At 69.0% G+C, this 44,700-nt stretch carries 41 protein-coding genes and 4 pseudogenes; 14 read left to right on the top strand and 31 right to left on the bottom strand.

The features are described 5' to 3' along the window. On the top strand, positions 1-314 hold a 314-nt coding region (locus tag ACIHCX_RS37180; RefSeq protein ID WP_400037669.1), incomplete at its 5' end, for a hypothetical protein. Between the two features lie 331 nt (positions 315-645). Here the strand turns inward: ACIHCX_RS37180 and ACIHCX_RS37185 are convergent. From ACIHCX_RS37185 to ACIHCX_RS37195, 3 genes and pseudogenes are all read right to left on the bottom strand, one after another. Next, positions 646-924: a hypothetical protein gene (locus tag ACIHCX_RS37185; protein ID WP_400037671.1), complete on the bottom strand. Its 279-nt coding sequence runs from the start codon at positions 922-924 to the stop codon at positions 646-648. Between the two features lie 619 nt (positions 925-1,543). Beyond that, positions 1,544-2,092 (bottom strand): annotated as a pseudogene (locus ACIHCX_RS37190) (reverse transcriptase domain-containing protein); the annotation flags it as partial. A gap of 132 nt (positions 2,093-2,224) precedes the next feature. Continuing rightward, complete coding sequence (locus ACIHCX_RS37195; protein WP_400037673.1) at positions 2,225-2,461, bottom strand: hypothetical protein; 237 nt, start codon at positions 2,459-2,461, stop codon at positions 2,225-2,227. 823 nt (positions 2,462-3,284) lie between these two features. Between ACIHCX_RS37195 and ACIHCX_RS37200 the strand changes: the two genes are divergently transcribed. Further along, positions 3,285-3,824: a hypothetical protein gene (locus ACIHCX_RS37200; protein ID WP_400037675.1), complete on the top strand. Its 540-nt coding sequence runs from the start codon at positions 3,285-3,287 to the stop codon at positions 3,822-3,824. Between the two features lie 197 nt (positions 3,825-4,021). After that, a complete protein-coding gene (locus ACIHCX_RS37205) occupies positions 4,022-4,336 on the top strand; it encodes a hypothetical protein (protein WP_400037677.1) in 315 nt (104 codons plus the stop codon). A 777-nt stretch (positions 4,337-5,113) separates the two neighbouring features. On the opposite strand, the gene ACIHCX_RS37210 is transcribed toward ACIHCX_RS37205, so the two are convergent. After that, the gene (locus ACIHCX_RS37210; protein ID WP_400037679.1) at positions 5,114-5,983 is read right to left on the bottom strand and encodes a hypothetical protein; all 870 of its coding nucleotides are present in this window, start codon (positions 5,981-5,983) and stop codon (positions 5,114-5,116) included. Between the two features lie 1,368 nt (positions 5,984-7,351). Between ACIHCX_RS37210 and ACIHCX_RS37215 the strand changes: the two genes are divergently transcribed. The 3 genes and pseudogenes from ACIHCX_RS37215 to ACIHCX_RS37225 form a co-directional block, all read left to right on the top strand. Further along, entirely contained in the window at positions 7,352-8,872 is a 1,521-nt protein-coding gene (locus ACIHCX_RS37215; RefSeq protein ID WP_400037681.1) for an IPT/TIG domain-containing protein, read from the top strand. Positions 8,873-9,351: 479 nt separating this feature from the next. Further along, on the top strand, positions 9,352-9,672 hold the full coding sequence (locus ACIHCX_RS37220) for an ATP-binding protein (RefSeq protein ID WP_400037683.1): 321 nt from the start codon (positions 9,352-9,354) through the stop codon (positions 9,670-9,672). Further along, positions 9,650-10,021, top strand: a pseudogene (locus tag ACIHCX_RS37225) (hypothetical protein); the annotation flags it as partial. The gene ACIHCX_RS37220 and the pseudogene ACIHCX_RS37225, both read left to right, overlap by 23 nt. A gap of 472 nt (positions 10,022-10,493) precedes the next feature. Here the strand turns inward: ACIHCX_RS37225 and ACIHCX_RS37230 are convergent. The 6 genes from ACIHCX_RS37230 to ACIHCX_RS37255 form a co-directional block, all read right to left on the bottom strand. Further along, complete coding sequence (locus ACIHCX_RS37230; protein ID WP_400037685.1) at positions 10,494-11,528, bottom strand: SMI1/KNR4 family protein; 1,035 nt, start codon at positions 11,526-11,528, stop codon at positions 10,494-10,496. A gap of 468 nt (positions 11,529-11,996) precedes the next feature. Further along, entirely contained in the window at positions 11,997-12,353 is a 357-nt protein-coding gene (locus ACIHCX_RS37235) for an HIRAN domain-containing protein (protein ID WP_400037687.1), read from the bottom strand. A gap of 29 nt (positions 12,354-12,382) precedes the next feature. Beyond that, positions 12,383-12,733, bottom strand: a complete 351-nt coding sequence (locus ACIHCX_RS37240; protein WP_400037747.1) for a tyrosine-type recombinase/integrase — start codon at positions 12,731-12,733, stop codon at positions 12,383-12,385. Further along, positions 12,734-13,261 carry an SMI1/KNR4 family protein gene (locus tag ACIHCX_RS37245; RefSeq protein ID WP_400037689.1) on the bottom strand — a complete coding sequence of 176 codons (528 nt, stop codon included), beginning with the start codon at positions 13,259-13,261 and terminating at the stop codon, positions 12,734-12,736. Between the two features lie 520 nt (positions 13,262-13,781). Then, positions 13,782-14,321, bottom strand: coding sequence for a hypothetical protein (locus ACIHCX_RS37250; RefSeq protein ID WP_400037691.1), 540 nt, complete (start codon positions 14,319-14,321; stop codon positions 13,782-13,784). 460 nt (positions 14,322-14,781) lie between these two features. Then, entirely contained in the window at positions 14,782-15,312 is a 531-nt protein-coding gene (locus tag ACIHCX_RS37255) for a DinB family protein (protein WP_400037693.1), read from the bottom strand. A gap of 412 nt (positions 15,313-15,724) precedes the next feature. Here ACIHCX_RS37255 and ACIHCX_RS37260 point away from each other — a divergent pair, with 412 nt between their 5' ends. Further along, the gene (locus ACIHCX_RS37260) at positions 15,725-16,327 is read left to right on the top strand and encodes a hypothetical protein (protein WP_400037695.1); all 603 of its coding nucleotides are present in this window, start codon (positions 15,725-15,727) and stop codon (positions 16,325-16,327) included. 75 nt (positions 16,328-16,402) lie between these two features. Here ACIHCX_RS37260 and ACIHCX_RS37265 read toward each other — a convergent pair whose 3' ends face one another. Continuing rightward, positions 16,403-17,131 carry an ArsR/SmtB family transcription factor gene (locus tag ACIHCX_RS37265; RefSeq protein WP_400037749.1) on the bottom strand — a complete coding sequence of 243 codons (729 nt, stop codon included), beginning with the start codon at positions 17,129-17,131 and terminating at the stop codon, positions 16,403-16,405. 68 nt (positions 17,132-17,199) lie between these two features. Between ACIHCX_RS37265 and ACIHCX_RS37270 the strand changes: the two genes are divergently transcribed. Next, a complete protein-coding gene (locus ACIHCX_RS37270) occupies positions 17,200-17,844 on the top strand; it encodes a flavin reductase family protein (RefSeq protein ID WP_400037697.1) in 645 nt (214 codons plus the stop codon). Between the two features lie 822 nt (positions 17,845-18,666). Here ACIHCX_RS37270 and ACIHCX_RS37275 read toward each other — a convergent pair. Further along, positions 18,667-19,059 carry a hypothetical protein gene (locus ACIHCX_RS37275; protein WP_400037699.1) on the bottom strand — a complete coding sequence of 131 codons (393 nt, stop codon included), beginning with the start codon at positions 19,057-19,059 and terminating at the stop codon, positions 18,667-18,669. A gap of 83 nt (positions 19,060-19,142) precedes the next feature. On the opposite strand from ACIHCX_RS37275, the pseudogene ACIHCX_RS37280 reads away from it, so the two are divergent. Beyond that, positions 19,143-19,250: pseudogene (locus tag ACIHCX_RS37280) on the top strand (DDE endonuclease); the annotation flags it as partial. 14 nt (positions 19,251-19,264) lie between these two features. On the opposite strand, the gene ACIHCX_RS37285 reads toward ACIHCX_RS37280, so the two are convergent. The 4 genes from ACIHCX_RS37285 to ACIHCX_RS37300 form a co-directional block, all read right to left on the bottom strand. Next, on the bottom strand, positions 19,265-19,945 hold the full coding sequence (locus ACIHCX_RS37285) for an HAD family hydrolase (protein WP_400037701.1): 681 nt from the start codon (positions 19,943-19,945) through the stop codon (positions 19,265-19,267). Positions 19,946-20,128: 183 nt separating this feature from the next. Next, on the bottom strand, positions 20,129-21,454 hold the full coding sequence (locus ACIHCX_RS37290) for a M20/M25/M40 family metallo-hydrolase (RefSeq protein ID WP_400037703.1): 1,326 nt from the start codon (positions 21,452-21,454) through the stop codon (positions 20,129-20,131). Beyond that, positions 21,451-22,857, bottom strand: coding sequence for a cytosine permease (locus tag ACIHCX_RS37295; RefSeq protein ID WP_400037705.1), 1,407 nt, complete (start codon positions 22,855-22,857; stop codon positions 21,451-21,453). The genes ACIHCX_RS37290 and ACIHCX_RS37295 overlap by 4 nt, the downstream gene beginning before the upstream one ends. A gap of 2 nt (positions 22,858-22,859) precedes the next feature. Then, entirely contained in the window at positions 22,860-23,813 is a 954-nt protein-coding gene (locus tag ACIHCX_RS37300) for a DUF1177 domain-containing protein (protein WP_400037707.1), read from the bottom strand. Between the two features lie 111 nt (positions 23,814-23,924). On the opposite strand from ACIHCX_RS37300, the gene ACIHCX_RS37305 reads away from it, so the two are divergent. Both ACIHCX_RS37305 and pepE read left to right on the top strand, forming a co-directional pair. Continuing rightward, on the top strand, positions 23,925-24,785 hold the full coding sequence (locus tag ACIHCX_RS37305) for an IclR family transcriptional regulator (RefSeq protein ID WP_400037709.1): 861 nt from the start codon (positions 23,925-23,927) through the stop codon (positions 24,783-24,785). Positions 24,786-24,814: 29 nt separating this feature from the next. Further along, positions 24,815-25,543 (top strand): dipeptidase PepE, encoded by a 729-nt coding sequence (gene pepE, locus ACIHCX_RS37310; RefSeq protein WP_400037711.1) that lies wholly within the window; start codon positions 24,815-24,817, stop codon positions 25,541-25,543. Between the two features lie 37 nt (positions 25,544-25,580). On the opposite strand, the gene ACIHCX_RS37315 is transcribed toward pepE, so the two are convergent. From ACIHCX_RS37315 to ACIHCX_RS37345, 7 genes are all read right to left on the bottom strand, one after another. Next, on the bottom strand, positions 25,581-26,345 hold the full coding sequence (locus tag ACIHCX_RS37315; RefSeq protein ID WP_400037713.1) for an ABC transporter ATP-binding protein: 765 nt from the start codon (positions 26,343-26,345) through the stop codon (positions 25,581-25,583). Continuing rightward, the gene (locus ACIHCX_RS37320; RefSeq protein WP_400037715.1) at positions 26,342-27,142 is read right to left on the bottom strand and encodes an ATP-binding cassette domain-containing protein; all 801 of its coding nucleotides are present in this window, start codon (positions 27,140-27,142) and stop codon (positions 26,342-26,344) included. Before ACIHCX_RS37320 ends, ACIHCX_RS37315 begins: the two co-directional genes overlap by 4 nt. Beyond that, the gene (locus ACIHCX_RS37325) at positions 27,139-28,017 is read right to left on the bottom strand and encodes an ABC transporter permease (RefSeq protein WP_400037717.1); all 879 of its coding nucleotides are present in this window, start codon (positions 28,015-28,017) and stop codon (positions 27,139-27,141) included. Before ACIHCX_RS37325 ends, ACIHCX_RS37320 begins: the two co-directional genes overlap by 4 nt. Next, positions 28,014-28,979 (bottom strand): ABC transporter permease, encoded by a 966-nt coding sequence (locus ACIHCX_RS37330; RefSeq protein WP_400037719.1) that lies wholly within the window; start codon positions 28,977-28,979, stop codon positions 28,014-28,016. The genes ACIHCX_RS37325 and ACIHCX_RS37330 overlap by 4 nt, the downstream gene beginning before the upstream one ends. Beyond that, positions 28,979-30,499: an ABC transporter substrate-binding protein gene (locus tag ACIHCX_RS37335; RefSeq protein WP_400037721.1), complete on the bottom strand. Its 1,521-nt coding sequence runs from the start codon at positions 30,497-30,499 to the stop codon at positions 28,979-28,981. The genes ACIHCX_RS37330 and ACIHCX_RS37335 overlap by 1 nt, the downstream gene beginning before the upstream one ends. Positions 30,500-30,544: 45 nt before the next feature. Then, positions 30,545-31,273, bottom strand: coding sequence for a DUF1684 domain-containing protein (locus ACIHCX_RS37340; protein ID WP_400037723.1), 729 nt, complete (start codon positions 31,271-31,273; stop codon positions 30,545-30,547). Positions 31,274-31,452: 179 nt separating this feature from the next. Beyond that, complete coding sequence (locus ACIHCX_RS37345; protein ID WP_400037725.1) at positions 31,453-32,004, bottom strand: DoxX family protein; 552 nt, start codon at positions 32,002-32,004, stop codon at positions 31,453-31,455. A 207-nt stretch (positions 32,005-32,211) separates the two neighbouring features. Here ACIHCX_RS37345 and ACIHCX_RS37350 point away from each other — a divergent pair, with 207 nt between their 5' ends. The 3 genes from ACIHCX_RS37350 (at position 32,212) to ACIHCX_RS37360 (ending at position 36,785) form a co-directional block, all read left to right on the top strand. Beyond that, a complete protein-coding gene (locus ACIHCX_RS37350; RefSeq protein WP_400037727.1) occupies positions 32,212-33,468 on the top strand; it encodes an amidohydrolase in 1,257 nt (418 codons plus the stop codon). A 206-nt stretch (positions 33,469-33,674) separates the two neighbouring features. Beyond that, positions 33,675-34,049, top strand: a complete 375-nt coding sequence (locus ACIHCX_RS37355) for a VOC family protein (RefSeq protein WP_400037729.1) — start codon at positions 33,675-33,677, stop codon at positions 34,047-34,049. Between the two features lie 345 nt (positions 34,050-34,394). After that, positions 34,395-36,785, top strand: a complete 2,391-nt coding sequence (locus ACIHCX_RS37360; RefSeq protein WP_400037731.1) for an ATP-binding cassette domain-containing protein — start codon at positions 34,395-34,397, stop codon at positions 36,783-36,785. A gap of 82 nt (positions 36,786-36,867) precedes the next feature. Here the strand turns inward: ACIHCX_RS37360 and ACIHCX_RS37365 are convergent, their stop codons facing one another. The 8 genes and pseudogenes from ACIHCX_RS37365 to ACIHCX_RS37400 form a co-directional block, all read right to left on the bottom strand. Continuing rightward, a complete protein-coding gene (locus tag ACIHCX_RS37365; RefSeq protein WP_400037733.1) occupies positions 36,868-37,047 on the bottom strand; it encodes a hypothetical protein in 180 nt (59 codons plus the stop codon). Between the two features lie 52 nt (positions 37,048-37,099). Next, positions 37,100-38,797 (bottom strand): L-lactate permease, encoded by a 1,698-nt coding sequence (locus tag ACIHCX_RS37370; protein WP_400037735.1) that lies wholly within the window; start codon positions 38,795-38,797, stop codon positions 37,100-37,102. Between the two features lie 49 nt (positions 38,798-38,846). Continuing rightward, positions 38,847-40,442, bottom strand: coding sequence for a gamma-glutamyltransferase (ggt, locus tag ACIHCX_RS37375; RefSeq protein ID WP_400037737.1), 1,596 nt, complete (start codon positions 40,440-40,442; stop codon positions 38,847-38,849). Between the two features lie 160 nt (positions 40,443-40,602). Beyond that, positions 40,603-41,592 carry a GTP 3',8-cyclase MoaA gene (gene moaA / locus ACIHCX_RS37380; RefSeq protein WP_400037739.1) on the bottom strand — a complete coding sequence of 330 codons (990 nt, stop codon included), beginning with the start codon at positions 41,590-41,592 and terminating at the stop codon, positions 40,603-40,605. Positions 41,593-41,657: 65 nt separating this feature from the next. Continuing rightward, the gene (locus ACIHCX_RS37385) at positions 41,658-43,046 is read right to left on the bottom strand and encodes an NAD(P)(+) transhydrogenase (Re/Si-specific) subunit beta (RefSeq protein WP_400037741.1); all 1,389 of its coding nucleotides are present in this window, start codon (positions 43,044-43,046) and stop codon (positions 41,658-41,660) included. Continuing rightward, positions 43,039-43,359: an NAD(P) transhydrogenase subunit alpha gene (locus ACIHCX_RS37390; protein WP_400037743.1), complete on the bottom strand. Its 321-nt coding sequence runs from the start codon at positions 43,357-43,359 to the stop codon at positions 43,039-43,041. Before ACIHCX_RS37390 ends, ACIHCX_RS37385 begins: the two co-directional genes overlap by 8 nt. After that, positions 43,356-44,450, bottom strand: coding sequence for a Re/Si-specific NAD(P)(+) transhydrogenase subunit alpha (locus tag ACIHCX_RS37395; protein ID WP_400037745.1), 1,095 nt, complete (start codon positions 44,448-44,450; stop codon positions 43,356-43,358). Before ACIHCX_RS37395 ends, ACIHCX_RS37390 begins: the two co-directional genes overlap by 4 nt. Positions 44,451-44,575: 125 nt before the next feature. After that, positions 44,576-44,700 (bottom strand): annotated as a pseudogene (locus ACIHCX_RS37400) (succinate--CoA ligase subunit alpha); the annotation flags it as partial.

Genomic DNA, 44,700 nt, shown 5'->3' on the forward strand with positions numbered 1-44,700 from the left:
CCCTGGACGCCGTGATCGGCGCCTATCTGGCCGAACGCGACCACACCGATACCGGCGGCACCGGCTCGGCGCCCAGCACGGCGATCGCGGTGGACAGCAAGGCGCTGTCCGGCTCTGTGCCTGTGTTCATGGTTGACCGGGTGCCGGGACGAGCCTCGCTCACGGCCCGCTCTGAACGGCCCTGTACGGGGCTGAATGAGACGGGAACTGAGACGGCCCGGTCTGTGGCTGGGCCGTCTCGTGAGCTGCGTGACCTTCTGATCCGTAGGATCGGGCACCCCGCCGCGAGGAGGGCCGACGGCCGCCCGCTCTGATCGTTCAGGTCAGCGGTCATGTGCGTCTGTGTGCCGGCGTTGCCGTCAGCGCTGCCGTCAACGCCGAACGGTGGCACCTCCGCCACGACGGCTTTCGGGCCCGCCGGCCTGCGGCGTCCGCAACATCGCCCCCGGTCTCCGCCGGTCAGGTCTGGCATCAAGCCCGACCGACAGGCCCTCCTCGGCCTGACGTGATCAAAAGGGGCGAGGTCGAACCATGCCGAAGCCCTGGGCGCCTACCCGACACGACAGCCGGGCCGCTGACCTGCCTGCCAGCGCCCCGACAAGCCATAGCGGTCCGGCGGGAGAATCGCCGGACCGCTATGAAGGATCAGGATCCGAAGGTGACGATGTAGACCGGGCTGTCAGAGGTGTTCTCCTGGTGCACCGCCGGGCATGACGTCTTCTGCTTGCTGTCCTCAGTGTTGATCTGAATTCCGCAGAAGGGCGAGTGATCCCAGTCGAGGTGGTGGATGTCGCTGAGCACGGGGATGTTGTCCCCCTCGTTGTCGTCCCCGTTACGGGTATCAGCGCTGGCCCCGCCGATGCCGGCGAAGAGGATTCCGCAGGTGGCCACGGCCACCGTTGCAAGCTTCTGGACGTTCCGCATGTGTTCTCCTCCGTTGCTCTGCCCCAGATCGGGCAGACACCGAAGAGGATTGCTCAAATAGGGGCAAAGTGTAAACGTCATTCACCCTTTGATCACTCGTGCGGCCGTACAAGTCACGAAGCCCCCGGAGCGCAGGGCGGGTTCAAGTTCCCGGTAGGAGCGGGCTGTCGGTGATGCCCCAGATCCAGACGGCGTGTTCGGGTGCGTCCCGGATCGCTCGGGTGGTCTTGGCGATGTTGTCCGCTCCCAGCAGCCGCAGCCTGCCGATGGCCAGGTTCCGCAAAGCAGCCATCGCCCGCGGCGCGCTGCCGGCGTGGACGGTGGAGGCGTCCTCGGCAAACACCACATCTCTGACATGGTGGCTGGAGTTTTCGATTGCCCAGTGCCCGCGCACGTATCCGCCTAGGTCAACAGGGCTGGCCTGGTGGGTGTCGAGGCTGGTGACGGCGTAGACCGTCTCCCGGGCCTGTCGCTTGCCGCTCTCCTGGCGGCGCCGGTGGATGCGCAAGGCCAGCCGCGCTTCCGGGAAGGCGATCCCGCCCAGGTTCGCCGCGATGGCCATGGTCTTGAGCGAGCGGGACTCCCGCCGCCCGTGCCCGGTCCCGGAGACGGTGTGCGCGAAGCACGCCGTGATGTCGCCCTCCACCACCCACTCGTATCCGTGGCTGGCGAGGTAGCGAGTCTCCGCGATCGCATCGTGAGCTCGGCGGTTCGGGCGGAACCCATAGGAACACGGGAGGAAATCCGCTTCGAATACCGGCTCCAGCACCAGTTTCAAGGACGCCTGGACCACTCGGTCCGCCACGGTCGGAATCCCGAGACGACGCAGCTTGCCATTCGCCTTGGGAATCATCCGCTCGCGGACAGGAACCGGATGGAAGCTGCGGTCTCTGACCTGGGTCCGCAGCTTGTCGAGAAACGCCTCGACTCCCTGCCCGGCTTCGATGGAGCGGGCGGTCTTCCCATCCACTCCGGCCGTGCGGGCACCCTTGTTTCCCCGGACACGGTCCCACGCCACCAACAGGAAGGCGGGATCGGCCACGAGGTTGAACAGGTCGTCGAACCTGCGATGAGAATCATCTACAGCCCAACGGTGCAGCTTGGTCTGGATCTCCAGTACCCGGCGTTCGGCCTTCATCAAGGCCCATTCCAGCTCGTCGGTATTCACCGGCGACAGCCTCCTGGCATTCCAGTCTCCTTACTGCTGACTTGCTGGCCCCACAGGGTAGGCCGCCGGCGAGGTGTCCGCTGATGCGGACCCTTTTCCGACGGCCCCCCACCGAACCGGGCATGCGACTTATCACCGCACCCGGCTCTCCAGCGTCGATTCCATCGAGTCCTGCCGAACGGAAAGTCCTCTGTGGATTCCGCTGTGACAGTCACGGCAGACGATCAGGGTCTTGCGGCGGCGTGATGCCATCTGCGTTGCCCAGTCAGGCTGTTGAACCTGACTCCCGGGGCGGAGGTCACTCAGACGTCGAATGTGGTGCGCTTCGACTTCTGTTTGCGCCTTGCAGAGTTCACAACGGCCGGACATGAGCCGGTCGATGAGTTCTGCGGGACGCTTCCTCCATACCACCGGAAGCTCGTCTTTGAGAGTTACCCTCGTGGTCCTTCGTGCCAGCGAGACTCCGCCCCAACGGGCGACCAGCGGCTTCTTTCCTTTGCCGCGTTCGACTTTGACCTGGAGGCCCCTTCGGGGGCCAGCAGGTGTCTGCCAGGTGGCACGGTAGCGATTCCAGACCTTGTTGACGCTGATCTTGTTCTTATGTCCCAGCGTCTTGGTCAGGGAGCGTTCCGTGATCCACCTCAGCAGGCCTAGCTAGCGAGGCAGTAGCGGCTGCTGGCCCACACGCTCTCCAACTGTGTTGGCGCCTGCCAGGGCTGCGTGCACGGGCGTTCACCTTCGTTCATGGCCGCCTGGCCCTCGGCGCTGGGACGGCTTCGGGTCCCGCCTGAACGACTGTGAACGGGGCTGAATGAGACGGGAACTGAGACCGCCGGGTGTATGGCCGAGCCGTCTCGTGAGCGGTGTGACCTTCTGACCCGTAGCTCTGTGTGGATCGGTCAGCGACGGTCATAGCGGTCGTGTCGACACTTGCAAGGGACACTGTTGGGCGGGGTTGGCTGCTGTGGTTGCTGTACTCCGCTGCTGTACCGGAAGCCTTCACCTCACCGCTGCAGTGAGGGCCGTGCCAACCGTGAAGACCTGCGCCCACGCCTGCGGCTGCTCTGTGCGCGCCGAGGAGCTGAGCCCGACAGTCTTGGCGATGTTCTGACACGCGGCCTGTTGACGCTGCGTTCCACACGGTGTTGGGTCGTCTCTGCCCGTGCGGGTGTACGGGCAGAGAGCTGGGGCGATGACCGAGGACGCCAGACCCGGGCTGATAAGGGTGGTGTACTTCCAGCAGACGTCCGCACTGATGATGGGCGCGGGCGCGGTGCTGTGCGAAGGGTTGCTGCTGGTCTTGATCGGTACGGCTCACCAGCTGGAGACCCTCCTGGTGGGAGCAGTTGCGGCGGCTCTTGCGTCCCTGGTGCTACTGCTGCTGCGTTTCCGTCTCCCCGCCCGGCTTCGCCGCGCGTACGAGCATGCCGCGTGGATCGACAGCACCGAAGAACAACCGCATACCGGCCAGGACGCGGCGCAGCGGCTGTCGCTACGGCGCACGGCCGGATTCGTGGGTGGAGCGGTCTGCTGGATGATGCTCATCGGCCTGGCATCGCATCAGTTGATGCCGCCCCTGATGCTGGTTCCGGTGGCCGTGACCCAGTGGGCGCAGTCCCGGGCGACCGCGGAATGGGAGCGGGCGAACGGGGCAGACCTGTGGCGGACCGTGCCCGGGCTGCTGAGTGCCCGAGGCCCGGTGTTTCGTGTGCCGGCAGAGGGCGGAATCTGAAGCCACGGCCTCAGGGGCAAGACTGCCACGCCCGCCACCGCTTTAGGAGTTCGATCGATCCTCGGCACTGCCGGGGAACCACCCGGTCACACTAGCCGTGTCGGACCGCCCAGGAGTGCTGGCCTCCGGCGTCGTTGATGTCACGCGTAGATGGCAGAGCGGAGCAACCCGCGCGCGCTCGCTGGCACGATGACCCCGTGGTTGACCTGGAACGCATCCAAGCAGAGACCGTGGCGTACTTCCGAGCACTGGATGAGAACACCACCCTGCGGCACCACTTCCGCGGCACTGACGAGGAGGGCGGCTTGTGGTACTTCGAGGCCGTACCCGATCGCGGCGAGTTGATCGCCGTCAAGCAAGCCGAGCTGACTTCGGCCGGCCAACTCCACCGGTACAGCTGGGAGCACCTGGAGGACGAGCACGGATTCCTGACGGACCAGGCGATTGACCCTGAAGAGGACCTGCTGGAGACCATCCCGGTCGAGGAGTTCCAGCGGGTGTGGACTCGGTAAGCGGGCTGGACAAGCACTTTAGGAGCGAGGTGGGGCGGGTTGGCGACTGACCTGCGGAAGGAGCATTCCGGCCAGCGTGAGGTCCATGCCCTGCTGGCGCCTGCCATTCCCCGTGGCTCCCCGCTCGTTCTGGCACGGTTGTGGCACGGGGAACATCTCCTTGAGCAGCGCACGGTGTCTCACATCCGCTTCAGTGGGATCCGCGCTCGCACGTGGTCACCCGATGGAGGCTACTCAGAGGCAAAGTCGTACAACGCCGACGTCTACGTTTTCGCCGTCCAGACTGCCCGGGAACACGCGGTCTACGAACCACTCGACACGGCTCAGTGGGAGTTCTACGTACTCCCCCGCTCAGTAGTCGCCACCCTGGACTCGGACAGCGTCAGCCTGAGCGCGGTTCGCGCGGCGGCTGGTCCACCAGTGTCCTTTGCCGCCCTCAATGACTGCATCCGGTCGGCCGATCCCCGCCCCGGCACGACTAGCGGCTGACGAGCGCAGTCCGTGCCACAACCGTGCCAGATACCGGGGTCAGCCACGATCAACACCGGTGCCCCGCGGTCAAGTACTCGCTCGCTGCCTCGGCCGGCGACCCTCAGCTCACCCGGAAGATCTCCCGGCCTCTCTCCTCAAGTGGGTGTCGCAGGTTCTACTCCCACCCGGAGCGCCATTGAGGGCCAGTTCAGGGACTTGATCACCTCAAACTGAACCCTCGCTCGTGAATACCACCGTTGGGTGCATGCCGATGCTCAGCGCGGTGCGAGGAGCGCTGCGGCTGAGTCATCCCTCAACGGATCGGAGACCGTACCTTTGGAAGAAGTGAGCGTGCAGGTGGCTTGTGGGGAACCCGTACTGCACGTCTGTGAGCATGCGGAAGAGGAACTCACCCAGACCGCAATCGAATCGCTCCCAGTCGCCGAACTCGCCCACGAGAACGCGCCAGTCGTCCGGATCGGCCGTCCCGCTCTGCCAGACGAAATCGAACTCTTGCTCCGACGACCCCCATCTCAAGAGACCCCCCGGTGCCGGGTAGCCGGCATAGGGCTCCCACAGGTCGCTGGCATCGCCATGTCTCTTGGCCCACACCACGAGGTCCATGCCCAGGGCTCCGGGGACAAGGAGGTCGACGTACTCGTCGAAGCCGCCCGGACCGAAGAGGTCGACGATCTCCTTGTAATCCCTCGGCAGCGGGGTGCCGAGATCGGCCTCGACGGCAGGCCAGTCGACGGCCGGTTGCGGCACCGGTACCCAACCCGTGAGGATGCACAGCTTCTCGGCCCAGGAGGCACCCTCGGGGAACCCGGTGACCGCAGGGTCCTCACGATGGGCAATCACCACGACCACGCGCTCTCGGTGTGAGGCGCCGATGCTGCCGCAACCGATCCAGTGAGACTTGTAGGCCCAGCCCCGCATCTCTTGCAGCTCGTCCCCGAACGGCTCGACGAGCGGCAGTCCAGTGCGCTCAGTGAGTGACGGGTCGGTGAAGCCGTCCATGGCAAGGTTGCGGGGCCTGCCTACGAACCGGCCCACTTCGGCAACCAGTTCCTTCAGGCTTGTGCCCCCCGGCGCCTCAAGAATGACCGGTGGTCCACCCACACTGGATGAGTCAATGGTCTTCCAGATGGCGGCAACGACTTCCGAATCCTCCATGGGGCTCAGTGAACATCACGCCACTGACATCCTGACTTACGCTGCAGCCATCGAACTTGACAACGCCGACGTACAGCGGCCGACAAGCGCGGACGTCTGTGCACCAGCACCGCAGGTGGAGGTCCGGCCGGCCATCCGGCGACGCGGCCTGCCGTACTCTCGCAAGCTGCATCTGCTCAACTGCCCTCATTGCTCTGGCGGCCGGCACGAGCGAGGCCCCTCAGGTACCTGAGCAGGCCCAGGGTTGCGCTGGCGAGGAGACCGCCCACGGCTGCTCGGGCGGTGGTTCCCAGAGTGGAGTCCGCGGTCAACCTCCCCACCACGTAAAGGCTGAGCAGCGCCAGGACGGTGAAGGAGAGGACGGCCACAAGTGCTTTGGCCAGTCGAGAGCCGGTCATCGCGGTTTCTCCGGTACTACTCGCGGGCCTCCGGGCCCTGTCGGGCCTCACGCGCCTGGGCGGGTGGGACCGTGGCCTCGGAGAGTCCGGCATTCGTTTCGCCGGGCGTGGGCGCCCTTCATCATACGGGCACACCAAACGCCCCACAGCCCTTGACCAACACCGTGGCGCGGGGTGACATCACAGGAGGCAAGATCAGCTACCTGCGGTTCAGGCCACCTCCGCGCAGACCAGCATCATCCGCGAGGGGCCAACCGGGACTTCTACCTCAAGGAGTGGGGCGAAGGCTGCAAGCACGTCCAGCCCCATCATCGCCCTGGCCCGTCGGCGGGCCAGCGTGCTGGGGGCGCTCCTGCGCGACAATCGAGTCTTCACAGCCAGCCGTGTGTGAAGGTCGACGGTCACCGTGAACCCCTGCCGCGGCCTGGGACCGATACGGCCCTCCACGCGGGACCGTCTGCAGCCACCACTGCACCGTCCGCAGCGACCGGCCCGCCGAGGCTGCCGCCCACCGCACATGATCCGGCGTCAACGCGCCCCGCGCCTCCAAAGCGCCCACACCGCCACCACCTGCTGCCGCGGAGGAAGCGCAGCCAAGCAGCGTCGTATGCGGTCGATGACCTGCTCGAAGGCAGTGATCTGGGCGGTGACGGCATGCTGGGGTCGCGAGGGCGGCACTCGAGAAGCAGACTGGGATTAGTGGGCAGACAGCGCCCCGGCAGCTCGTGGCCACGGTGAGGCCGAGTCCCACGAAGGAGCGCGATATGCCGCTCCCGCGGCACGGCGGGGAGCCGGGTGCCTCATGGAGCCGCGGAATGCTCGGGCGGCTTGCACCGCGAAAGCGGGATGAACACGATCAACGCGACAGTCGGAGTGGCACACCGACACGGGTCCGCAACCCAGTGATCCCGGCGCGTACGGTGCGGCCGCCGCGGCCCACTTCGACCCCGGTGACACGCAAGGAGCACGTATGACGAACGCGACCCAGTCGGACCCGACCCCCGCCCAGGTCACTATGACCCTCGCCGCAATCGCCGCCACTGCGGCAACCCCGCGCCCGTCGGGTGAAACCCTGCAAGACCAGAGCCAGCGCGCCAGCCTCGGCATCACCGCGCAACTGAAGGACTCGACGCTCGCCACGGGCGGCAAGTGGGCGCTGATGTGGCTGGCGCTCAGCCCGGACAACGCGAACCTCGCCTACATCGCCTCGAATTCCGACTTGAGCCAGATCGCCGTGGTCGTGCGCGGCACGATCGCCAATCCCATCGACATGATGGAGGACCTCGACGTCGGCACGGTGGTGCCGTTCACCGCGGGCGGATCGAAGGACATCGCCGTCTCGGCCGGCGCCATGGCCGCGTTCACTCAGATCGCCACTGCGCGCCCCGTTGGTGGCCCGACCCTCACGCAAGCACTCAAGAGCCTCTTGACGTCCGCAAAGCCCCAGCCGACGGTCTACGTGACCGGCCACAGCCTCGGCGGCTGCATCGCCACCATGCTGGCCACGTACCTCCAAGCCCAGCCCTCGTTTCCGAACAATCCGAAGTTCGCGCTCATCACCTTCGCCGCCCCCACCGCCGGCCTGCAGAGCTTCGCCGAGTACGTCAACTCCCGGCCGTGGAGTCTGAACGAGCGCTACTTCAACGAGTACGACATGGTCCCGCAGGCCTGGGTCGAGTCCGATCTGCTGTACGCCAGGGACCACTGGTACTGGGACCCGAAACTACCGGGACCGAAGGCCAACGCAGAGGTGAAGAGCCTGCTGGATGTGATCATCGGGCTCCGGAAGGGCAACGAATACGTCCAGCCCGGCACCGAAAAGCCGTTGAACCCGAACTACTCGAAGCACGACAAGACGCTCGTCAACCAGACCACCGCAGACTTCCTGGGCCAGGTCGCGTTCCAGCACGCGAACTCCACATACCTGGACCTGCTGGGCGCGCCCAACGTCCCTGCCGGGCCGATGGTGACCGCGGTGAACCCCACCTCCGGAGAGGGAGAGACAGAGGTCACCATCACCGGCAGCGGATTCGACAAGGACAGTAAAGTCGACTTCGGCCCGATCCCGTGCGCCAAGTTCAGCCTCGACACGTCCGGTAAGCAGATCATCGCGAGCGCTCCCGACGGGACCGGCATCGTCGACGTCCGTGTCACCACCAACCTCGGCACATCGCCCGCCGTTCCGCTGGGGCAGTTCGCCTACGACGGACCCGCGCCCGTCGTAGTGAGCGAGGTCAGCCCGTCCAGCGGGAAGATCGGCAACCAGGTCACCATCACCGGCTCGGGCTTCGACGCCAAGAAGAAGTGGGCCGTTGCCGTGCGGTTCAAGGAGACCCCCGCCGATGGGTTCACCGTCAACAGTCCGACCGAGATCGTCGCGACGGTGCCGAAGCACGAACTGGTCGAGCCGAAGACGGTGGACGTCACCGTGGCGGTCGGCGTGGCCACGTCGCCTACCAGCCCGCACGACGAATTCACGTACGAGGGCTGAACCCGCCGGACCCGCCGACCAAGCCCTCATCGAACGCGTCACCGCCAAGCCGCCAGCGCCGAGCGCCAACAGGGCGGTGCGGGTCTCGTCACAGTGGCCGCCACGGGTTGCGATAGCCCCCTGTTGAGGTGGTGGTGATCGATCCACCAGGGGATTTGCCACCGAGCTGCCCCCGCCACGGCGCTTCCCGAACCCGGGACGGTCCGGCACCGGATGCATCTGTGTGCGGGCGTGGGTGTGGGTGGTGGCGAGCAGATTCTCGCGTTCGGTTCGGTCACGGTCCATGGTGATGCGAGCCTGTTCCTGGGCGTGGACGCGCAAGAGGTCGTACATGAACCAGCGGTCGCGCGCCTGGCTGTTCTGGGCGAGCAGGCGTGCTCGGACGAGCTGTCGCAAGGGCTCGCAGCAGCGCCTCCAGCGCGTCCTCCGGCGGGACGGGGGTCGGGTCGTACCCGCGCAGGTTCACCACCTGCACACGCGTGAACGAGCTGATCGTCAGCGAGCTGAGCGCGAACGCCATCCTCCACACGGCCAGTGGCCAGACATCCGGCAGCTTCCATCTGGCCCCCGCGGTCTCCCCGCAAGTGATCGCCCTGTCCGTGACGGACGATGGAGGCACGGGCACCGCACCGAAGGTCGAGGACCAAGACCAGGAGGGGGAGCACGGCCGAGGGCTCGGCATGGTCAGCGTCCTCGCTCACCGGGTGGTGGTGGTCCACAGCAGCCAGAGCGGCCACGCCGTCACCGCGGAGCCCTTCACCGACACACGGCGCGGAGCCCACCCGCGGCTACTGGTGTGAGTGCTGGACGGAAAGTCTTGGGGAGACGACAGAGAAGCCAGCCTTCCGCGCTTCTTTCGACGTGTACTCGGCGCCCCAGGCAGACCAGATGGGTCGCGGTCGCACCGCGCACAATCTCTCCGGCACTCGACCCCGACGCGTCCCAGGAGGCATGGGAGTGGCTGTACAACGGTCGCATCGAGACCAGGAGAGCCCTTTTGCGCGCCGAGCCCTGCACGGTGTCCGTCACCAAGGCCAGCACCCTCATCACGTGGACGATCCGACCAGTGCTCTTCGTGCCCCTCGCGACCGGCAGGGTGTAGAACTACCGCCCTCTGCCTACGACTTCAAACCTCGCAGGCACGATTGACGCTTGGCGCCTGGCCCGGATAGCCAGGCGCGCTCCACCTTGACGCCCTGAACCACGCCTGCTCCACGGTGTGTGGGTCGACGGCGGACGGGATGGGAGCTGGGGAGAGTGGTGGGTACAGGAAGCGGGCAGGCTCATGCCACACTCAGGAGGCCCAGCTCGCGGGCGTACCTGACTCGGGAGTGCGCGTGGATCCGCGCTTGAGGAGTCTCGGCAACGGCCCGATGACCTGCATCGCTGTGGCCTGGTTCGGCTACCAGGCCCTATATGGCGAGGGGCTGCTGCGGATCGTTTCCGCCGTCATGTTGGTGATGAGCGTGATAGCGGCTGCAGGCTGGACCCTCAACGACATCCGCCCTCGACCGAAGCGGCGCCGATCCCGGGAACGGGACGCTGGTTGAAATGCCCGTGCCGCCAGTTGCCAGTGGCCGGGCCGTCTGTGCATCGCCCAGCCCGACCGGACACCGCGCGCTCACGGTTCGTATCTCTGAAACCAGTGTGTGTCGAAATACCGGGCGGTCGAGTAGGGATGCCCGCGCTCGGTCAGCATGCGGAAGACGAACTCGGCGGCCGAGCAGTCGAACCGGCGCCAGGAGCCGGCATCCTCCTCTTGCACCAGGACGGGCCAGGCCTCAGGGTCGTTGCCCTCGGTGAGCCAGTAAAACTGGTCCGCCTGCTCGGACGCAGCCCACTGAAGGAGCCCGCCGGGAGCCGGGTAGATGTCATTTGGCCGCCACAGGTGTGTGCCCTCTTGAGAGGCATCCCGGGCCAGATACTCGGCATGGTCGACGATGTCCATGCTTGAGACACCGGCATCGGGAACGTACAAGCTGAGGAAACCGTCGAAGTCCCCGTGACCGAAAATCTCGGCGAGTTGCTTGTAGTCGCTGGGCAGAGCAGTGCCGAGGCGCTGCTCGACAGCCGCCCAGTCGATCGTCCGTACCCGTCTGTCTCCGACCCAGCCGGTCACGGCAACGACCCGCTCCACCCACGAGGCATCGGCCGGCGACCCGTACACGACCGACTCGGCCCGTTCAGCGACCAGCACCACGCGCCGTACGCCGTCACCGCTGTCCGCGGTCCCGGCCCCGATCCACCAACTCCCGTAGGCCCAGGCTCGCATGTCCACCACGTGTTTGCCGAAGGGGGTGAGCAGGGGCAGTCCTGTAGTCGCGTCCACCGCCGGATCGGCGTACCCACCCATGGCGAGGTTGCGCGAGGGCCCGTACCGACTGCTGATCTCCTCGACCAGATCGGCCAGCGCGACCTTTCCGGAAACGGCAAGACATAGATGCCCTGCCCCATGCCCCGCTACGCCGCACTCCAGTGGCTGCGAACTGCGGGCAACCAACCGCGTTACGACGTCAAGCAGTTCGTCCCTCCCGATGCGCTTCCGTTCCTCCCTGCGCATACGTGCCGACCGGTTGTCCTCCCGGATCCCCCGGATCTCTCGCCTGACACGGAAGCCGATATAACCCCACGCCGGGAGCGCAGCGACAATACTCATCAGCCGATCCTCGCCGGACTCCCCCGACCCGAAGGTGATCGACCCATAGATAGCCACCCAGACCATTGCGAGACCGAGTAGACGATTCATGGCCCCTCCGGCCCCCTTGGGAGAATCGGTCGGTTCCCGCGGCGCGAGCCATCGGAACATTCGGCCGCATCACCCCGGACGGCACCGTCTGCATAGCCCTGCCAATGGCATGGTCCGGGTGCCGTTCCGCAGCTTAGCCCGGCAGCGTCTCGGCAGGCAGAATCCGTAGAGCGGCAAGACAGGTTGCCCAGGTAGACGGGCGTGCCCATGTGGCAGACGCGTGCCAGATCCTGCGGGAAACCAGGGGGAACGGCGGGGAGTCAAGGAACTCGCCCGACATACTCCCACGGCCCTCCACCGCAGGTCATGACCGCAGAAAGCCCTAGATCACCTTTGCTTCCCAAGCTGATGGCATTGAGCGCGTGAGACAGTCGATCGCTACCGGAGGGACGCCGGCTGAGGGAGCGACGAGGGCCGCGGCGATAGGAGGTGGGCGACCACCCTCGGTTCGGCAGCCAGAACCGCCAGTGCATCGCACTTCGCTCCGGGCCCTGTCCCCCTCAGGCTCACCGCCGAGAGCTTCGATCCCTCGGCGATCAACCTGGACCAGGCACGGGCTTTCTGCTTATTGACGTAGCCTATCGGACTGTTGCCCCTGCGGGGATAGACCGCTACGGAATGGGCATCGTGGGGGTTGTCAGGTTCAGGCACCAGGCGCGAAACGAGCAGCAGCCCGCTGCACCTCGTCCTGCTGCTGCCGTCTCCTTTTGCGCTGCCCTGGCATCGGCCCAGCATCGCCAGCTTCGACCATCACAGCAAGGCCATTACCTATCCCCGTGACCGGAGCCCTCTCCCCCGCCCTCCCGGATCATGGTCCCAAGCAGGTCCGCGATGGCCCGGTCCCGGTCACTGGTCGTGTGCTGGTAGATCAGCGCGGCCCGGAAGCTGCTGTGCCCCATGCGAGTCATCAGCTCCCGCGTGCTGGCTCCGGCCGTGGAGGCCAGTGTGTTTCCCGTGTGCCGCAGATCGTGGAAGTGCAGCTCGGCCGTGACGCCCGCAGCCTTCCGGGCCTTGACCCAGTCGTCGCGGAAGTTGCTCCGCCGCAACTGCTCGCCCTGGGACCCGACGAAGACGAGGCTGCCAGCGGAACAAGGTACGGCCGTGTGCGCGTCCAGTCAGCGGCAGAGCTCCATCATCGCGTCATCGAAGTCCGGGAACTCCCGGGTCGCCTGCTCAATAACGGCGACCGCCGGCTGCTTGCAGTCGGCCGCGAATCGTTCGGCGACGGCCGCCAGTTCCTGGTTGTGGCGCGGGGTCCAGTCGGGCTCGTACGAGGTGGCTGCCTCCCAAGGGCCGTATCCACCAGCCAGCAGCCACAAGAAGGCACCCAGGCCACGTGCCACGACACCGGTCTCACCGTCGGAACCAAGAAAGACCACAGGCTGATCGACGAGCGGGCGGTGCGGGCGGATGAGCCAGAACGCCGCATATCCGCCCGTGCCGTCCTGGCCGAACACGCGGAAGTTGTCGCCATCCACCTCCGCGTTGCCTGTCCAGGCCCGGAACCAGTCGGTGGTCTCCTCGGCGGACAGGAAGGCCGGGAAAGGCTCGAAGTCGACGCCGTTGCCGTCGTCGTAGTCGGACGAGAGCGCCAGAGCGGCGGCGAGGGCCGCAGGGAACTGCCGATCGTCGGTGGGAATCACGCGGACAGACTAGCGATCGGCACTGTCACTGGGGCTGCTCCGCATGGGGCGCCGCCGTGCCTGCCCGACTGCCCCACCGCTTGCCAAGCACCTGGCGGGACTGACATGCCAACCATCGCGTGAAGCCACAACGTCAAGCATCTACCGGGACCGGACAACATGCCTGCCAGCCAGTGAGTTACAACACGTGCAGGGTATTCGGAGCTGTCTTCGCTGTCGTTGGCGCTTGGACGCTCACTGCTGCGATCTTCTGAGCAGGATCCGGCAGGAGCTGACATCAGCGTCTGACACCAACAAGCGCGAACAGTGGCGGTCGGCGCCGAACCTCAGCAGACGAAGAGACGAGGCACAACGCGGGATGGTCGACGTCTAGGCCCGCCATGATCGACCCGATAAGGATGAGGTCAGATCTTCAAGTTTGTGTCCGAGACAGGCGCTGTTCCAACCTATGGACGGCGCCCAGGGCTTGCCCTAACTATTGAGGATCCGCCCCCCGGAGCGTGCGTGGATCAGCTGCTGACTACGTGGGAGGGGCGTCAGGGCTCCCGTTGGGCACCAGCGGCCCACCCCACTGTGCCCCCGGCGGCGGGACAGGAGCCCAGTCCGGGCCGCGGTGATCCAGCCACCACCTACCGATGGTGTGGAACTTCTCCTCGAAGCTGCGATCCCAGCTGAGGAACGCGGTGGTCGGCGCCCGCAGGCGGGTACGGCGGCGGCCCGCTTCGTAGATCACGACGGTCCGGCTTCCGAAGAGAGACTCGATCTGGATGGCTTGGACGTTCGACCACGGGATGGTCCGGCGGCGGAGGTTATGCACGATGGCCGCCGATGGCGTGAGAGTGACCCCGAAGAGCCGCGAGGTGATCAACACCACGCCCAGCAGGACACCCCACGTCAGTCCTGAGACCAGTACAGGACCAGACGGTCCCCCGTCCAACCAGAACAAGACCTGGGAGGCCATGACGATGATGCCGGGCAGCATGGGCAGCAAGCGTTGGAGGCCCGTCAACCGGTAGCGGATGCGCTCCGGCGGTATAGCTGTGTCCTGCGATTGCTCCATCAATCCCCGCCTCTCACCATGCAGCCAGTGGTGGCCCACCATCGCCGAAGCAGCATGGCGGAGCAGGGGCCCGCTGTCCAACTGCCCACTTCGGAAGCTGAGCGAGCGCTCTGGAGAACTGGTCTGGCCACTTGCTGTGGCCGTGGATCTTGAGAGTGACGGAACTGACGTCTGCGCCGAGAGGAACTGAGGAACTTTCGCGGCCTGAGGCGCTGTGCCCCTTCTGTGCCCGAACGGTCGGCGACCAACGGGAAGCTACGGGGAACAACAGCGAGCCGCCTGCGTTCGCGCAGGTCAACATCGCGCCAGGTCAGCACGGATCCGCATACGCACTCTTCCAAACTGAGGCTCCAGGATCCGAGTGCGACGCTTGACTGGGTCATTGAAACTCCCAGCCAAAGTCGCAACGCCGACCCCAGATGGGAGCTGACCACACTGGTAACGATCACCCTAGGACACGTTACTGATGGTAACCAGACGTGAGGCCACGGAGCATGGCGATCTGCCCCAAGTGAGCGAAGGAGTCAGTGATCAGCCCCTGCAAGCGCTCCTCGACCGTGTGCACGTTGCCCAGCGTGGGACTCACGACAATCCGGCCCAAATCGTCGTCAGGTGCCGCCGACAGGTAATGCTCGGCTAGATCATGGACGGCGCCGTGATAGGCGAGCAGGCCCTTGCTCCCCGGGCTGCGGAAGGACGCCGCTTGCTCAAACGAGTGCCCGAAACCGGTGTCGGACGGATCGGCAGGACGGCCGAAAAGATCGGCCCACCCGTCGGACAGCCACCGCTGAGAATCACCCATGAGCTCAGACAGATTCCTGTCCTGGCCTCGTGCGACATGCCAGGTGAGCCACCCCATGCTGTTGCTGCCTGGCGACGGCCTCCAGTCGAGGGCAGCATCCTCGAGACCGTCCACCGACTTGATCAACTCACTCCGAATTCGCCGAAAGAGTCCCAAGCTCAGTCCTTGCCACCCAACTTCAGCGGTCACCCGCGGCCCCTCTCACACTCCCAGACAACGCAACGCAGACCTCACCCTCCAGCGAGCTCATCCTCGGTGGAGCCAGATCAACTTGGTACATCGCGGAGCCAGAAACAACTGGTACAGCTGGGCCACCAGAAGTGCTTACAGAGGTGCACCAAGTGCCCGCCATTGGCCGACCGCTACGTGTGCCTCGGGTGCAGCCAGGGCCCCCTCTCCTGACATCAGCGTCTGACACCAACCGCCGTGAACAACGGCGATCGAGGCCGTTGCGAGCGGACGCCCGGCCGAGGCGTAGGCCCGGTTGACCGACGCCAAGAGACCCCGTGATCGACCTGCGACTCATCCGGCAGGTCGTCCCTCCCACCGCTGAGGCACTCTGGCTAGCGGCAGTTGGCCAGGCATCTTTAAGATCACCGGCATGTCGCGCTCTCGTTCGCTCCTGCTGATCCTGTCCGCCGCGTTCGTCTTCGGTGTGACCGCCGCACTGTTGAAGGGCACCGAGGACGGGGTCAGCCAGGTGTACGGGAACATGTCGGCGCCGTGGCTGCTGCTCGCGTTCCTGCCGGCGAGGCGAGCCCGCGGCGTTCTGCGTGGGATGGCGGTCGGGACCATCGCGACCATGATCGGCCTGGCAGGTTTCTACCTGGCCTTCGGGCTCACCGCGGGCCTCGGCGACCACGGCGTGCTCGGGGACTTGCGACTGGCGTTCATGGGGAACATCCACTGGTTCGAGCTGGGTCTGTTCAGCGGGCCGGCGATGGGCGCTCTCGGTGCGTGGTCGGCCCGGCGGAGGTACGTGACACCGTTGCCGGCGACCGGGATGTTGTTCGTGTTGGAGCCGCTCGCCGTGCTGGCGATGGTCAGCCTTCCGGCGCTCAATCGCACGCTGTTCAACTGGGGTGACCAGCCCGTCGTGCCGTATCTGGTCGAGGCGGCGCTGGGCGCGGCGCTTTGCGCCCTCGGTGTGATGCAATTGCGTAGCACCACAGCCGCGAACACCTCGCCGACGCTTGCTGATTAAAGCCGTTCCACGCGGAAGCCGCCGGGCGTACGGGATGGAAGTTGCTCGGCCTCCTCGCCCACGGCCGCGGTCAGGCTAGGAGCGTGGGTCAGTAACGGACCAGTCGTCGGACAGGCCGAGGTGGTCCCGGAACGCGCGCCGGCCGGTGTCGGTGAGAACGACGGCTCGGCCGGTACCGATCCGAGCGATCCAGCCGGAGTCGAAGGCGTGACGGCATACGGCGGCACCGACGGTGCCGGCCAGATGGGGGCGGCGTTCCGTCCAGTCCAGGCAGGAGCGGACAGGCGGACGCCGCTTGTTGGGCGGAACGGCGATGCCGAGCTCGTCCAGCCAGGCGGTCGCGTTGCCGGTGAGTGCCAGCCCTTGCTCCCAGTCCAGTAGTCCCCGATCGGTCATGGCCGTGGTGATCGCGACCCCGAGGGCGCCGGCGAGGTGGTCGTAGCACGTGCGGGCACGGGCCAGCGCCCGGCTGCGGTTGACAGCCGGCAGCGAGTGGGGCGGGGCGGCTCGTCGAGGAGCCATGGAACCAAGATTCTCGATCAATTCCGCCGTGGCGGGGTCGGCCAGGCGAACGTAGCGATGACGGCCCTGACGCTCCTGTGCCAGCAATCCTCCAGTGACAAGGAGGTTCAAGTGCTCGGTCGCGGTCGAGGCAGCAACCCCGACGTGGCGGGCCAACTCGATCGCGGTCCACGCCCGGCCGTCCAGCAGCGCAAGGCAGAACCCTGCGCGGGTGCTGTCGGCCAAAAGACCGGCCAGGGCTGCCAGGTCCGGGCCCTCGACATGCGCGTCACGGCTGTTCATCATCGTCCATCATCCACCAGCGATCCTTCGGCGCGCGCCGAAGAGTCCCCGCCCTACCGTCGAATCCCATGAACACCATGACGCCGGACAGCGCGCCCGCCGACATCTCGACGGATCACGTGACCATCACGCCGAGCATCCTGTACTTCGGAACACCGGTCGTGCTGCTCTCCACGGAGAACGAGGACGGCTCCTTCAACCTTGCGCCGATGTCCTCGGCCTGGGCATTGGGCCAGGTGGTCGTCCTGGGCGTGGGGGTCGAGGGCCAGACCGCGCACAATCTCCGCAGTCGACCCGAGCTCGTGATCAGCCTGCCCGCGCCGACTCAGTGGCCGGCGGTGGAACAGCTCGCGCCGCTCACCGGGCGCACCCCCGTGCCCGTGCACAAGCGAGGTGGCTTCCGATTCGAGCGGGACAAGTTCGCGGCCTCAAGCCTGCAACCTGAGCCCTCCGAGCTGGTCCGGCCGCCCCGGGTCGCCGAATGCCCCCTGCAACTGGAGGCCCGTGCCGCCCGGGCCCAGCCTGACGTCGCCGGCGGGTTCCTCGTCGTCGAAGCCCATGTGCTCAAGGTCCACGCCGATCCGCGCATGGTCGTCCCCGGCACTCAGCACGTCGACCCGGCCATGTGGAGCCCGCTGATCTACAACTTCCGCCACTACTACGGACTCGGCCCGGAGCTCGGCCACAGCTTCCGTTCCCAGACACCCCGCTGAAGCCACCCGAACCCATACCGACGACGGCCAGCCAGCGCTTGCCCGTTACTGACCCGCGCTCCTAGCGGCGGGCGGTCCCGGCCGCAGTCGCTACGCCGACCGCTCATGGAGTCGCAGCCCCTCAATGCAGGCGATCAAGTCACTGCCGCCAGTGGACTCGACCTTTTGGCGATCAGTCACCAACCTGTTTTACTGCGCGCATGGTTACAGGGATCTGCGTGCTGCTCGGCGTGCTGCTCGGCGAGGCGATCCGCCGTCGGCGATCGCGCCGGGCCATGGCACGGGTCAAGGCGGGGCAGGCAGCCCTCTTCCTGATCGGGGCCAAGCGGCCGAGCGTGGGCCGCCGATGGAGTTTGGGCCGGGTACGAGCTGATGCTGACGAGTTTCGATGGGAACCTCGCTGGCCGTGGACTCGGCTCCGTAAGGTCCCGGCAGATCTGCGTGTTGCCCGAGTACGCCAGCAGGAGGGCCGCGAATGGTTGTGGCTCCCGGCAAGCGTCTCGGTGATCGAGTGCGAATCGTCTGATGGACCGGTATGGCTATGGGCCATGGACACGCAACTGGAGCACGTAGTAGCGATGATCCGCTCCTGATCACAGGTGCGGAATCAGGTCGTATTCCCAGAGCGAGATCTGTCAACTGGGCTGCTGGTGTCCGACACCAGCAGCGGCGGACAGCGGCGGTCACCGTCGAGCGCTGGCGGACGGTCAGCCGACATCCCCGGTGAGCTGACCGATGCCCACAGGTCCCCATGATCGACCTGACAAGGATGGGCCAGATCTCGAAGCCGGATCCGACAGGAGCGCCATCCTCGCCCTGCGCTCAGACCGCCACGTGCACCTGCTCCAGGGCCCACGGCAACTGTTCGGCCAGCACGGCCCACTCAAGGACCGCCCCCGTCGAAGCGACTACTCGCACGATGGCTGTCTGAGGGCTCACCGCCCAGACTTCCCTGCCCTTGGGCCGCCTCGGGTCCGTTGCATCGAGCTTCGTGATCCGGACGACGATTCCGCCCATGGTGATAAGCCCAGGTGACAGCTGCGCGGTACTGTGCATCCATTGGCCTGACGCCCGTGGGTGGCTGCCGGACAGGACTCGGAGGCCGCACTCGACCTTCCCGTCCTGAGCCAGCCGCTCGCCTCGCTTCTTGACGATGCGATTCCCGGCCTGGCCTCCCAGCAGCCCGCCTAGCAGATCGCCCAGCAAACCCAGCATCACTCCCCCTTCAGACGGTTGTATCGGGAACGTGGGCGGCACACAAGATCGGGGTCCCCGAGTGAGCCCGGAGCGGGACCGGCCCCGAGGAGCTCATCGCCGCCGTCCGGCGGGGCCTACGACAGCTCCCGTACCGCAGCGACGTGCTGAACGGCTGCCTCACCGGGACCGGGCTGCGCTTCGGCGGCTGACCCTGTCGGATGTGTCAGAAGAGATCCAGCAATTGCGTCAGGGAAGTGAGGGAAGGCACGTCCGAGACGGCCGAGTCCCGGCACATCGTGCGTCCCGCATAGCCGAGTCTGATGGCCGCTGTCACCAGGTCGGGGTCGTCGTCAACGAACAGACACTGCGCCGGAGCGAGGCCGAGCGCCGTGCTGGCGTGATGGTACATACGTGGGTCCGGCTTGTTGCAGCCAAGGACGGCTGAGATCGCGTACGCCTCGAAGAACCGGCTGATCCCCAGCCCGGCGTGGAGGTCGGGCAGGTTGGGCCAGGCATCCGACACCACGGCCATCCGTACTCCCCGCCGGTTCAGCCCTTCCAGGGTCTCTTCGACGTCCGGGTAGGTCTCCAGGAACGTCGACGGTGGAACTTCACGTCGCAGGTCAGTCAGCAGCTCCGGGGTTGCGTCCACGCCAAGATGACGGAGCACCACCCGGTGGTAGTCGTCGTAGCCGGGTGTTGACGACGAGGCGGCGAAGAAGTGGTCGCCCGCGGCGATGGCCGCAGCGAACTGCTGGGGTGTGATGGACGGGGCATGGACGAGGACGGTCTCCTCGAAATCGGCTCGCGGGTTCCAACGTCCGCCGATCGGCTGCATCAGGACACCGCCCGAGTCGAAGAGAACAGCACGGATCATGGTGGCAGGGCCTGGGCTGGTCGTCATCCGCCCAGTCTGGTGAACGGAGGCACCACAGGTCCATCACCGAGCCGGACACCTCTCCGACCGCAGCGCTGCCCGTCCTGGTCACGCGACCAGGACGGGGTGCCGTGCCCCAAAGCCCCGTGCGGCTCGGTGAGTCTCCTCTCACCGAGCCGCACGGGGCGACGCGAAGGTGCGGTGGGTCGGTCAGCAGCTCTGCCACAGGCGGGTCATCACCCGGACGCCGAAGCGCAGGCCCTCGAGGGGGACGCGTTCGTCCACGCCGTGGAAGAGGCGGCTGTAGCCGAGGTCGTGGGGCAGTTTCAGGCCCTTGAAGCCGAAGCAGCGGATGCCGAGCTTCGTGAAGGCCTTCGCGTCGGTGCCGCCCGGGTTGCAGTACGGCACCGGATGCCCGTCGGGGTCCTCGGCGCGTACGGAGGCGCACATCGCGTCGACCAGGGCGCCGTCGAAGGAGGTCTCCATGGCGATGTCGTGGTTGACCCACTGCCGGGTGACCGACGGCAGGAGCAACGCGTCGATGGTGTCGACGAGTTCCTGCTCGTGGCCGGGCAGGAAGCGGCCGTCGACGCGGGCGGTGGCCCGGCCCGGGATCACGTTCGTCTGGTAACCGGCAGAGAACATGGTGGGGTTGGCGGAGTTGCGCAGCACCACCTGCATGAAGTCGGCGACCGGACCGAGCTTGGCGAGTTCCTTGTCGAGGTCCTCGGCGTCGAAGTCGATGTCGACGCCCTTCAGTCGTGCGGCCTCGGCGAGCAGCGCGCGCACCGGTTCGATCAGGCGGATCGGGAAGGTGTGGCGGCCGATGCGGGTGAGCGACTCGGCGAGGTCGGTGACCGCGTTCTCGTCGTTGGGCGAGGAGCCGTGGCCCGCGCGGCCGGTGGCCGTCAGTTCCATCCAGGCCATGCCGCGCTGGGCGTTCTCGATCGGGTACAGGCGCCGGGTGTCGTCGAGCGCGTAGCTGAACCCGCCGCCCTCGCCGATCGCCTCGGTGACCCCGGCGAACAGCTCGGGCCGGTGCTCGACCAGCCAGTGCGCGCCGTATCTGCCGCCCGCCTCCTCGTCGGCGAGGAAGGCCAGGACGATGTCGCGGGACGGGCGGGTGCCGGTGCGGGCGAAGTGCCGGGCGGTGGCCAGCATGACCGCCACCGTGTCCTTCATGTCGATGGCGCCCCGGCCCCACAGGTAGCCGTCGCGGATCTCACCGGAGAACGGCGGGACCTGCCACTCGTCCGGGTCGGCCGGTACGACGTCCAGATGGCCGTGGACGAGCAGGGCCCCGCGGTCCGGGTCGCAGCCGGGGATGCGGGCGACGACGTTGGCGCGGCCCGGGGCGCTCTCCACCAGTTCCGAGTCGAGGCCGGCCTCGGCCAGCCACTCGACGACCCGGTCGGCGCAGGCCCGCTCGTTGCTGGTGGGGTTGGAGGTGTCGAAGCGGATCAGTTCCGCGCAGAGTTCGATGACCTCGCGCTGGGCCTCCTCGGAGGCGGCGACGAGTGAGGGGGTGGTGCTCATGACGCTCCTACGGGGGCCGTGCCGGTGACGGCGGGGGGCTGCCCGGAGCCGTCGGCGGGTTCGTCGTCGAGGGTGGTGGTGCCGTACGTCCTGATCCAGCCGGCGAGCCCGAGCACGCAGTAGAGGACGAAGGCGGTCAGCAGGGAGTTGAGGGCGGGGATGCCGCCGTCGTAGAACTTGCCGACGCAGAACGCCGCGGCCCAGATGACCAGGGACATCGGCACCCAGACCGGTGAGGTGGCGGGCAGGGTCTGCGCCTCGCGGGTGGCGTCCAGCGGTCCGCGCATACGGCGCACGACCCAGTACTCGGCGACGATGATGCCGCCGACCGGCGGGATGGCCACGCCCAGGACCGACAGGAAGTCGGTGAAGTGGGTCATGATGCCGACCGCGGACAGGAGGGTGCCGGCGAGGCCGAGGACGATGGTGACCGCGCCGCGGCGCAGGCGCTTGCGGAAGACGACCTGGAAGAAGTTCACGACGCCGAGCGAGGAGCCGTACAGGTTCCAGTCGTTGATCTTCGCCGTGGACATCAGGACGACCAGCACACCGAAGACGCCGGAGGTGGAGAGCACGATCTGGGAGACCTGGTTGCTGCCCACCAGGTGGCCGAGGACGACACCGGTCATGCCGACGATGTACTCGGACAGGATCATGGACGAGGCGCTCTGCACGAAGACGTGCGTGCCCTTCCTGTTGTAGCGGGTCATCTCGGGCGCGACGATCGCGCCGGTCATGAAGCCGCCCGCGATGGCGGTCGCGGCGACGGACAGCGGGACCGCCGGGCCGGGGGCCGGCGAGTGGATGAGGTCGGAGATCGAGTGCTTGCTCAGGGCGTCGGTGACGGACCAGGCGACCATCGCGAAGAACAGCGGGGTGACGATCTTCGCGAAGACCGCCATGTACCGGAAGCCGAAGACCACCAGGACGGTGATGGCCAGGCCCGCGACGACGCACCACAGCCAGGAGGGGCCGCCGACCAGCGCGGAGACGCTGTTGCCGAAGATCGTGTTCTGCACTCCGAACCAGCCGACGAGGCTGATCGAGATGACGAGGCTGACCAGCGCGGAGCCGTTGCGGCCGAAGCCGACCCAGCGGGTCAGCAGGGGGGTGGCGAGGCCCTCGCGCATCCCGGCCAGGCCGATCGCGAAGATCACGACTTCCAGGATCACGGCACCGAGGGTGAAGGCGAGGAAGGCGTTGCCGAAGGACATGCCGACGCCGATGGTGGCGCCGAGCGTGAACTGCGAGATCGATCCGGACTGGGCGAGCCACTGGAGCAGCATCGTCCAGAAGCCGAGCCGTTCGTCGCGCGGGACGCGGGCGAGGGAGTAGTCGTCACTGCCCAGGGTTCTGTTCCCGGCGGTGTCCGGGGTGGCGGCGGTGTTCTGGTGAGCGGCCATGATCACGACTCCCTGGGTGCGCGGCCGAGGGTCTGCAGGTGCGCCAGCGAGCCGTAGCGGGACACGAGCTGGTCGAACTCCACGTCGTCGTGGAAGTCCAGGCGTCCGCCGCCGTAGGCCTTGGCGGTCTCGACGGCGAACCGGGCGGCGGCCGCGATGTCGGTCTCGTGGCTGGCGCCCGTCTGGCAGCCGGGCACCGCCGCGGCCGAGGTGACCGCGAGGCCGACGACCGGGGCGGCCGTCGCCGTGGCCGGCTGAAGGATCGAATTGATGTGGTGTACACCGTTACCGTACGGGGTGATGTCCTGCGTGGTCACCGGGTACGTGACCAACGGCTCACCGGTGACGACGGCCAGCAGCTCCCCCAGCCGCTCGCTGACCTTGAGCACCCAGCCCTCCTTGACGGTGGGCGACAGGGCCAGGCCCTTGTGGTTGATGATCCGGTTGCCCTTGGTGGTGTCGATGGAGAGCACCGCGTCCATCTCGTCGGTGACCTCGTGCCGGTTCATGGTGGCGATGTCGACCGGCGAGTCCATGAACGGCACCGGGTCGTGCGGCGCGGTCGGGGCGTTCGGGCAGATGTGGGTGGCCACGATCACGTCGCCGTCCAGCACGTCGCCGCGGCGGCACATGTCCAGCAGCTTGGCGGCGGTGGCGAGCGCGGCGAGCGCGCCGTCCGCGTCGGAGACCAGGCCGGTGATCTCCGGGCGGGCGCCCACACCGCCGAGCCGTCCGACCACGCCGAGGGTGCGCGAGGTGCCGCCGCCGCTGCGGCCGCTGCGGCCCGGCACGCGCACGAGGACGAAGTCCGTGGCGCCCCGCTCACCGGTGACGGTGGTGACCTGGGCGCCGGAGCCGGCGGGGCCCGCCACGGAGTCGAGGTAGGCGGCGACTCGCTTGCCGTCGGCATCGGGATCGTCCAGCAGATCCACGATGTCCAGGACGTACTTCAACATGGGCAGCTTCTCCTGATCCGCACCTCGGGCGGTGCTGACAGAAGATTCGGGATCCGTTAACCTTCTTCGCAACTGTTTCCCGTTATCTGCAATTCAGGTCTGAATGGCGAGATGGGCGGAGAGGCGGTCGTCCTGCGGAGAGGAGTTGCCGTGCCTGACATCCCCGTCGACCGGAAGACCCCGGCCGGGGCACTGCAGACGGTCGACCGGGCCCTGCTGGTGCTGCTGGCGTTCGAGCGCACACGGCCCGACTGGGGCGTGACGGAGGTGGCCACCGAGTTCGGCTGGGACACCTCGGTCGCGCAGCGGCTGCTGTCCACGCTGGCCGGGCGCGGCTTCCTGGTGTCGGATCCGGCGACCCGCCGCTATCGGATCGGTCCCGCCGCGCTGCGGCTGGGCCGGCTCTGGGAGCGCTCCGGCTCGCTGGAACTGCTCGCGGAGCCCGTCCTGCAGGAACTGCGCGCGGCGACCGGGGACACGGTCCTGTTCTGTCTGCCCGACAGCTTCCACATGCGGTGCGTGGCGGCGGTCGAGGGCGAGGAGGGGCCGCTGCGGTACTACCCTCTGGTCGGCGAGCTGTACCCGGCGCACGCGGGGGCGACCAGCAAGTCGTACTACGCGTTCCTGGCCGACGAGCAGCGCCACCGGCTGTTCCGCAGCCGGCCCATGGCCCGGTTCACCGACCGCACGGTCACCGACCCCGACCAGCTGGAACGCGAGTTCCGCCAGGTGCGGGCGCAGGGGTACGCGTGGACGGTCGGCGAGTACGACGCGGGCATCGGCACCGTCGCCGTGCCGGTCTTCCTCGGCGCCGAGCCCTACGGCAGCCTCAGCCTGGGGGCCGCGAGTGAGCGCTTCCCGGACGGCCCCGAGGACCGGCTCGACGCGCTGCGCAAGGCGGCCCGCCTGCTGGAGCAGCGGCTGACGCACCCGCCCCAGCACCACCGCCGCCCGCGCACCCGCACGGCCTGACGCAACGAACCCATGGTGAGGAATTTCCCTTGAACCTGCTACTCCTGTCCAACTCCACCCAGTACGGCCGCGGTTACCTGGAACACGCCCTCGACACCGTGACCGCGTTCCTGCCGTCCCGGGCACGGCTCGCGTTCGTGCCGTACGCGCTCGCCGACCACGACGCCTACACCGCCAAGGTGCGCGACGCGCTCGCCGGGGCCGGTGTCGACGTGCACGGGGTGCACGAGGGCGGTGACCCGGTCGGCCGGCTCGCCGAGGCGGACGCCGTGTTCGTCGGCGGCGGCAACTCCTTCCGGCTGCTGAGCGCCCTGTACCGGACAGGCCTGCGGGACGCGCTGATCAAGGCGGTCGGGGACGGGCTGCCCTACATGGGCGCCAGCGCGGGCACCAACATGGCCGCTCCCACGCTGCGCACCACCAACGACATGCCGATCGTCCAGCCCCCGTCCTTCGAGGCGCTGGGTCTTGTCCCGTTCCAGATCAATCCGCACTACCTCGACCCCGACCCGGGCTCCACGCACAAGGGTGAGACGCGCGAGGAACGCCTGACGGAGTTCCTCGAGGAGAACGACGTGCCGGTGCTCGGCCTGCGCGAGGGCTCCTGGCTGCGCGTGGCCGGAACCCACGCCACGATCGGCGGCGAGAACAATGCGCGCCTCTTCCGCCGCGGCACGGCGCCGCGGGAGGTGCCGGTCGGCTCGGACGTGTCCGAACTGCTCACCGTCACACCGAAATACGACACGCCGGCGCGGTAGGCCGGGGAGAACACCCCGGGCGGGACGCGGTGGTGGGTCAGGACGGCAGGCGCGGCACGCTGTCGAGCAGGCGGCGGGTGTACGGGTGCGCGGGTCGGCCCAGAACCTGGGCGGTGTCGCCGTGTTCGACCACACGCCCGCGTTCCAGGACCGCGGTGCGCTCGCACAGGGAGGCGACGACCGAGAGGTCGTGGGAGACCATCACGAGGGTCAGTCCCTGCTCCTGCTTGAGCTCGGCCAGCAGGTCGACGACCTTCACCCGGGTGGTGACGTCGAGCGCGCTCACGGGTTCGTCGGCCAGCAGGATCCGCGGGGTGCAGACCGTGGCGCGGGCGATGGCGATCCGCTGGCGCTGGCCGCCGGAGAACTCGTGCGGATAGCGGTCCGCCGCGTCGGCCGGCAGGCCGACCCGCTCCAGGGCCGCGGCCACCTTCGGCCGGGCCGTGGCGCGGCTGTCGATGCCGAGGGAGAGCAGCGGCTCGGCCACCGTGGCGCCGATCCGGCGGCGCGGGTCGAGCGAGGAGTAGGGGTCCTGGAAGACGCACTGGACGCCGCGCCGGAAGCGGCGCATCTGTTCCCGGTTCCGCGGGGACAGTTCGGCGCCGTCGAAGCGGACCTGGCCCGCCGTGGGGCGGGCGAGGCCGAGCAGCAGCCGCAGCAGCGTGGTCTTGCCGGCCCCTGACTCGCCGACGAGCGCGAGACTGTGTCCGGCCTCGACCTCGAGGGAGACGTCCTCGACCACGTTGGCCGTACTGCCCCGGTAGCGCAGCGCGACGCCGGACAGTTCGAGTACGGGGGTCATGACGCGCTCCTCAGGTCCAGGGCGGATTCCAGGCGCCGGGCGCTCGCGACGAGGGCCTTGGTGTACTCCTCGCGGGGTGCGCCGACGATGGCGTCGACCGGGCCCTCCTCGACGGCCCGCCCGTCCTTCAGGACCAGGGCGCGGTCGGTCACCTTGGCCACCACGGCGAGGTCGTGGCTGACGAACAGCACCGCCATGTCCCGTTCCCGGACCAGCGTGTCGATGAGTTCCAGCATCTCCGCCTGCACGGACACGTCCAGGGCCGTGGTCGGCTCGTCCGCGATGAGCAGTTTCGGTGCACAGGCCAGCGCCATGGCGAGGGCCACCCGCTGGCGCTGCCCGCCGGAGATCTCGTGCGGGAACGCGCGGGCGATGCGCTCGGGGTCGGGCAGCCGGACCTGTGCGAGCGTGTCGGCCACGGCCCGCTGGAGGTCCTTGCCCTTCAGGCCGGTGCGCCTGCGCAGGGGCTCGGCGATCTGGCGGCCCACGCGCATCAGCGGGTCGAGCGCGGTGAGCGGCTCCTGGAAGACGACGGCCGCGTCCCGGCCGCGCAGGGAGGTGAGCCGCTTCTCGGGGGCGCCGATCACCTGGGTGCCGGCGAGTTCCACGCTGCCGGTGGCGGTCATGCCGTCGGGCAGCAGACCGAGCACGGCGAGCGTGGTCAGGGACTTGCCGGAGCCGGACTCGCCGATGAGGCCGAGGCGTTCACCACCGGCCACGGTGAAGGACAGGTCGTCGACCAGGGTCCGTCCGTCGCCGGTGCGGACGGTCAGCCCACGTACGTCGAGGAGGTTCACGCGCGCCTCCGGCGGGTGGCCGGGTCGAGGGTGTCGCGCAGGCCGTCGGCGATGAGGTTGACGCCGATGACGAGCAGGACGAGCAGGATGCCGGGGGCGAGGGCGCCCGCCGGAGCGGTGGTGAAGGTGGTCTGGGCCTCCTGGAGCATCCGGCCCCACGAGGCGTTCGGCGGGGGCGCCCCGAGCCCGAGGTAGGACAGTCCGGCCTCGGCCAGCACGGCGAGCCCGAACTGGAGGGCGAGGTTGACCACGAGGGTGGGCCAGATGTTGGGCAGGACGTGGCCGACCACGGTCCGCGGCCAGGAGGTGCCGGAAGTGCGGGCGGCGGTGATGTAGTCCCGCGCCAGAACGCGTTTGACGAGGATGCGCACCAGCCGGGCGACGACCGCGCTCTGCGCCAGGCCGATCGCGAGGACGGCGGAGCCGAGGGTCGCCGAGCGGGCGGCGACGATGAGCATCGCGAGCAGCAGCGTCGGGAAGGCGATGAGGATGTCGAGGAACGCCGAGAGCGTGTCGTCGAGCCAGCCCTGTGCGAACGCCGCGAGCACGCCGAGGGTGACGCCGATCGCGGCGGCGAGGAGCACCGACCCCAGGCCCGCCTCGACGGCGATCCGGGATCCGGTCATCACCTGGGTGAACAGGTCGCGCCCGAGTTTGTCGGTGCCCAGCAGATGCCCGTTCCCGGGACCGGCCAGCCGTCCGCCGGAGGTGTCGTCGGCGGGGTAGGGCAGCCAGAACAGGGAGACCAGGGCGAGCAGGGCGATGAGACCGGCCAGGACACAGCCGACGACGAGCGTGGCGGAGCGCCGCGAGCCCCGTCCGCGCGCCGACGTCTTCTCCGGGCGGGCGGTGGGCAGTGTGTCCTGCTGGGTCATCGGGCACCTCCGGAGAGTCGGCCGCGCAGGCGCGGGTCGATGATCCGCTGGACGAGGTCGGCGACGAAGCCGATGAGCAGCACGGCGAGGGTGGAGACGAACAGCACGCCCTGGATGACGGGGTAGTCGTGCTGTGCGATGGCGGTGGCGAGCAGGGAGCCGAGGCCGGGCAGCGCGTACACCGATTCCACGACGACCGCGCCGAGCAGGGTCGAGGCGAGTTCGATGCCGAGCACGGAGATGACCGGTACGGAGGCGTTGCGCAGGCCGTGGCGCCACATCGCCCCGGCGAAGGACGAGCCCAGGGCGCGAGCGGTGCGCAGGTGGTCGCTGCCGAGGACGTCGAGGGTGGCGGAGCGGACGTAGCGGATCAGCGACGCGCTCATCACCAGGGCGATGGTGACGACCGGCAGGACGAGGGAGCGGATCGCCTCGGCGGGCTCCGACCAGCCGTCCGGGGGGAAGCCGCCGGCCGGAAGCCAGCCGGCGTTCAGCGCGAACACGGCGATGAGGATCATGCCGAGCCAGAACACCGGGACGGCGATGCCCAGTTGGGACACGCCGCTGAGCAGCGCGCCGTACCAGGTGTGCCGCTTGTGCGCCGCGACGAACCCGGCGGGCACGGCGAGGACGACGGCGAGGGTGAACGCGGCCAGGGTCAGCGGCACGGTGACGCTCAGCCGGGAGGCGACCTCGGGTCCGACGGGCAGCGAGCTGACGAAGGAGGTGCCGAGGTCGCCGCTCGCCAACTGCCCGAGCCAGTGGACGAACTGCTCGGGCAGCGGCTTGTCGGAGCCGATGGAGTGCCGTGCCGCGGCGATCTGCTCCGGGCTCGCACCCACCGCGGTGAGTGCGTTGGCCGGGTCGCCGGGCAGCATGCGCAGCAGGACGAACAGCACCACGCTCGCCAGGGCCAGCGACACCAGGAGGAAGGCGAAGCGGCGCAGGAGATAGCGGGCCATCAGCCCTTCTTCTGGATGTCGTAGACGTAGAACTGCGAGTTGAGGCCGTTGAGCGGGTAGCCGGACAGCTTGCTGTTGGCGACGACGATCTGCGGGTACAGGTACAGCCAGTCACTGGCCGCGTCCTCGGCGGTCTTGCGGTTGACCTTCTTCAGCAGCTCGGTCTGCTCGGCGGTGGTGGAGGCCTCTTCGGCCTGGTTCACCCACTGGGTGACCTGCTTGTTGTCGTAGCCCCAGTAGAAGTCGGGGTTGCCGTACCAGACGAGGTCGCGGTCGTTGACGTGCTCCTGGAGGGTGGCCGAGAAGTCGTGGTTCTTGTAGACCTTCGTGTACCACTCGTCCGGCGTGATCGTGTTGATCCTGACGGTGACGCCGACCTTGGCGAGTTCGGACTTGATGAAGGTCGCGGCGGTGGGGTGCGGGTCGTAGTTGGGGGTGTCGAGGGTGAAGCTGAAGCCCTTGGCGTAGCCGGCCTCGGCGAGCAGCTTCTTGGCGCGCGCCGGGTCGTAGGCGTTGACCTTGGTGAGGTCCTCGTACCAGGGGTCGGTGGGCGGCACCATGGAGCCGATGAGCTTGCCGTAGCTGCCCCAGACCGACTCGAGGAGCTTCTTGTCGTCGATGGCGGAGGACACGGCCTGGCGCACCTTGACGTCGGTGAACGGCTTGGCCTTGTCGTTGAAGGCGAGCAGCAGCTTGGTGGTGGAGTCGCCGTCGTTGACCTTGTAGTTCTGGTTGCTCTTGAACTGGTCGAGGGCGTCGGGCGACTGCTCGCTGGTGACCACGTCGACGGCGTTGGTCAGCAGCGCGTTGTTCAGCGCGGTCGCGTCCTTGTAGTAGTGGAGGACGACCTTCTTGTTGCTGGCTGCCTTGCCCCAGTAGCCGGGGAACCGGTCCAGGACCAGGGCGGAGCCGCGGGTCCACTTGTCGAGCTGGTAGGGGCCGGTGCCGTCCTCGGTCGTCTTCAGGTTCTTGGCCTGGGAGTTGATGATCCAGACGTAGGAGAGGTTGTAGACGAAGGAGATCGACTTCTTCGACAGCGTGACCTTGACGGTCCGCGCGTCGGGGGTGGCGATGTCCTTGATGACCTCGAGGTTGGCCCTGCGGGCGGACTGGGAGTCGTCCGCGATGACCTTCTCCAGGCTGTACTTGACGTCTTCGCTGGTGAGGGCCTTGCCGCTGTGGAACTTCACGCCGTCGCGCAGGGTGAAGGTGTAGGTGAGTCCGTCACCGCTGACCTTGTAGTCCTGGGCGAGGAGCTTCTCGACCTTGCCGTCGTCGGTGAGCTTGAACAGCCCCTCGTAGACGTTGCCGTTGAGGGCCTCCGTCACGCCCTGGCCGCCGCCCGCGGTGTTGTCGAGGTTCTGCGGCTCGTAGAGGGAGCCGATGTTGACGGTGGCGTCCTTGTTCCAGGCGCCGCCCGAGGCGCTGCCGCCCGAGCCGGAGCCGCCGCAGGCGGTCAGGGTGAGGGCGAGGGCGGCCGCGGTGACGGTGGCGTACAGGGACGTCTTCTTGATGCTCATGGGTGAGGGCGCTTTCGTGCTGTGGTGCGGGAGGCTGCGGGGCGATCAGTGCTGGGCGGGGAAGCCGCCGCGGAAGACGGGGAGCTTCTCACCGGCCTCGACGGGCAGGTGGAAACGGTTCTGCCGCGGCGGCATCGGACAGTTGTACTGATCGGAGAATCCGCAGGGCGGCACGAAGGCACGGTTGAAGTCGAGCAGGACGCGGCCGTCGTCCTCGGTGCGCTGCACGAAGAGGAAGCGGCCGGCGCCGTAGGTGGTGTCGCCGTTGGTGGGGTCGCCGAAGACGAGCAGCAGGGTGCCGTCGTCGTCGAAGGCGCTGAGGGTGTGGGCGCGGCCGTCGACGGTGAGCGTGATGTCGCCGGGGACGACGAGGTCACGGGTGCCGCCGTTGTCCCGGATGTGCTCGAAGGGCACGCGCCGGGCGCCGGGCACGGGCGTGTAGGTCGCCTCGAGCACCCAGGCCGGGTCGTAGGGGAACACGTCGACCCGCTCGAAGTGGCGGATGGCGTCCGAGTCGGCGTCCCAGAACCGCAGGCCGTGCTCGGGCTCGCCGGTGACGAGGTCGGTGCGCTGGAGCGTGGTGACGGTCACCGTGTGCGGCTGCCCGGCATGCGCGGCCTCGGCGTCCGGGCGTTCACCGGCCGGCAGCCAGCGGGTCTCGACGAGGGCGAGGTTGCCCGTCGGCGAGGTGAGGGCCCGATGGCGCTCGGACCGCCATGCGTCCCACTCCCCCGCGGGGTCGGCAGTGGGCTGGTCGGTGAGGGGGTGGGACATGTCAGGACTCATTCGCGCAGCGTTCGTCGGCATCACGCCGCAGATGTCACGCCGCGTGAATTGATGGCCAAAGCGTCACCTTTATCTTCTATAAGACTCTCTAATGTCAAATGAGATCCACAGGTCGGACAGCGGTCCGGACGACAGACCGGGCACGGCCTGCCGTCCGGAGCCCGGCGTCAGTGACGCAGCAGCAGGGTGACGCCGGCCACGACGGCGCCGAGCACGAGCGCGGCGACACCGTGGGTGACGCGGTGCGAGCGCAGTCCGGGCAGCAGGCGGTCCACGGCGATCCGGCCGGGCCCGGTGAGGGCGAGTGCCACCGCGGACAGGGCGATGAGGAGCTCGTACTCGACGCCCTGCGGGGCGAAGAAGCCGCCACCCCACTTGACGGAGATCGCGTTGACCAGCGTGCCGGCGACGGCCGCGGCGGCAAGCGGGGTGAGCAGGCCGAGCACGAGACCGAGCCCGCCGAGGGTCTCACTGAGCCCGGCCACGACGGCGAACGCCCTGGGTGAGGGGTAGCCGGAAGCGGCGAAGAACTGCCCGGTGCCGTCGACACCGCCTCCGCCGAACCAGCCGAACAGCTTCTGGGTGCCGTGCGCGGCCATGGTCAGACCGAGCGCGAGGCGCAGGACGAGCAGGCCGGCGTCGTAGGCATGGACGGGGGCCGCCGGGGCCTCCTCCGGCGCGGCGGAGGGGCGGGACAGGGCGGCGTCAGGAGTGGTCAAGGTGGGGGCTCCTCGCGGGTCGGGCGGCGGGGTCCAACGGCGCTGGGCGGCGGAACCCCGGTTTCGCTTGAATCTTCAAGCTAACCCAGGTGGCAGCAGTGCTCCAACTTTCAAGCAGCCTGACGTGGCGCCGACCGGGCTGCCACGCCCCCGGGCAATGTGGTTACGTCGGAGGTGTCGGCCTCCGCCGGTCGAAGGGGCATCACGATGACCGCACACGAGTCGACCCGGCAGGTCCTGACCGGCCTGGACACCGCCCTCACCGAGGACCTCGAAGCGCTCTACCAGGACCTGCACGCCCACCCCGAGCTGTCCTTCGAGGAGCACCGCACGGCCGCCGAGGTCTCCCACCGCGCACGGGACCTCGGGTACGAGGTCACCGAGGGCGTCGGGCGCACCGGCGTCGTGGCCAGGCTGGTGAACGGCCGGGGCCCGACCGTGCTGCTGCGCGCCGACTTCGACGCGCTGCCCGTCACCGAGCGGACCGGACTGCCGTACGCGTCGACGAACGAGGGCGTCATGCACGCCTGCGGCCACGACGTGCACGTCACCTGCCTGTTGGGCACCCTGGCGCTCCTGGCGGGCGCCCGCGACCGGTGGTCGGGCACCGTGCTGGCCGTGTTCCAGCCGGCCGAGGAGCTGGGCCAGGGCGCCCAGGCCATGGTCGACGACGACCTGTACGCCCGGTTCGGCACCCCCGACGTCGTCCTCGGCCAGCACGTGATGTCACTCCCGGCCGGTACCGTCGCCTGCCATCCCGGTCTCGCCTTCGCCGCCACCGACGCGCTGGAGGTGCGCATGTTCGGGCGCGGAGCCCACGCGTCCATGCCGGAGGCGGCGATCGACCCGGTGGTGATGGCGGCCTCCACCGTGATGCGGTTGCAGACCGTGGTCTCCCGCGAGATCGCCTCCGCGGACCGGGCCGTGGTCACCGTCGGCGCCCTGCAGGCCGGCACCAAGGACAACATCATCCCGGACGAGGCCCGGCTCCAGCTCAACATCCGCACCTACACCCAGCAGGTCCGCCGGACCGTCCTGGGCGCGGTGGAGCGCATCGTCCGCGGCGAGGCGGCGGCCGCCGGGGCGCAGCAGGATCCCGAGATCAGCACGCTGCACACCTTCCCGCTGATGGTCAACGACGAGGAGGCGTGCGCCCGCACCATGGCCGCCGTCGGTGACGTGATCGGCCACGACAGGCTGAGCGACCCGGGTGCCTCCTCCGGCAGTGAGGACGTCGGCATCTTCGGCACCAGCGCGAACGTGCCGGTCTGCTACTGGCTGCTCGGCGGCGTCGATCCCGACGTCTACGCCCGGGCGGAGGCCGCGGGCACCACGAGCCGTGACATCCCGCAGAACCACTCGCCGTTCTTCGCGCCCGTCATGCGGCCCACCCTCACCAACGGCGTCACGGCGCTGACCACCGCGGCCCTCGCGTGGCTCGGCCCGGCCCCGCATTCCGCGTGAGCCACCCGCACGGAAGCCGGATCAAGTAGGGTCACCCGATGTGAACACCGGACCGGCGATACGCCACTCACGGATGGGCCACCCGGTGGTGGGCTGATCGCACCGCGGGTGCGGAGAAGGCACCCCCTGGGTTCGGCACGCGGACCTCCCCGTGCTCGGCAGCACGACGCATCCGCTTCCATGCCGAACCACAGTCAGGTCAGCGAATGACAGCCACGTTCAACCACACCATCATCGCCTCCAAGGACCGCGAGGAGTCGGCCCGCTTCTTCCGAGAACTGCTCGAAGTGGCGGCGGCGCCGTCCTGGGGCCCGTTCACCAACATCCGGCTCGCCGACGGCGTGCTGCTCCAGTTCGCGGAGCCGCCGGTCGAGATCCAGATGCAGCACTACGCGTTCCTGGTCGACGACGACCTGTTCGACCGGGCGTATCAGCGGCTGTGCGACCGCGGCATCGAGCACTGGGCCGATCCGCACCTGCAGTGCCCCGGCGAGATCAACCACGAGCACGGCGGCCGAGGGGTCTACTTCAAGGACCCCGCCGGTCACGGGATCGAGCTGATCACCCGCCCCTACCTGTAACCGGGAAAGAGCCCGGCCGGGCACCCGCAGCGGGTGCCCGGCCGGACGGGTCAGGAACGGGATGCCCGGCCGGACGGGTCAGGAATGGAGAAGCGCCGGGCGCCGGGCTGTCGGTAGCGTGGGGCCGAGCCGTCCGGCGATCACGGGGATGAGCTGCGCGGATGCGCCGACTTCCCGGCTGGGCGGGTGCGCGGGGGAGAAATGCGTGGATAATGCCTTGGTTCTCGCGCGGAGCGCGACCCGGTGGGCGTCGGCAGGACGCACGTCGCGCCGGCCCGGCACCGCCGCTCAGGCGGACATCCACCGTCGCCGCGAAGGCGGCCCAGCCTCACAGATGGAGACACGATGAGCAAGGCCACGAAGGCGGACACCCCGTCGCCCGAGCCGCACGCTGCGGACAGCCACGATCTGATCCGCGTGCACGGCGCGCGCGAGAACAACCTCAAGGACGTCAGCATCGAGATCCCGAAGCGGCGTCTGACGGTGTTCACCGGAGTCTCCGGCTCGGGCAAGAGCTCACTGGTGTTCGACACGATCGCCGCCGAGTCCCAGCGGCTGATCAACGAGACCTACAGCGCCTTCGTGCAGGGCTTCATGCCGACGCTGGCCCGGCCCGAGGTCGACGTCCTCGACGGGCTGACGACCGCGATCATCGTCGACCAGCAGCGGATGGGCGGCGACCCCCGCTCCACGGTCGGCACCGCCACCGACGCCAACGCGATGCTGCGCATCCTCTTCAGCCGGCTCGGGCAGCCGCACATCGGCTCGCCCAAGGCGTTCTCCTTCAACGTGCCCTCGATCAGCGGGGCGGGCGCGGTCACCGTGGAGCGCGCCGGGAAGACCGTGAAGGAGCGGCGCAGCTTCAGCATCACCGGCGGTATGTGCCCGCGCTGCGAGGGCCGCGGCAAGGTCTCCGACGTCGACCTCACCCAGCTCTACGACGACTCCAAGTCGCTCACCGAGGGCGCGCTGACCATCCCCGGCTACAAGCCGGGCGGCTGGAACTACCGGCTCTACAGCGAGTCCGGCTTCTTCGACGCGGACAAGCCGATCCGCAAGTACACCAAGCAGGAACTGCAGGACTTCCTGCACCGCGAGCCGACCAGGATGAAGATCGCGGGCATCAACATGACCTACGAGGGTCTGATCCCGAGGATCCAGAAGTCGATGCTCTCCAAGGACCGGGAGGCGATGCAGCCGCACATCCGGGAGTTCGTGGACCGGGCGATCACCTTCACCGACTGCCCCGAGTGCGGGGGCACCCGGCTCAGCGAGGCGGCACGGTCGTCGCGGATCGACGGGACCAGCATCGCGGACGCCTGCGCGATGCAGATCAGCGATCTGGCCGCATGGGTCCGCGGCCTGGACGAGCCTTCGATGGCGCCGCTGCTCGCCACGTTGCAGCAGACCCTCGACTCGTTCGTGGAGATCGGCCTCGGCTACCTCTCGCTCGACCGCCCGTCGGGCACGCTGTCGGGCGGCGAGGCGCAGCGCGTGAAGATGATCCGCCACCTCGGCTCCTCGCTCACCGACGTGACCTACGTCTTCGACGAGCCCACCACCGGCCTGCACCCGCACGACATCCAGCGGATGAACGGCCTGCTGCTGCGGCTGCGGGACAAGGGCAACACCGTGCTCGTGGTGGAGCACAAGCCGGAGACCATCGCGATCGCCGACCACGTCGTCGACCTCGGTCCCGGTGCCGGTACGGCGGGCGGCGCCGTCTGCTTCGAGGGCAGCGTCGACGGGCTGCGGGCCAGTGGCACCCTCACCGGCCGCCACCTCGACGACCGGGCCTCCCTCAAGAAGACGGTGCGCACGCCCACCGGCACGCTGGAGATCCGTGGCGCCAACGCGCACAACCTGCGCGGCGTCGACGTCGACATACCGCTGGGGACGCTCGTCGTCGTCACCGGTGTCGCCGGTTCCGGCAAGAGCTCGCTCGTGCACGGGTCGATCCCGGCCGGCGCGGGTGTGGTGTCGGTCGACCAGGGCTCGATCCGCGGCTCCCGGCGCAGCAACCCGGCGACGTACACCGGGCTGCTCGAACCGATCCGCAAGGCCTTCGCCAAGGCCAACGGGGTGAAGCCGGCGCTGTTCAGCGCCAACTCCGAGGGCGCCTGCCCCACGTGCAACGGCGCCGGCGTCATCTACACCGACCTGGCGATGATGGCCGGCGTGGCCACCACGTGCGAGGAGTGCGAGGGGAAGCGGTTCGACGCGTCGGTCCTCGAGTACCACCTCGCCGGCCGTGACATCAGCGAGGTGCTGGCGATGCCGGTGGCGGAGGCCGAGGAGTTCTTCGGCGCCGGGGAGGCCCGCACACCGGCCGCGCACCGCGTCCTCGGCCGGCTCGCCGACGTCGGGCTCGGCTACCTCACCCTGGGACAGCCGCTCACCACCCTGTCCGGCGGCGAGCGGCAGCGGCTCAAGCTGGCCACCCACATGGCCGAGAAGGGCGGCGTCTACGTCCTCGACGAGCCGACCGCCGGTCTGCACCTCGCCGACGTCGAGCACCTGCTCGGCCTGCTCGACCGGCTCGTCGACTCCGGAAAGTCGGTCATCGTCGTCGAGCACCACCAGGCGGTCATGGCGCACGCGGACTGGATCATCGACCTCGGTCCCGGTGCCGGCCACGACGGCGGCCGGGTCGTCTTCGAGGGCACGCCGGCCGACCTCGTCGCCGCCCGCTCCACCCTCACCGCACAGCACCTCGCGACGTACGTCGGCGCCTGACCTCGGTTCGGTTGCCCCGTGGGCGGGTTCGCGCGCGTACGCCGCGACCCGCCCCACGGAGCCGCTCGGGTGCCGGGTGGCCTCAGGCCCGCGGACGGGAGACGTACCGCAGGGCGGGCGAGATCAGCATGCTCGCGGCGAAGACGGTGAGTCCGGCGACCGACAGGGCCGCCATCCGGTGGGTGCCGCCGATGTAGAGGAGGGGCAGCGCGGCGACCGCCGCGAGGCTCGACCAAGCTTGGGCGCGTGCGGTGCTGTTCATGCGTTTCTCCGTTTCGTCGGGTGAGCGGGATCCGTCGGGCGAGCGGGATCCGTCAGGCGAGCAGGAAGAGCGGCAGTCCGACCAGGGCCGTGGTGATGAGGGTCAACGGCAGGGTCCTGCGCAGGATCTGCCCCTCGCGCCCGCCGATCCCGGCGGTGGTGGTGCCGAGCAGGATCTTGCTCGGGGAGATCATCGTGCCCAGCGCGCCCCCGGTCGTCTGGGCGCTGAGGACGTGGGCGGTGCTGAGCCCGCCGGCCTGGGCGGTGGTCTGCTGGAAGGCGCCGAACAACAGGTTGCTGGAGAGGTTGGAGCCGGTGATGAAGGTGCCGAAGACGCCGATGTACGGCGCGAGGAGCAGGTAGATTCCGCTGGTCCAGGCGGCGACCTTGGTCGCGAGGACGTCGGCCTGGCCGGAGCCCTGCATCACCGAGGCCATCGCCACCAGGGTCACCACGGCGATCGTCGGGCCGATCGCCTTCTCCACGGTGCCGCTGAGGATCGGCCGCCAGGCCCGGTCGCGGAGGTGTCCCTTGCGCCGGTAGAGGGCGTAGCTGATCGCGGCGGTGACGAGAAGGAGCGTCCCGGCGTGCGTCAGAAGCACCAGTTTCGACGTCGACGCCGGGGTGGTGAACCCGAGCCCGGTCGTGACCTCGGGGAACCGCACGTCGATGGTCGGCCTGCTCAGCAGGTTCTTCAGCGGCCCGATCAGCAGGACGACCCCGGTCACCGCGAGCAGGGTGGAGTAAGGGATGAACGCGGTGTTCAGCGACATCGCGGGCGCCGCGGCACCGGGCTCGCCCGCGGACGACATCGCCGCGGTGACCGGGCCCCGTACGCCGTCGCCGGCCGAGGCGCGCCCGGGCTCCGCTGTGCTCGGGTCCGCCTGGTCGGGCGGCGCGCCGGCGGCGGCCGACCCGCCCACCTCGAACACCGGGCTGTTCGCCACCCGGGAGGGGCGGCGGTAGAGGGGCAGCCGGGCGAGGCCGGCGATGACGAGCAGGCCGACGAGGCCGGCGGCGAAGCCGTTCAGCGTGTCGTCCCACTGGGACAGCGCCAGCATGGCGCCACCGTGTGCCAGCGAGATCACCGCGACCGCCGGCAGCCCCTCCCACAGACCCCGGAGGCGGCCGTAGAGCCAGCAGATGGTCAGGCCGCCGACGAGGTTGACCATCCACAGCAGCAGGGAGGTCTGGATCGCCGTGGTGGCGTTCTGAGCCGGTGACAGGTGCGTGACCTGCCTCATGCCGATCCAGGCGGCCGACAGGGTGCCGAAGGTGTTGTTCCAGGCGTGTCCGACCAGCGCGATCACCACCGCGTGGAGCGGACGGACACCGATGCCGACCAGCAGCGGGGCGCACACCGCGATGGGCACGCCGAAACCGGTGATGCCCTGGAGGAAGGAGGCGAAGACCCAGCCGATCGCCATGACCTGGAGGAGCGGATGGACGAACATGCGCGTCATGCCCCGCTGGAACGGGGTGAACGCGTCCGCCTCCTTGGCGACCTCGTAGATGAGGATCGCCGACAGGATGACGTAGACGATGGTGACGGCTTCGACGACTCCCTTGACCGTCTGCAGTCCGACGGCGTCCAGGCGCAGGTGGAACACCGTCAGCGCGGTCACCGAGGCCACCAGCCATCCCAGCGCACCGGCTTCCGCCGCGCCCCAGCCCCGCGCGATCATCAGGAAGAGCAGCAGGGCGAGCGGGGCCAGCGAGGCAGCCCAGAGCCAGATGCTCGCGTTTTCCATTCCCGGGGTCTCCTCTCGTCCGGTCGTCCGGCTGTCACGAGGTCGGGCGTCACCAGCCGAGAGCGAGGCCGTCGCCGCGCGGGTCCGCGCCGCCCATGAGGACGTCGTCGGTGACGCGGATGGCCTGGGCGTGCCCCATCACGCCGTCCCAGCTGCCGACCTCGCGGACCGGATGTCCCCAGGTGCGCAGTTCGTCGAGCGTCCCGGAGGAGAAGCGGTCCTCCATCCGGAGGTCGCGTCGCTCGTCCCCCCAGGTGCGGCCGTACAGCCAGCGGGGCGCGTCGATGGCCGTCTGGACGTCCCTGCCGAAGTCGACCACCCGGGTGACCAGGGCGTTCGATGTCTGCGGCTGGCCCTCGCCGCCCATGGTCCCGTAGACGAGGTCCAGGTTCCCGTCCCGGAAGAGCATGCCGGGCATCAGGGTGTGGAAGGTCCGCTTGCCGGGTTCGAGGCGGTTCGGGTGTGCCTCGTCCAGGGAGAAGAACGATCCCCGGTTGTGCATCAGCACCCCGGTCCGGCCGGCGATGAACCCGGAGCCGAACTCGTGGTACAGGCTCTGGATCACCGAGACCGCGTTGCCGGCCGAGTCCACCACGACGCTGCACGTGGTGTCGCCGCCCATCCGCGCCCCCGGTCGCGCGGGGGCCGGCCGGGGCGCCACGCGTCTGCTCAGTTCGGCGGCGTAGTCCTTGGACAGCAGGTGCCCCAGGGGGATGTCGTGGAAGTCGGGGTCGGTGAGGTACCGGTCCCGGTCGGCGAACGCCAGGCGGGTCGCCTCCACCAGCAGGTGGACGTACTCGGGGCTGGTGTCGGTCATGGAGCCGAGGTCGAAGTTCTCGACGATGTTCAGGGCCATCAGATGCGCGAAGCCCTGCGAGTTCGGCGGGGCCTGGTAGCAGCGGTACCCGCGGTACGTCGTGGAGAGCGGTTCGGTCCACTCCGACCGGTGCGCGGCCAGGTCCTCGGTGGTGAGCAGACCACCGGCCTGTTGCAGGCTGGTCGCGATCTCCTCGGCCACGGGGCCCTCGTAGAAGCCGGGCCGGCCCTTCTCCGCCACGGTCTCGAGCGTTTCGGCCAGCTGCGGCAGCGCGAGGACGTCCGCCATGGTCGGGGGCCGGTCCTGCGGCAGCAGCGTGCTTCGGGTGAGCGGATGGGCGCTGAGGACGTGTGCGACCTCGGCGGCGCAGGCGGCGTAGCTGTCGCAGACGGCGAAGCCCTCCCGGGCGTAGGTGATGGCCGGCTGGAGCACGCGGGCGAGCGGGAGGCTGCCGAAACGTTCGTGCGCGGTGCACCAGCTGTCGACGGCGCCCGGCACGGTCACCGCGGCGAGCGGCCCCCGGGTGGGGATCTCCCGGTGGTCGCGCTGCCGGAAGTACGCACGGGTCGCGTGGGCGCCGGCCCGCCCGCTGCCGTTGAGCGCGTGGACCCGGCCCGTGGCGGCGTCGTGGACCAGCCAGAAGGCGTCGCCGCCCGGTCCCGTCATGTGCGGGTACACCACGCCGAGCGTCGCGTTGACGGCGATCGCGGCGTCCACGGCCGTACCCCCCTCCTGCAACACCCGGAGGCCGGCTGTGGAGGCGAGGTAGTGCGGGGTGCTGACCATTCCGTTGCGCGCCAGGGCGACCGGGCGGGTGGTGCGCGTCATACCGACTCCTCCGAGGGCTCAGATTGCATACGATATGCGGTAGGCAGTATTCTCAAATCTGGACGATCCCCTGTCCAGAGGTCGTACCGAATCTTTCTCCCGGCGCCGCAGCACACACCCAGGTCTGCCGGCTTGCCCCTTCCGTGACCTGCTTTTCCGTCTAGCCGCCGATGGCGGACATCGGGCGCCGGGGCTGGAGGAAGGACGGGTCGTCGAGGCCGGAGCCCGCCTTCTTGCCCAGCGTCGCCGCCCGCCACAGGGCGGCGATCTCCGCGTCGGACGCCCCGGCGCGCAGCGCGGTGCGCAGGTCGGTCTCCTCCCGGGCGAACAGGCAGGTGCGGACCTGGCCGTCCGCGGTGAGCCGGGTTCGGTCACAGGCCCGGCAGAAGGGCCTGGTCACCGAGGCGATCACCCCCACCGCGGCCGGTCCGCCGTCGACCAGCCACCGTTCCGCGGGGGCCGAACCGCGCTCACCCCGCCGCTCGGGGGTGAGGGAGAAGCACGCGGCAAGCCTGCGCAGGATCTCCTCGGCGGTCACCATCCGCTCGCGCTGCCAGCCGTGTTGGGGATCCAGCGGCATCTGCTCGATGAACCGCAGGTGGTAACCGTGCCGGACGGCCCAGGCCAGCAGCTCGGCCGGCTCGTCGTCGTTGACGTCGCGCATCAGCACCGCGTTGATCTTCACCGGTTCCAACCCGGCCTCGCCCGCCGCGGCCAGCCCGGCCAGCACCTCACGGTGCCGGTCGCGGCGGGTGAGCGCCTTGAAGCGGTCCGGGCGCAAGGTGTCCAGCGAGACGTTGACCCGGTCGAGCCCGGCCTCGCGGAGCGCGCCCGCGGTGCGGGCCAGCCCGATCCCGTTGGTGGTCAGCGACAGCTCCGGGCGCGGGGTGAGCGCGGCGCAGCGGGCGAGGATCCCGGCCAGGCCGAGGCGCAGCAGCGGCTCCCCACCGGTGAAGCGCACCTCGGTGACGCCCAGGTCGGTGACCGCGATTCCCACCAGCCGGACGACCTCGTCGTCGGTGAGCAGCCGGGAGCGGGCCAGCCAGTCCGGCCCCTCCTCGGGCATGCAGTAGGTGCACCGCAGGTTGCAGCGGTCGGTCAGCGAGACCCGTAGATCGGTGGCGATCCGACCGTGGGTGTCGAGCAGCATGGGGTCCGCCTCCCTCGGTGGCGACACATGGGGCGGCCAGACACCTCGTGCCCGGCCGCCCCCCGTCACAGGGCCTTGAGTTCCTCGGTGATCTCGGCGACGGAGGACTTCGCGTCGCCGAAGAGCATCGACGTCCTGGCGTCGAAGTACAGCTCGTTCTCGATGCCGGCGAACCCGGGGTTCATCGAGCGCTTGAGCACGATGACCGACCTGGCGTGGTCCACGTTGAGGATCGGCATCCCGTAGATCGGCGAGCTGGGGTTCGAGCGGGCGGCCGGGTTGGTGACGTCGTTCGCGCCGATCACCAGGGCCACGTCGGTGCGGCCGAACTCCCCGTTGATGTCGTCCATCTCCCTGAGCTGTTCGTAGGGCACGTCGGCCTCGGCGAGCAGGACGTTCATATGGCCGGGCATGCGTCCGGCGACCGGGTGGATGGCGTGCTTGACCTCCACCCCGCGGGCCTCCAGCAGGCCGGCCATCTCGCGTACGGCGTGCTGCGCCTGCGCCACGGCCATGCCGTAGCCGGGGACGACGACCACCTGGCTCGCGTAGGCCATCTGGATGGCGACGTCGGCCGCGCTGGTCCGCCGTACCGTCTGGTCCGCCGGGCCGCCTCCCGGTCCCGCGGCGGCGCCGGTCCCGCCGAACCCGCCGGCGACGACGGCCGGGATCGAGCGGTTCATCGCCTTGGCCATCAGATCGGTCAGGATGGTGCCGGACGCTCCGACGATCATGCCCGCGACGATCATCGCCGTGTTGTCCAGCGCCAGGCCGGTGGCCGCGGCGGACAGTCCGGTGAAGGCGTTGAGCAGCGAGATCACCACCGGCATGTCGGCGCCGCCGATCGGCAGCACCACCATCACGCCGAGCACCGCCGCGGAGACCAGCACACCGACGATCAGCGCCTCGGAGGCGTGGCCCAGGCCGATGCCGACCGCGCAGGCCACCGAGACCAGCAGCAGCGCCAGGTTGAGCGGCTGCTGGCCCCGGCCGAGACTGATCGGCCTGCCCGGCAGGATCTCCTGGAGCTTGCCGAAGGCGATGAGCGAGCCCCAGAAGGAGAGCGAGCCGACGATCGCGGCGAACAGCGAGGTGACGACGACGTGGCCGGGCTGAGCCGCGTAGCCGTGGCTGTCGCGGAACTCCACCCAGGAGATCAGGGCGACGGCGCCGCCGCCCACGCCGTTGAACAGCGCCACCATCTGCGGCATCGCGGTCATCTTGACCCGCCGGGCCGCCGGTACGCCGATCACCGTGCCCAGGACCAGGCCGAACGCGATCAGCAGCCAGTTGCCCGTCCCGGGGGTCAGCAGGGCGGCCACGGTGGCGAGCAGCATGCCCGCCGCCGCCGTGAGGTTGCCGCGTACGGCCGTCCGCGGTCCGGTCAGGCCCATCAGGCCGTGGATGAACAGGGCGAACGCGACGATGTAGAGAATCGTGATCAGGTCATCCACGGCCGACCGCGTCCTTTCCGGCTCCGGCGCCGTCCGGCGCCTTCTTGAACATGCCGAGCATGCGGTCGGTCACCAGGAACCCGCCGACCACGTTGATCGCGCCGAACACGATCGCGACGACGAGCAGCACCCGCTCGAAGGGGCCCGACGCGGAACGGCCGAGCAGGATCAGGCCGCCGAGCAGGACGATGCCGTGGATGGCGTTGGTGCCGGACATGAGCGGAGTGTGCAGGGTGTTGGGCACTTTGGAGATCACCGCGAAGCCGACGAATCCGGCCAGCACCAGGATCGCCAGGTCGGCCAGGAACATCATCGGGCCTCCGTGAGCTGGTCGCTGTTCTGGGTCACACAGCAGGCGGCGAGGATCTCGTCCCCCAGGTCCGGTGCGAACTCGCCGTCGGTCAGCATGAGTTCGAGCAGTGCCTGGACGTTGCGCGCGTACAGTTCGCTGGCGTGCTCGGGCAGCGTCGCCGGCAGGTTCAGCGGCGCCGCGACCGTGACGTCGTGCCACACCACGGTCTCCCCCGGTGTGGTGAGTTCGCAGTTGCCGCCCGTCTCCCCGGCGAGGTCGACGACGACGCTGCCGGGCCGCATCCGCCGTACGGCCTCGGCGGTGACCAGCTGGGGCGCCGGGCGTCCCGGGACCAGCGCCGTCGTGATCACCACGTCGAAGCCGGCGATCGCCTCGCTCAACCGCCGCTGCTGCTCGGCCTGTTCCTCTTCGGTCAGGGCACGGGCGTACCCTCCCTCGCCGGATGCCTCGACACCCAGCTCCAGCCACTGCGCGCCGAGCGAGCGGACCTGCTCGGCGACCTCGGGCCGTACGTCGAAGCCGGTGGTGCGGGCGCCGAGGCGTTTGGCGGTGGCCAGCGCCTGGAGCCCCGCGACGCCCACCCCGAGTACCAGGACCGTGGCCGGCTTCACCGTTCCGGCGGCCGTGGTGAGCATCGGGAAGAAACGGGTGGCGTTCTGGGCGGCGGCCAGCACCGCCTGGTAGCCGGCGACATTGGCCTGCGAGGAGAGCGCGTCCATGGACTGCGCGCGGGAGATGCGCGGAACGGCCTCCATGGCGAAGCCCGCGACACCGGTCAGGCGCAGCTGCTCGGCGACCTCCGGCCTGGTCAGCGGCGCCAGGAAGCCGATCACGGCGGATCCCGGGCTCAGCAGGCCGATCTCGTGGGGTGTCGGCGGGTTCACCTTGACCACGACGTCGGCGGCCCACGGTTCTCCGATGGCGGCCCCGGACCGCTCGTACTGCTCGTCGGGGATCAGCGCCCCGGCGCCGGCCCCGGCCTCCACCACGACGGAGAGGCCCGCGGCACGCAGCCGTTCGACGACTTTGGGCACCAGCGCGACGCGGCGTTCGCCCGTCGCGGTCTCCCGGGGGACTCCGATCAGTGTCATGTTCCTCTTCCCGGCTGTGAGGGGGTTCCCGGCTGTGAGGGGGCGGGGCCTTCGCCGTCGGACGACGTGCCGCCGTCCGGTGCGGACCAGGCCGCGGCGAGCTTGTTCTTCGGGGGGTTCACGCGTCACACCGCCTGCCGGGCCAGTGCCGCGGCCTCGGTCGGGGTCTTGCCGACCTTGACGCCCGCGGCCTCGAGGGCCTCCTTCTTGGCCTGGGCCGTGCCGGAGGAACCGGAGACGATGGCACCCG

Source organism: Streptomyces sp. NPDC052043 (genome assembly GCF_044548235.1).
GTDB lineage: Bacteria > Actinomycetota > Actinomycetes > Streptomycetales > Streptomycetaceae > Streptomyces.

What these genes read in the sequence shown, in the direction of transcription:
- ACIHCX_RS37185 (WP_400037671.1), bottom strand. Translation starts at nt 924, where the DNA reads ATGCGGAACGTCCAGAAGCTTGCAACGGTGGCCGTGGCCACCTGCGGA.
- ACIHCX_RS37195 (WP_400037673.1), bottom strand. Translation starts at nt 2,461, where the DNA reads ATGTCCGGCCGTTGTGAACTCTGCAAGGCGCAAACAGAAGTCGAAGCG.
- ACIHCX_RS37200 (WP_400037675.1), top strand. Translation starts at nt 3,285, where the DNA reads ATGACCGAGGACGCCAGACCCGGGCTGATAAGGGTGGTGTACTTCCAG.
- ACIHCX_RS37210 (WP_400037679.1), bottom strand. Translation starts at nt 5,983, where the DNA reads ATGGAGGATTCGGAAGTCGTTGCCGCCATCTGGAAGACCATTGACTCA.
- ACIHCX_RS37215 (WP_400037681.1), top strand. Translation starts at nt 7,352, where the DNA reads ATGACGAACGCGACCCAGTCGGACCCGACCCCCGCCCAGGTCACTATG.
- ACIHCX_RS37230 (WP_400037685.1), bottom strand. Translation starts at nt 11,528, where the DNA reads ATGAGTATTGTCGCTGCGCTCCCGGCGTGGGGTTATATCGGCTTCCGT.
- ACIHCX_RS37235 (WP_400037687.1), bottom strand. Translation starts at nt 12,353, where the DNA reads ATGCTGGGCCGATGCCAGGGCAGCGCAAAAGGAGACGGCAGCAGCAGG.
- ACIHCX_RS37250 (WP_400037691.1), bottom strand. Translation starts at nt 14,321, where the DNA reads ATGGAGCAATCGCAGGACACAGCTATACCGCCGGAGCGCATCCGCTAC.
- ACIHCX_RS37260 (WP_400037695.1), top strand. Translation starts at nt 15,725, where the DNA reads ATGTCGCGCTCTCGTTCGCTCCTGCTGATCCTGTCCGCCGCGTTCGTC.
- ACIHCX_RS37265 (WP_400037749.1), bottom strand. Translation starts at nt 17,131, where the DNA reads ATGAACAGCCGTGACGCGCATGTCGAGGGCCCGGACCTGGCAGCCCTG.
- ACIHCX_RS37270 (WP_400037697.1), top strand. Translation starts at nt 17,200, where the DNA reads ATGAACACCATGACGCCGGACAGCGCGCCCGCCGACATCTCGACGGAT.
- ACIHCX_RS37275 (WP_400037699.1), bottom strand. Translation starts at nt 19,059, where the DNA reads ATGCTGGGTTTGCTGGGCGATCTGCTAGGCGGGCTGCTGGGAGGCCAG.
- ACIHCX_RS37285 (WP_400037701.1), bottom strand. Translation starts at nt 19,945, where the DNA reads ATGACGACCAGCCCAGGCCCTGCCACCATGATCCGTGCTGTTCTCTTC.
- ACIHCX_RS37290 (WP_400037703.1), bottom strand. Translation starts at nt 21,454, where the DNA reads ATGAGCACCACCCCCTCACTCGTCGCCGCCTCCGAGGAGGCCCAGCGC.
- ACIHCX_RS37295 (WP_400037705.1), bottom strand. Translation starts at nt 22,857, where the DNA reads ATGGCCGCTCACCAGAACACCGCCGCCACCCCGGACACCGCCGGGAAC.
- ACIHCX_RS37300 (WP_400037707.1), bottom strand. Translation starts at nt 23,813, where the DNA reads ATGTTGAAGTACGTCCTGGACATCGTGGATCTGCTGGACGATCCCGAT.
- ACIHCX_RS37305 (WP_400037709.1), top strand. Translation starts at nt 23,925, where the DNA reads ATGGGCGGAGAGGCGGTCGTCCTGCGGAGAGGAGTTGCCGTGCCTGAC.
- ACIHCX_RS37315 (WP_400037713.1), bottom strand. Translation starts at nt 26,345, where the DNA reads ATGACCCCCGTACTCGAACTGTCCGGCGTCGCGCTGCGCTACCGGGGC.
- ACIHCX_RS37325 (WP_400037717.1), bottom strand. Translation starts at nt 28,017, where the DNA reads ATGACCCAGCAGGACACACTGCCCACCGCCCGCCCGGAGAAGACGTCG.
- ACIHCX_RS37330 (WP_400037719.1), bottom strand. Translation starts at nt 28,979, where the DNA reads ATGGCCCGCTATCTCCTGCGCCGCTTCGCCTTCCTCCTGGTGTCGCTG.
- ACIHCX_RS37335 (WP_400037721.1), bottom strand. Translation starts at nt 30,499, where the DNA reads ATGAGCATCAAGAAGACGTCCCTGTACGCCACCGTCACCGCGGCCGCC.
- ACIHCX_RS37340 (WP_400037723.1), bottom strand. Translation starts at nt 31,273, where the DNA reads ATGTCCCACCCCCTCACCGACCAGCCCACTGCCGACCCCGCGGGGGAG.
- ACIHCX_RS37350 (WP_400037727.1), top strand. Translation starts at nt 32,212, where the DNA reads ATGACCGCACACGAGTCGACCCGGCAGGTCCTGACCGGCCTGGACACC.
- ACIHCX_RS37355 (WP_400037729.1), top strand. Translation starts at nt 33,675, where the DNA reads ATGACAGCCACGTTCAACCACACCATCATCGCCTCCAAGGACCGCGAG.
- ACIHCX_RS37360 (WP_400037731.1), top strand. Translation starts at nt 34,395, where the DNA reads ATGAGCAAGGCCACGAAGGCGGACACCCCGTCGCCCGAGCCGCACGCT.
- ACIHCX_RS37365 (WP_400037733.1), bottom strand. Translation starts at nt 37,047, where the DNA reads ATGAACAGCACCGCACGCGCCCAAGCTTGGTCGAGCCTCGCGGCGGTC.
- ACIHCX_RS37370 (WP_400037735.1), bottom strand. Translation starts at nt 38,797, where the DNA reads ATGGAAAACGCGAGCATCTGGCTCTGGGCTGCCTCGCTGGCCCCGCTC.
- ggt (WP_400037737.1), bottom strand. Translation starts at nt 40,442, where the DNA reads ATGACGCGCACCACCCGCCCGGTCGCCCTGGCGCGCAACGGAATGGTC.
- moaA (WP_400037739.1), bottom strand. Translation starts at nt 41,592, where the DNA reads ATGCTGCTCGACACCCACGGTCGGATCGCCACCGATCTACGGGTCTCG.
- ACIHCX_RS37390 (WP_400037743.1), bottom strand. Translation starts at nt 43,359, where the DNA reads ATGATGTTCCTGGCCGACCTGGCGATCCTGGTGCTGGCCGGATTCGTC.
- ACIHCX_RS37395 (WP_400037745.1), bottom strand. Translation starts at nt 44,450, where the DNA reads ATGACACTGATCGGAGTCCCCCGGGAGACCGCGACGGGCGAACGCCGC.